The 57,671-nt window shown below is 50.8% G+C and carries 42 protein-coding genes and 1 tRNA gene (2 of these 43 cut by a window edge); 6 read left to right on the top strand and 37 right to left on the bottom strand.

Annotated features, from left to right (window positions below; all coding sequences use genetic code 11):
- Positions 1–749, bottom strand: the 5' portion of a protein-coding gene (locus B7990_RS12745; RefSeq protein WP_088641298.1) for a M18 family aminopeptidase. Its footprint begins 535 nt before the window's first position; the window shows 749 of its 1,284 coding nt (coding positions 1–749); the start codon lies at positions 747–749; its stop codon lies off the left edge, out of view.
- Positions 750–815: 66 nt separating this feature from the next.
- Here B7990_RS12745 and B7990_RS12740 point away from each other — a divergent pair, with 66 nt between their 5' ends.
- Together B7990_RS12740 and B7990_RS12735 are read left to right on the top strand one after the other, a co-directional pair.
- The gene (locus B7990_RS12740) at positions 816–1,826 is read left to right on the top strand and encodes an MlaD family protein (RefSeq protein WP_088641297.1); all 1,011 of its coding nucleotides are present in this window, start codon (positions 816–818) and stop codon (positions 1,824–1,826) included.
- The gene (locus B7990_RS12735) at positions 1,820–2,596 is read left to right on the top strand and encodes a hypothetical protein (RefSeq protein ID WP_088641296.1); all 777 of its coding nucleotides are present in this window, start codon (positions 1,820–1,822) and stop codon (positions 2,594–2,596) included. The genes B7990_RS12740 and B7990_RS12735 overlap by 7 nt, the downstream gene beginning before the upstream one ends.
- A gap of 139 nt (positions 2,597–2,735) precedes the next feature.
- Here B7990_RS12735 and B7990_RS12730 read toward each other — a convergent pair whose 3' ends face one another.
- The 23 genes from B7990_RS12730 to B7990_RS12620 form a co-directional block, all read right to left on the bottom strand.
- Positions 2,736–3,563: a hypothetical protein gene (locus B7990_RS12730; protein ID WP_141099284.1), complete on the bottom strand. Its 828-nt coding sequence runs from the start codon at positions 3,561–3,563 to the stop codon at positions 2,736–2,738.
- A 122-nt stretch (positions 3,564–3,685) separates the two neighbouring features.
- The gene (pyrF, locus tag B7990_RS12725; protein ID WP_088641294.1) at positions 3,686–4,573 is read right to left on the bottom strand and encodes an orotidine-5'-phosphate decarboxylase; all 888 of its coding nucleotides are present in this window, start codon (positions 4,571–4,573) and stop codon (positions 3,686–3,688) included.
- Positions 4,573–5,820 carry an RNA methyltransferase gene (locus tag B7990_RS12720; RefSeq protein ID WP_088641293.1) on the bottom strand — a complete coding sequence of 416 codons (1,248 nt, stop codon included), beginning with the start codon at positions 5,818–5,820 and terminating at the stop codon, positions 4,573–4,575. The genes pyrF and B7990_RS12720 overlap by 1 nt, the downstream gene beginning before the upstream one ends.
- Complete coding sequence (dxs, locus tag B7990_RS12715; RefSeq protein WP_088641292.1) at positions 5,817–7,685, bottom strand: 1-deoxy-D-xylulose-5-phosphate synthase; 1,869 nt, start codon at positions 7,683–7,685, stop codon at positions 5,817–5,819. Before dxs ends, B7990_RS12720 begins: the two co-directional genes overlap by 4 nt.
- Positions 7,686–8,573 carry a polyprenyl synthetase family protein gene (locus B7990_RS12710; protein ID WP_088641332.1) on the bottom strand — a complete coding sequence of 296 codons (888 nt, stop codon included), beginning with the start codon at positions 8,571–8,573 and terminating at the stop codon, positions 7,686–7,688.
- A gap of 46 nt (positions 8,574–8,619) precedes the next feature.
- A complete protein-coding gene (locus B7990_RS12705; protein WP_088641291.1) occupies positions 8,620–10,248 on the bottom strand; it encodes a carboxypeptidase-like regulatory domain-containing protein in 1,629 nt (542 codons plus the stop codon).
- Complete coding sequence (locus tag B7990_RS12700; protein ID WP_088641290.1) at positions 10,245–11,081, bottom strand: TIGR02147 family protein; 837 nt, start codon at positions 11,079–11,081, stop codon at positions 10,245–10,247. The genes B7990_RS12705 and B7990_RS12700 overlap by 4 nt, the downstream gene beginning before the upstream one ends.
- 143 nt (positions 11,082–11,224) lie before the next feature.
- Positions 11,225–11,596 carry a hypothetical protein gene (locus B7990_RS12695; RefSeq protein ID WP_088641289.1) on the bottom strand — a complete coding sequence of 124 codons (372 nt, stop codon included), beginning with the start codon at positions 11,594–11,596 and terminating at the stop codon, positions 11,225–11,227.
- 8 nt (positions 11,597–11,604) lie between these two features.
- Positions 11,605–12,894, bottom strand: coding sequence for a GGDEF domain-containing protein (locus tag B7990_RS12690; RefSeq protein WP_254917528.1), 1,290 nt, complete (start codon positions 12,892–12,894; stop codon positions 11,605–11,607).
- Between the two features lie 109 nt (positions 12,895–13,003).
- Complete coding sequence (locus B7990_RS12685) at positions 13,004–13,984, bottom strand: GDSL-type esterase/lipase family protein (protein ID WP_254917527.1); 981 nt, start codon at positions 13,982–13,984, stop codon at positions 13,004–13,006.
- A 298-nt stretch (positions 13,985–14,282) separates the two neighbouring features.
- Positions 14,283–16,178, bottom strand: a complete 1,896-nt coding sequence (locus B7990_RS12680; protein ID WP_088641286.1) for a hypothetical protein — start codon at positions 16,176–16,178, stop codon at positions 14,283–14,285.
- A 342-nt stretch (positions 16,179–16,520) separates the two neighbouring features.
- On the bottom strand, positions 16,521–19,238 hold the full coding sequence (locus B7990_RS12675; RefSeq protein WP_088641285.1) for a helicase C-terminal domain-containing protein: 2,718 nt from the start codon (positions 19,236–19,238) through the stop codon (positions 16,521–16,523).
- Between the two features lie 13 nt (positions 19,239–19,251).
- Positions 19,252–21,003, bottom strand: a complete 1,752-nt coding sequence (locus tag B7990_RS12670; protein ID WP_254917526.1) for an Ig-like domain-containing domain — start codon at positions 21,001–21,003, stop codon at positions 19,252–19,254.
- Positions 21,004–21,018: 15 nt separating this feature from the next.
- Positions 21,019–22,368, bottom strand: a complete 1,350-nt coding sequence (lepB, locus tag B7990_RS12665) for a signal peptidase I (RefSeq protein ID WP_088641283.1) — start codon at positions 22,366–22,368, stop codon at positions 21,019–21,021.
- Positions 22,369–22,380: 12 nt separating this feature from the next.
- Positions 22,381–23,145, bottom strand: a complete 765-nt coding sequence (locus tag B7990_RS12660) for a LytTR family DNA-binding domain-containing protein (RefSeq protein ID WP_088641282.1) — start codon at positions 23,143–23,145, stop codon at positions 22,381–22,383.
- A gap of 10 nt (positions 23,146–23,155) precedes the next feature.
- A complete protein-coding gene (locus B7990_RS12655; protein WP_088641281.1) occupies positions 23,156–23,584 on the bottom strand; it encodes a hypothetical protein in 429 nt (142 codons plus the stop codon).
- A gap of 46 nt (positions 23,585–23,630) precedes the next feature.
- The gene (locus B7990_RS12650; protein ID WP_254917525.1) at positions 23,631–24,521 is read right to left on the bottom strand and encodes a formylglycine-generating enzyme family protein; all 891 of its coding nucleotides are present in this window, start codon (positions 24,519–24,521) and stop codon (positions 23,631–23,633) included.
- A 21-nt stretch (positions 24,522–24,542) separates the two neighbouring features.
- Positions 24,543–27,971, bottom strand: coding sequence for a hypothetical protein (locus B7990_RS12645; protein ID WP_088641279.1), 3,429 nt, complete (start codon positions 27,969–27,971; stop codon positions 24,543–24,545).
- Positions 27,972–28,080: 109 nt separating this feature from the next.
- Entirely contained in the window at positions 28,081–28,857 is a 777-nt protein-coding gene (locus B7990_RS12640) for a hypothetical protein (protein ID WP_088641278.1), read from the bottom strand.
- A 6-nt stretch (positions 28,858–28,863) separates the two neighbouring features.
- Entirely contained in the window at positions 28,864–30,777 is a 1,914-nt protein-coding gene (locus B7990_RS12635; RefSeq protein ID WP_088641277.1) for a hypothetical protein, read from the bottom strand.
- A 20-nt stretch (positions 30,778–30,797) separates the two neighbouring features.
- Complete coding sequence (locus B7990_RS12630) at positions 30,798–31,559, bottom strand: PASTA domain-containing protein (protein WP_088641276.1); 762 nt, start codon at positions 31,557–31,559, stop codon at positions 30,798–30,800.
- Between the two features lie 15 nt (positions 31,560–31,574).
- Entirely contained in the window at positions 31,575–32,285 is a 711-nt protein-coding gene (locus B7990_RS12625) for a Crp/Fnr family transcriptional regulator (protein WP_088641275.1), read from the bottom strand.
- A gap of 22 nt (positions 32,286–32,307) precedes the next feature.
- Positions 32,308–33,591, bottom strand: coding sequence for an adenylosuccinate synthase (locus B7990_RS12620; protein ID WP_088641274.1), 1,284 nt, complete (start codon positions 33,589–33,591; stop codon positions 32,308–32,310).
- 296 nt (positions 33,592–33,887) lie between these two features.
- Here B7990_RS12620 and B7990_RS12615 point away from each other — a divergent pair, with 296 nt between their 5' ends.
- The gene (locus tag B7990_RS12615) at positions 33,888–34,322 is read left to right on the top strand and encodes a hypothetical protein (RefSeq protein ID WP_141099283.1); all 435 of its coding nucleotides are present in this window, start codon (positions 33,888–33,890) and stop codon (positions 34,320–34,322) included.
- 119 nt (positions 34,323–34,441) lie between these two features.
- Here the strand turns inward: B7990_RS12615 and dacB are convergent, their stop codons facing one another.
- From dacB to aroA, 3 genes are read right to left on the bottom strand one after another with little or no spacing between them, the layout of a single operon-like run.
- Positions 34,442–36,580: a D-alanyl-D-alanine carboxypeptidase/D-alanyl-D-alanine-endopeptidase gene (gene dacB, locus B7990_RS12610; RefSeq protein WP_088641272.1), complete on the bottom strand. Its 2,139-nt coding sequence runs from the start codon at positions 36,578–36,580 to the stop codon at positions 34,442–34,444.
- A gap of 9 nt (positions 36,581–36,589) precedes the next feature.
- On the bottom strand, positions 36,590–38,182 hold the full coding sequence (locus B7990_RS12605) for an extracellular solute-binding protein (RefSeq protein WP_088641271.1): 1,593 nt from the start codon (positions 38,180–38,182) through the stop codon (positions 36,590–36,592).
- A complete protein-coding gene (aroA, locus tag B7990_RS12600) occupies positions 38,179–39,486 on the bottom strand; it encodes a 3-phosphoshikimate 1-carboxyvinyltransferase (RefSeq protein WP_088641270.1) in 1,308 nt (435 codons plus the stop codon). The genes B7990_RS12605 and aroA overlap by 4 nt, the downstream gene beginning before the upstream one ends.
- 91 nt (positions 39,487–39,577) lie before the next feature.
- Here aroA and B7990_RS12595 point away from each other — a divergent pair, with 91 nt between their 5' ends.
- Complete coding sequence (locus tag B7990_RS12595; RefSeq protein ID WP_088641269.1) at positions 39,578–40,324, top strand: acyl-[acyl-carrier-protein] thioesterase; 747 nt, start codon at positions 39,578–39,580, stop codon at positions 40,322–40,324.
- Positions 40,325–40,397: 73 nt separating this feature from the next.
- Here the strand turns inward: B7990_RS12595 and B7990_RS12590 are convergent, their stop codons facing one another.
- A complete protein-coding gene (locus B7990_RS12590) occupies positions 40,398–42,191 on the bottom strand; it encodes a hypothetical protein (protein ID WP_088641268.1) in 1,794 nt (597 codons plus the stop codon).
- A 311-nt stretch (positions 42,192–42,502) separates the two neighbouring features.
- Positions 42,503–43,363, bottom strand: coding sequence for a ComEC/Rec2 family competence protein (locus B7990_RS12585; protein ID WP_088641267.1), 861 nt, complete (start codon positions 43,361–43,363; stop codon positions 42,503–42,505).
- A gap of 136 nt (positions 43,364–43,499) precedes the next feature.
- Between B7990_RS12585 and B7990_RS12580 the strand changes: the two genes are divergently transcribed.
- Together B7990_RS12580 and B7990_RS12575 are read left to right on the top strand one after the other, a co-directional pair.
- Complete coding sequence (locus tag B7990_RS12580; RefSeq protein ID WP_014546294.1) at positions 43,500–43,856, top strand: hypothetical protein; 357 nt, start codon at positions 43,500–43,502, stop codon at positions 43,854–43,856.
- Between the two features lie 92 nt (positions 43,857–43,948).
- Positions 43,949–44,022: transfer RNA gene (locus B7990_RS12575), tRNA-His, on the top strand.
- Between the two features lie 180 nt (positions 44,023–44,202).
- On the opposite strand, the gene B7990_RS15150 is transcribed toward B7990_RS12575, so the two are convergent.
- The 8 genes from B7990_RS15150 to B7990_RS12530 all read right to left on the bottom strand — a co-directional run.
- A complete protein-coding gene (locus B7990_RS15150; protein WP_368668133.1) occupies positions 44,203–47,145 on the bottom strand; it encodes a fibrobacter succinogenes major paralogous domain-containing protein in 2,943 nt (980 codons plus the stop codon).
- Positions 47,146–47,196: 51 nt separating this feature from the next.
- Complete coding sequence (locus B7990_RS12560; protein WP_088641266.1) at positions 47,197–48,096, bottom strand: TIGR02147 family protein; 900 nt, start codon at positions 48,094–48,096, stop codon at positions 47,197–47,199.
- A gap of 171 nt (positions 48,097–48,267) precedes the next feature.
- On the bottom strand, positions 48,268–50,235 hold the full coding sequence (locus B7990_RS12555) for a hypothetical protein (RefSeq protein WP_088641265.1): 1,968 nt from the start codon (positions 50,233–50,235) through the stop codon (positions 48,268–48,270).
- A gap of 24 nt (positions 50,236–50,259) precedes the next feature.
- Positions 50,260–53,172, bottom strand: a complete 2,913-nt coding sequence (locus B7990_RS12550) for an FISUMP domain-containing protein (RefSeq protein WP_088641264.1) — start codon at positions 53,170–53,172, stop codon at positions 50,260–50,262.
- Complete coding sequence (locus tag B7990_RS12545) at positions 53,169–54,023, bottom strand: TIGR02147 family protein (RefSeq protein ID WP_088641263.1); 855 nt, start codon at positions 54,021–54,023, stop codon at positions 53,169–53,171. The genes B7990_RS12550 and B7990_RS12545 overlap by 4 nt, the downstream gene beginning before the upstream one ends.
- Before the next feature lie 184 nt (positions 54,024–54,207).
- Entirely contained in the window at positions 54,208–55,674 is a 1,467-nt protein-coding gene (locus B7990_RS12540) for an FISUMP domain-containing protein (protein WP_088641262.1), read from the bottom strand.
- A gap of 189 nt (positions 55,675–55,863) precedes the next feature.
- Positions 55,864–57,159 carry an FISUMP domain-containing protein gene (locus B7990_RS12535; protein ID WP_088641261.1) on the bottom strand — a complete coding sequence of 432 codons (1,296 nt, stop codon included), beginning with the start codon at positions 57,157–57,159 and terminating at the stop codon, positions 55,864–55,866.
- Positions 57,160–57,170: 11 nt separating this feature from the next.
- Positions 57,171–57,671 carry the end of an FISUMP domain-containing protein gene (locus B7990_RS12530; protein ID WP_088641260.1) on the bottom strand. The gene runs 1,608 nt beyond the window's last position, so only the last 501 of its 2,109 coding nucleotides appear in the window; its start codon lies off the right edge, out of view; the stop codon is at positions 57,171–57,173.

The following is a 57,671-nucleotide window of genomic DNA, read 5'->3' as shown; positions in this document are numbered from 1 at the left end:
TCGTTTTCGGCCGGCTTCGCACCCACAATAGCTTCGGCAATGGCATGGCAGCTGCTCAAGTTGTCGAGCCTGCCCGAATAAACCCATTCGTCATTAAAGCCACCGCGATTTGCAGGCTGCGCATCAAACAGCTGCACGTCAAAGTCAATCAGCCGTGCTCCCGCAGGGAGTTCCTTTTCAAGCGATGCTACAAACAAGTTCTTGCGTTTTTCAGAAGAGTTACTTTCCGGAGCGCCCGCCCACAGCGCATTAAAATCAACTTGCGGATTAACCTTAAGGCCATCCTGATTCACGCCACGGTTCAGGTGAACCGCCAACTGCGGAATCCTGAAAAGCTTTTCCCCGCGGAACAGTTTCGTCTTGAGCGTCGAGCTGCCAGCATCCACGTACGCAAGCATCCCCGCATAGCCAAGGTCGCGGTCAAGCCAGCTCGTGAAAAGCGGAGAACCGTAGACCTCCGTATGGAGCGTACACACGCCCGCATTTACGCCATCCGGATTCGGCGAGATCCTGAGCGCAGGGAAGTCCGTATGCGCAAGCGCAATCCTAAATCGAGACGATTCACCCCACACCTTCGGCGTACGAAACGCAATGATAGAAGCCCCTCGGCACACGAAATAGGCCCTTGCGGGTTCAAAATTTGCGACCAGCCCGGCTTCTGTAAAAGAATTAGCCTTAAAAAACGACTTCAAAGCGTCTACAGTATGGTACGGCGTCACGGCAGTATTCAAAAATTCAAAAAAATCCATATTTCCTCGAAAAAAAACAATTAAATTCAATTTGACAATATAATCTATTTATATTTCACGAAAGCAATGGCATTTCAAAAGATAAAACAGATTAACTGGATGGAGATGTCCGGCCTTTTGGTCGGCGTTATTAGCACTGTCGCCATCATGATTTTTTCGCTAGTGCTTTACCACTACCTTTACGACAAAACCAACGGCATCATCAAGGAAGAATACAAGCTTTACAGTACATTCGAAAAGGCGCTGGGCCTTAAAAAAGGAACGAACGTACAAATTAGCGGTGTCGATGTCGGGCGCGTAACCAATGTGTCTATCAAACAGGATGCTACGGGAGCCATATCCGATAGCGCACTCATGGAATTCACCATCGAGAAGAAATACCAGAAACTCATCACCGACAGCGCGAAAGCTTTTGCCATCCGAGACCAGAACCTGATTTCGGCCCGTGTCATCAATATCGACATCAAGAAAAATAAAGGCCGCGTACTAGAAGACAGAGATACCCTATCGGCAGGCAAGGCCCAGGATATCGAAACCGTCATTGAAACGGCAAACGAACTTTTGGGCCGCGTGAACCGCCTCGTGGACGCCGCCGACGAACTCGTGACAATGGCTCTTGATACAGGCACAACCATGGGTGCATTGTTCGGGTCCCGCGCCCTATACGACAACCTGAACCGCCAGCTTTACCGACTTGACGAAATCACGTACCTCGGCAAGAATGTGCTGAAGAAGACATCATTCCTGCTTGATACGATGAAGACCGACGTTCCGACGCTCATCAGCCGTGCAAACGAAGTCACAAACAACGTAGGCAATTTGCTCGAAGACTTCAAGCCGCTGCCTGGCCAGGTCACCTCGCTCTTGAACTCCATGGATTCTACCGTCGGACGAGTCGATAACCTTGTCACCGATTTCGGCACAGTCACGACCGGCCTTCAAGACTTCATGAACACAACAGAAAACACATTGCAGAGTGCCGACGACTTGATTAACGGCATGTCCAAAATGTGGCTTTTCAGAAGCAATATTCCAAAGCATGATTCCGTTCCCTTTGTCGTGGAGACGCTATGGTAACGAGATCTCTGAAAATCGCCCTTTGCATAGCGCTTAGCGGGATTTCTGCATTTGCCTCAGAATCGGCAACGCTCGCCGCCCGCGCACAGAAGTCGTTTAAGGCAGGCAAATTCGCCAAAGGGTACTCGCAGCTGGAAAGAGCCCTTGTTGCAAGCCGCAAAGAAGCGGACGTACGATCCGAAGGTCGCATATTCATCGCCATGGGCCAAGTCCGCACCATGAGCCTGGACTTCGAGCTTGCAGATTCATTACTGAATTACGTACAAGCCGAAGGATTGGACCGTTCGACAAAAATCATGCTCGTCAAGGCAAAGACAGCCTTGAAAAATGCAAGCGAAAAGTACAGCGAAGCGGTTTCGCTTTGCGAGAGCGTTAACGAAGATGAACTGGACAAACTCGCCGACGAGTTGCAAGGATCTTTCTATTCGGAATGCGCAATCGCTTACGCAGGTGTGCGCAACGAAAAGAAGGCCAAACAGGCCCTCAAGATGGTTGATAAGCGCCTCGATGACGACACGGGAATCTACTACTGGACCGACGCCCGCCTGACCGACATGCTGAACCTGGGCGATGCAGACAAGATCTACCGCAAGGCGGAATCCGAATCAGTCAAGTCGAATACGCCCTATACAACCGCAAACATTCTCTACCACCGCGGCAAATACTTAAGCAAGTCCAGCCCCTCGGAATCACGCAAGCTACTCGACCGCTGCAAAACAGCATTCGAGCTGATGGGACTGCCCAACAACACTAAACGCTGCGCAGAATAATTCGAAATTATATTACGAGATTTGACTGGATTGGGCTAAAGCCCCAACTCCTTGGCTCGGTTATGACAACGCAAGCGTTGTCGCAACTCTCGCCTTCTGAGTTGTCTTCGCTTTGCTCAGGGTGACAATAAAGCGAGCATTAATGTGCCGCAGTAGCTGTAGAATCTGCGGCACTTACTTTAGTTGTATCAGCAGGTTCTTCGACTTTTTTCATGGCGAGGAGGCGGTTGTAAACGACAACCGGCGGGATGCGTCCCTCAAGCATACCATCAACAAGATATTTGACTTTCTGGTAATTCTCGTCCTTGTCGTAATCGGCAATCAAGCCCTTGTAACCGAGAAGCTTGAGGATTTTCGCATAAAAGCTTGCACGGAATTTCTTGAAACGCGGCTGCATCACGTCGTTCAGGATGGTTTCAAGCGCAGTCTCGGTCTGCATGGAGTCAAGTTCAAAGCTGCGGTAAATCGTGCGGATGTGATCAGGAATCGTCGTATCCGGGCTATCGAAATACTTGCGCATCACGTTAGCGGCTTCGGTCTTGTTGGGGAACGGGCCACGAGCAAGGCGGAGTGCATAGTAAAGCGAAAGGCGCCAGTTCTCGGGATAAACGCGAGTCGCACGGCGGAGTACCGAGAAGTCCGAAGTATCGGGAGCATCTACGGGCGTCACGCCACCGACAAAATAATACGGCGTGTAGAATAGCGAATCGAGGCTCGTCGAGAGTTCGGCGACATGACCAAGATACGCATATTCCCTGCCGGTGAGGTAGCTTTCACCGAGTTCGGTGAGACCCTTGATCCAGAAGAGTCCCGCTACCGATGCATCATGCCCTGCAGCTACATAGCGAACAGACGAAGCCTTCGGCAAGAAGGATTCATCAAAGTTCGTGCCAGGAAGCGGCTTCGCGTAATGGAACGCAAGCGCGATCACCGCAACGGCAACTATGAAGCTAAGGATATAACGCATAAACATCTCATCACGTCATTCTGAGCGAAGTGCGAAGCACGTAGTCGAAGAATCCATCAAGTAAAGCCCTGGATCCTTCCCCTATCGCTACGCTCCAGGGTCAGGATGACGTCTTAGAAGAATTAAAGCAGGCAAGCCTCTGCGAGCTTTTCAAGTGCATCGACGCAATCGTTCGCGTAATTTGCCGGCGTATCGTTACGCTGCCAAGCAAAGTTCAGGCCACTGCTCGAGTTGAGTACGTGGAACTTGCGCTTGCCGCCACCGTTTTGGATAGCCTTGAGAACAGTCTTAGCATCGCCGCCCTGACCGCCCGGTACGCCCGGAATGGACACGCCCGGAATGAGGAACGGGATTTCGTGTTTGTGAGCAACGGTGTAAGCCGTAATCTTCTCAAGTTCTTCCGGGTGGGTTGCACCGACAACGGCACCGAGGTAACCCTTGTCAGCATCCCATTCCATAATCTTGTCCGCTACGGAATAGAACGCTTCGGCAACGTCGCGCGGATCGTCACTGCGAGTAACAGGCAAATCCTGGAAGTCGTGAGCACCCTTGTTGCTTGTGCGGAGGAGCACGTAGGCACCGTTTTCGCTATCTTCGCGAATGAACGGACCGACGGAATCGGCACCCATCCACGGAGAGACGGTCACGGCGTCTGCACGGTAAACATCATAAGCGGCGTTTGCGTAGGCGGCACTGGACTTACCAATGTCACCGCGCTTTGCATCCAAGATAACCGGGATGCCAGCACTTCTGTAATCGGCAATGAGCTGCTGCAACACAAGCATCGCTTGCACACTCACGCATTCGTAATAAGCGCTGTTCGGCTTTACGACGGCCGGCTGCACGTTACGCTTGAGGCAGCATTCCAAAATGTCGGAATAGAAGCGCTTGATGCGGTCTTCGGGAGTGCCTTCGAGCGGAATGAGCTTGAGCACAGGGTCCATGCCCATGCACACCGGGTTACCGCACTTCGCAATACGCTGTTCAAGGCGATCGTAAAAGCACGTCATTACTTCAATTCCTCCTGAATCTGGGCGGCTTCGTAAGAGAGAATGCCATGTGCGACAGCCACATTCAGAGATTCAAGTTCACTGCTCATCGGAATCTTCACCGTTTCGTCGGCAAGTTCGATGAAGTACGGGTTCGTGCCGGCACCTTCGTTACCCACGAGGAAAGCCATCTTGCGGAGCTTGTGAGCCGGGATTTCGCGGAGGGACTGCTTAGCGTGCAAATCCGTTGCGATGATGGTATAGCCCTTGCTGCGCAAGAAGTTGATCTGATCCACGAGATCCACGTCGAATTCAAACGGAACGCGGAGGAACGTGCCCGAGGAACCGCGAACGACCTTCGGGTTGAACGGGCTCACGGTACCACGACCGAGAATCATGCCCGAAGAATTGAAACCGAGGCTCGTGCGGAAGAGCGTACCGAGGTTGCCCGGATCCTGCACGGCGTCCACAAGCGTAAGCACGCTGCGGCTTGTTTCATAGACCGGCTTCTTGCTTGCGATGTTGCAGTAAGCGATAATGCCCTGCGTCGTCATCGTCGAAGAGAGGCGCTTCATCTGGTCTTCGGTAAGAGTATGGAGCGTAATTTCGGCTTCGTTAATGGCTTCGATGAGTTCTTCATTTTCAAAACCTTCGACAACGTAAACAGAAATCACGAGTTCGCGGTGGTGCTTCACGAGTTCTTCAACAACGTGAACACCTTCGCCAAGGAACTTGCCTTCGCGTTCGCGACCCTTTTCGGTCGTGCAAGCGATGAGGCGCTTGAACCACGGCGGTGTAGAGCCCGCATCTTCAACGGCTTCAATCTGGGCAGCGCGTGCTTCGAGTGCGGCTTCGTCCAAGTTCTCGTCAATAGCTTCCTTCTGTTCCGGACGCTGGCGGTAAACCGGGGCGTTCATGGCACCGCGCGGTCCGCGGTTAAACGGCTTGTCGCCAAAGCGGCGCGGACGGCGGTCACGGTCAAAGCGGCCACCACCACGGCGTTCTTCACGGTTGAACGGACGGCCTTCGCGGTTTTCATCGCGGTTGTCGCGGTCGAAACGGCGTTCACCACGATCAAAGCGGCGTTCGCCGCGGTCACGGTCAAAACGACGGTCGCCACGATCCCCACGGAACGAGGGCTTGTCGCCAAAGGAACCGCGGTCATCGTCGTTACGGCGAGGGCGGCGTTCAGGAGCTTCGCTGACTCCAAATTTACGGTCAAGCGTGATTCTTACGGTACGCTTCGGTTTGTTTTCTTCTTCACTCATAGTTTTTCCATCAACTGTTTGGCGACGGATTCCCCGTCAATTTCTAAGATCTTGTAGAGAGCCTTGATCTCTCCCTGTTCAACGAACCTGTCCGGAAGACCAAACCGGTACAGTTTCTTGTCCGTATAGCCGAGGTCGGACAAAAGTTCCGCAATGGCTGAACCATAGCCACCCACCTTCGTATTGTCTTCGAGCGTCACAATGACATTGTGGCTATCAAACAGCGAACGGTAGCATTCCTGGTCGAGCGGCTTAATAAAACGGGCATCCACAAGCGTCGGGTTGTATCCGTTTTCACGAAGCACGGCGGCTGTTTTCTTGAGTTCATTTGTCATGAAGCCGGCACCCAGAAGGAGTATGCCGGAGCCCTTCTCAAGAATCTTGGGGCTTTTATAGTCGAACGGTCCTTCCGAGGGGACAAGCTCTGCAGCAAGTGCAGTGCCTCTCGGGTAGCGGATAGCCACGACACCTTCCATATCGATGGCGGCAGTCAACATGTCGCGCAGTTCATTTTCGTTGGAGGGTGCCAAAATGGTCATTCCGGGAACAGTCCGCAAGAACGACAAGTCAAAGGCGCCATGATGCGTCGGACCGTCTGCACCGACAAGGCCGGCACGGTCGAGCACAAGCACCACATGCAAGTTCTGGAGTGCAATGTCGTGGATAATCTGGTCGTAGGCGCGCTGCATGAACGACGAGTAAATCGCGACCACAGGCACAATGCCATCGCAAGCCATGCCCGCCGCAAACGTCACGGCATGCTCTTCAGCAATGCCCACGTCAATCACGCGGTCCGGGAGTTCCTTCGCGACGATATCCATGCCGCAGCCCGTAGGCATTGCAGCCGTGATACCCATGATGCGCTTGTCCTTGCGGGCAAGCTGCAAAAGCGTATTGCCAAACACGCTCGTGAGAGACGGGTTCGGATTGCCCGGAGCAAGCGGAAGCCCGCTTTCAGGGTCGAACGCACCGCAACCATGATACTTAGTCGGATTCTTTTCGGCAGCGTCAAAACCGCGGCCCTTTTCGGTCAGCACATGCACAAGGCACGGGCCCTGCTGCTGCTTGACGCGTTCAAGAATCATCACGAGTTCATCGATGTCGTGACCATCAATCGGACCAAAGTAGCGGATGCCCAAATCTTCAAAGAAGCGACCAGGCTTCACGGCGTTCTTCGCCGCATTCTCAACCTGCAAGAAGAGATCGCGGAAGCGGGAACCCAGAATGCCCGGCAAACGATTCATCAGGCGATCCAGGTCGGTACGCATCTTGTTGTAAACAGGGTCCGAAATCACGCGGTTCAGGTACTTGCTAAAGCCGCCGATATTCGGTGCGATACTCATCTTGTTATCGTTCAAGATGATGGTCATGTTCTGCTTGGAGGCGCCAACGTTATTGATCGCCTCGTAAGCCATACCGCCCGTCATGGAGCCATCCCCAATGACAGCGACCACGTTGTTTTTGCGGTTGAAATGGTCGCGGGCAACGGCAAAGCCAAGAGCCGCAGAAATAGACGTCGTGGCGTGGCCCGCCCCGAAGCAGTCGTAAACGCTTTCGTTCCTCTTGAGGAAGCCGGAAATGCCTCCCTGCTGGCGCAAGGTATCGAATCGGTCATAGCGGCCGGTCAATAGCTTGTGCACGTACGCCTGGTGCCCCACGTCCCACACGATCTTATCGTCGGGTGCGTTGAACACGTAGTGCAGCGCAAGAGTCAGTTCAACAACGCCAAGGCTCGATGCCAGGTGACCACCGTGCTTTGCCACTTGACCAATGATGGTCTCGCGGATCTGCGTGGCGAGGTGGTTCAGTTCCTCGACAGAACAGTGCTTCAAGTCCTGAGGCGACTTTACGTCTTTCAGTTCCATTTATTTCACTCGCGTGATGATGTATGCCGCTATAGAACGGAGGATGGAGGTATCACACTTGAGGCCGTCCAATGCCTTGATGGATTCCTCGTAGAGTTCCCTAGCGCGTTCCCTAGACTTTTCCAATCCAACGATGGACGGGTAAGTTGCCTTGCCCTTTTCGATGTCAGACCCGGCATCCTTGCCGAGTTCTTCGGTCGTAGAGACAATGTCCAGAATGTCATCCACAATCTGGAAGGCAAGCCCGATGGAGCGGCCATAGCTGCGGATGATTTCCATATCATTTTCGCTTGCATCAGCAAGCATTGCACCCACGAGAAGAGCGGCTTCGATGAGGGCAGCCGTCTTGTGGTAGTGAATGTAATCGACAATTTCGAGATCGACAGTCTTGCCTTCGCATTCGATGTCGGTCATTTCGCCACCGATCATGCCGTAAGTGCCGAGCAAGTGAGCAAGGACTTCGATGGCCTTTGCGTTACCGGTCTTGCCCATCATCTCGAAGGCGTGGATGCAGAGAGCGTCGCCCGCCATCACGGCAGTGGCTTCGCCAAACTTCTTGTGGCTCGTGAGCTTTCCACGGCGGTAGTCGTCGTTATCGACACACGGAAGGTCATCGTGGATAAGGCTGAACGTGTGGAGCATTTCGAGAGCGCTCGTTGCAAGCCAAATCTTGTCTCCCTTGCCGCCAAACATGTCGAACGTGGCCTTTGCAAGGCCCGGACGCAAGCGCTTGCCGCCTGCAAACATGGAATAGCGCATAGCCTCGTGCAAACGGCACGGACGGTCCTTTACTGGGGGGAGATGTTCATCAAACTTCGCCTCGGCATCCTTTGCGATGCGGGCGAGATATTCCTGAGCAATTTTTGCTTCTGATTCAATAGACTGCATGTGCACAAAGATACTTAATTCGAGGCGCACATAAAAGGGCTAAATTCTAGAAAAGAGCGCCATAGAGCACTATATCGTCCAGATAGAACTCTGTTCCATTTCTTACGAAGAAATGCAGCTGGCGGACATCGTCCTTGAGCGTATTCCATGCGATATAGCAGTTGCTTACATCCTGGGCGGTATAGCACAGGTCATCGAATTTCACGACGTAATGCGTCCACTTTTGCGAATTCAGGTCCTTCCATTCCGAGGCGGCCTTGAGCGAAAGCCCAGCAACTTCAGATTCACGGGTCCAGTTTTCAAGAGACACGCGAATCTGGCCCGAGCCCTTGGCATCGAACGAAATAGAATCGAGCGTGGAGAGGTTCCAACCTTCGTCGCGGAGGAACATGCCGGTCAAAACCCAAGCATAAATATTATTCGTTCCCACCAGGTTGTACTTTCCGTGGAACACCTTGGACTTGCGCTCGTTATCCGTATCGAACGACTTGGACAGAATCTTGGAGCCAACAGAATCCGTGCTAAAATACCAGTTTCCGGTATCCTTCACGTTTTCGAAGTCCTGCATCACGACATACGGATAGTCAAAGTCGGCAGAACCCTTCGAAGGGGCAATGCGCTTTGTTACATACAAGCTATCATTTCCATCGACAACATAAAATTCAAGCGTATCGTTTGCAGGTAGCATCGGAAGCGAGAACACGCCTTCTTCATTCGTCTTCGTCATCACATCAAGACCATACACGCCAACCCACGCAAATTTTTCGCCAGCATGGAGCGTGACACGGCTCATGTAGTTCGCCGTTTCCTGGAGCTTGACCGTATCAAGCGCTGCAATCTGCTTTGCAGTAAGAACCTTGGAGTACGCAAAGCCCGACTGCATCACCGTGAGGCGGTAATCGCCAGACTTCAACGAATCAATCACGAACACGCCATCCTTATCCGCATAGGCGTCCGCCTCGGCAACGACATTGCTCACATGCAAGGAATCGACACGGGCATCCGCCTTACGAATGGCGAGAGAGGCAAACGGAAGCGCCTTGCCATTAGCCGCCGCCACAATCTTAATCTTCCCGGAGAGCGTATCCTGCTTTTCCGGCTGAAGATCGATCATTTCCGTTTCATTCGGCTCAAGCTTTACAGACAAGTTATCATAAACTGTATTGTCGTCACCGCGCAAGAAATACACTTGCAACGAGTCGTTCGACGGCAGCTGCGAGAGCATAAAGTGTCCCGTCGAATCCGAACGCACAAGCACGTCCATGCCACGCACACCGACCCAGACAAATTCACAATCCTCCGGCATGCCGGCCAAGCCGCCAAGTGCGGCCGTCGGTTCAAGACTTACATCGCCCAAGGTCGTATCGCCCGAGTAAAGTCCAGTGTAGGCAGAACCGCCATACACAATCGTCAAGCGGTACTTGCCTTCCGGAGCCTCGAACGAGAAGTTACCGAGGGAATCCGCGTAGAAGTCCGCGTTCACAATTTCATTAGTAGCACTATCGGCCGTAGAAGTGTGATCGACACTCCTGACCGCCACACGTGCATAAGACGCCACAGCGCCATTGCCCAAGTAGGCAATGCCGTTCGTCGTTTCGCTGCCGGGGCCTCCTGCGACCTTATCCGAGCAGCTCCAAAGCATAAGAGCTGAAAATATGCAGGCTAGCCATTTCATTTTGACTTCTCCTGCAACTTCTTGATAAACGCCAACGGGAACAGCTGGACGTTGAGCTGGAATACCGTGTCGTCACCCGCGCCATCCTGCGACATGCGCAGCAAGTCCGAGCGGAACTCCTTGATTTTTTCGCGGATGAGCTGGATATCGTTCATGTTGAACGTCATGGTGACGGTGCTAATGTCGCGGAGAGGAGGCGCATGTCTTTCAAGCGATTCACCCGCTAGGCGAATCGTCTCCTTCTGGAATGTCCGAACCGCTTCGGATCTCCAGTTGCCACCTGTACTCACAAACATGTCATTCACTTTCCAGTACCCGTCTTTACCCTCAGAGATCATATTCAGGTCATGCAAAAGCTTAATGGCATCCTTAGCCTGCTCAACCGTGATTGCCGGAGTGCAACTTTCGGCAAGACCCTCATAATCATCTTTAAAATTACAAATACCGATTACGGAACGGATAGCGTTGTAGTACCAATGACGGTAAAATTCAAGCTCTTTTTTGGCAAGACGCTTCAAAGGGATGCCCTTTAGCGCCTGCATTTTTTCGTAATGGTTCAAAGCTTCCTGGTCGCTCTTGGCGCGACCGAAATAAACCAGCTCCGACCAGTAGGCGGCTTCCTTTTCATCCAGTTCGAAGAATTCCGCCATCGGCTTGATGAAGTTCACGGCAAGGTGGATCTTGCCCTGCGAAATGCGAAGAAGATTTCCTGGATCTGCACCGAGTTTCATTGCCATGTATCGCCAGGATATGACGGTCTTGCGCTTCTTGAAATCTTCAAAAGCATCCCTAATCCATTCGCGATAATCAGTGTATTCAAAAATCGGCTTCACAGAAAATCCTTACGTCAGACGGTTCCTCACGCACTATGCGAATAACATATTAAACCCAATCCTCATTCCTTCACAAGACAGTGCGGGCGGTCTGAACCACTATAAAGATATCTATATACAGTTCAATAGGTTAGGGCAATCCGCTATCGTTCGTTGTGGAATTTTACAACGGATGCCGAACCATCAGTGCAAGTCGTCTGCCAGGAACATTCCGGCAAATCGCTAAAGCGCGTGTCGCCACAGAGGCCATTAAACACGAGAGCGCCCTTTTCATCTAGCTGGTAAAAGACTTCGTAAGAAATTTCGACAAGCTTGGACGCAAGCACCACCGGATCGCGCATCACCTTCGACGTGATGTCTATCACACATTTGTCCTTCTGTTCCGACGATTCAGTGGCTTCGTCCACAGGATTCCAGTGGAGCTGGATCTGCTTGAAGGCATCCTCTTCCGGATGCTTGGAACAGGAGACAAGCCACAAGACCGAAGATACAAGAATAATGCAAACGCGAAACATCGACGCCTCTAATGGCTACGCCTGAACGTCGCGACCGTCACGCGGTTTCGCCCGTTCTCCTTCGAAGAATAGAGAGCCTTGTCGGCACGGGCAATGAGCGACTTCGGATCTTCACCCGGGACCATTTCGGTCACACCAAAGGAGCAAGTCACCTGCTGCTGCGTGATAAGCGTCGAAGCTTCGATCGCCTTGCGCAGCTTCTCGGCGAGGAATGCCGCATTCTGGATGCTAGTGTCATCGCTCAGGATGACAAACTCTTCGCCGCCCCAGCGCACGAGCGAGTCCGTATTGCGGATCATGCCCTGCACGAGCTTCGCGAGGTTCACGAGGACTTCGTCACCGACGAGATGACCGTAAGTGTCGTTCACGTTCTTGAAATGGTCGATGTCAAAAATCATGAACGAGACAGGCGTCCCCGTACGGTTCAGCTTTTCCTGTTCGCGGAGAAGCACACCGCTAAAGCCAGCACGGTTGAGGCAGCCGGTCAGCGGATCTTCCTTGCTGGACTTTTCGTATTCGCTCTTTTCAATTTCGAGAGCGCGGAGGTTCCTCTTCAACTCTTCCTGCTTTTTCCTATTGATAGCGCGTTCACGGCTATAGTCAAAGAACCTGATAATCAAGATGATAAGGAACGTGACAAACCAGAGAGCGACAAGCGTCGTCACAAGGTCCACCTGCGAAATCTTCTTGCCCTTAAAGCGCAGGCCCCTGATTTCCCAGCCGCCATAGCCAAGCGGAGCGTTCGTCCCAGTCTGGATTTCAATAAGCGGGATGTTCGAAAGATCTACACGAGCCTTATGGACATTGATTTCGTTCTGGGAGACCCACCAGCCCGCCACGCGGAATTCCTGCGGGACAAACACGGCCGGATACGGCTCCTTCGTCGGGGTAAATTCAATCTCGTTGAACTTGAGGGACGTTTCGTCGTTCTTGCGGTAAAGAGACTTGTCGTAACCGCGCATGTAAAGACGGATCGAGCCTTCATTGCGCGGCTTCAGCCACACGAAAACGCTATCGTAATTGGAGAGGTCACGGCCCATGGTCTTGCCGTCACCAAGATAAATCTTGATCCCCACATACGGGTAGGCATAGCCTTCGCGGAGTTCGTATTCAATTATGACGGAGCTATCGGTACGCATCATCGAGATCGCCGAAGTTCCACCATCAACGGAATCTGCACTAGCAACCACGTAGGGATATTCACCGAGATTAATCTCCATGACATCGTCTAAGAAATGCCTATACGCAAACATGGCCACGGCAGTAATCACCAGAAGCACAATAATCAGGAAATTCATCCTGAAAAGGGCATAAACTTTTCTCATAACCTTTGAAGACATAATCACATATCCATTTTAGGCATCAGCTCGTTTCAAATATACAAAAAAGGATTTTAATGACAGAGAATTATCTCGAAAGCCATCGTCCAAGCCGAGCTATTATGGGTCTCAAAGTGTTAGCGAGTTCTTCCTGGGAGTGGGTGTCAGGATGGCCGTGTAAGCCGACATTCGACGTAAGCACGTGTTTGTACTCCAAGTCCTTGTGGCCGGCAGCGATTTGATCATCGTAAATCGACTTTATGGTCGGGGCAAGGTCATCGTTGGGCCAGACTTTCGTGGAAACGAGCAAGAATTTTACACCGGGGTGGGCTTTGCGGAGCTTATCGAGCAATTTAGCGTACGCTTTTTTGAATTTTCCTTTATCTGCATACGGCGGATTACCCTGAAAATCGTTAATTCCTTCAAAAATTACGATAACTTGCGGATGGAACTTTTCAAAATCCCAGCGTTCCGGCTTCGGATACGAGGTCACGGAACCCATCACCGTGTAATCATAGAGGCGTTCGTACGTCCATTCGGGCACCATGTTGTCGTAGTTGCGCACAAGCCCGCGTCCGCTGTAGGCATTCACCTGGTAGTCGGCATTGAAACCGCTTGCGAGGAGGTAGGCATAGCTCTTGGAGGCGTTCGTCTTGTCAAACTCGGGCGCGTCTTCGGCAGAGGAGCCTTCGCAGCCATAGCCTGCGGTAAAGGAATCGCCGATGAACTCGATGCGGCGGCTGGAGGGCTTAGGGGCTTCGCCAAATTCACCATCGACGGAAATGCCGTAGAACTTGATTTCGGGAACGCCGCTTTCGCTAATCTTGATGAAGCGGTACTTGTGGAAATTGCCGTCGTCCTGTACCTTGATCGCACACTCTTCCTTGGCATCGACTTCGAACTGTTCAACGGGCTTGCCGTCGCGGTCAAGGCGCCAGCGTGAAAGACCTTCGACTGTGAACGTAATCTTTGATGCCTTGGCGTTGAACGTGATGGATGCGGCAGGCGCACTCGCGCGGCTTACGCCGTTATCATGGGCCCAGCGGCCGTTGAACAGAAGGTTTTCCATAGAAGAGGATGCTCCGAAAGAGTACGCGGCAAGCGCACCCAGCAAAAGGAATATGCGGACGAAATTCATTGAAGGAATGATAGAATTTTTTAGTTACTAGCTACTAGTCCATAGTTACTAGCAGCGTCATTCTGAGCGGTGTAAACCGAAAAGAATCCAGTCAAGTCAGACGTTACTTTTTATACAACAAAAAGAAGACCCCGCAACCCCGGAACTCGTCCGGGGCAGGCTCAGTGCGGGGAGACATTTAAAAACGCCCTCGCAGTGGCGAGGGCGTTGTGCACATTCATTGCAATTTTTACGCTTGAGGGGCGGAGGCTTTCTTGCTCAGGACCTTGATTTCCTGAATAAACGAAAGGTCGAGCGAGAACTTCTCTTCCTTGCCGCTTTCCTGGATTTCGACCATCGACGGGGATTTCGCGAGGTGGAGCGCATGCACGTAGAACATCTTTTCTTCGAGCTTTGCGTTTCGCTTGGTCTTGTCCATGATCTTTGCCGCAAGCGGAGTGCCCACGGTCTTTGCGTAACGGAGGACCTTCACGAGGTCGAACGTGCTCAGCTTCTGGTAAACGCTACCGTACTTGGTAGAATCCATCGTCGCCTGGGCAGAAGCTTCGTCAGCTTCGTCGCGCAGCTCGTAGTCGATCTTCTTTGCTTCGGGCCATGCAATCGAGAATTCAGCCTTCCATTCTTCCTGGGCGGCAGGAGTGCGGTTTTCGGTCGATTCACCTGCATACGGGAAGAATCCATAGTTTTCGAGAATTTCGAAAGCGCGAGATTCCAGTTCCGGATTCAAAATGAAGCCGTAACCCGGAATATATTCTTCGGTGCATTCCATGAACTGCGGGAAGCGGGAAAGTTCGCTAAGGACTTCCTTGCTTTCGACCTTGAGGAGTCGGGCGGTGCGCACCTTGGCGCCGTAGAACGAGGCGTTCCATTCGGCAAGAGTCGAGGAGACGTTCTCAGGCGGCTTGAGCCAGTTGCGGAGATTTTCGACTTCGGATTCCGGGAAACCGCTCTTGAGGCCAGCGACGTACGTTTCTTTTTCGAGCGTGAAGCAGAGGAACGTTTCGTCGTTCTTGACCTTCGCAAGGCATGCAAGGGAGTAGAGCACACGCGGAGCCATGCCGGTCGAGACGACCAAGTCAAAGTTCGGGAGCGCGGTGAGGTTTGCTTCAGGAATCGAGGCGATAGATGTATCGAGCCAGTCCTTGCCGGACTTGCTCACGACAACTGCAGTCACCTTGCCTTGAGCCATGCGGAAATCGACAAGGCCCAAAATCCAGAGTTCGCAAAGCGGGCGCGGCAAAAATTCCCACGGCAACACCTTGTTCTTTTCTTGCAGGCGGTAGGACGGATCCATCACCCAGAAAAGCTGTGCGGCGTCAGCTGCGGAGAGGCCTTCGCCAATGCCAGTGAGCAGGCGGGCGCAAAGGTCGCGGTCGCCATGGAAGCGTTCCTTGATCCACCAGGAAATCACGTCTTGATGGAGGCGGAAGCCGTTCTTGTGAATAAAGTCAATAGCGGATGCGGACGGGAGCAAGAAGGTGTTTTCGCGTTCAAGCCAGCCGTTCTGTACAAGGAAGCTGAAGATGAGCGAGATTTCCTGTTCGCAGGCCTTTTCAGAAGCGTGACGGGAAGCGGTAAACACTTCGGCGCAGATCTGGCGGCCACGGCGGTGGAGCGTTCCGTTCGTGTTGATGCGGAGCTGCTTCTTTTTCGCGTTCGCGAGCACGACGCAAACATGCCAGTCCAAGAGGTTCTGGTAAGAAATCAGCGGAGATACCGTGTCGATTTCGCCTTCGGGCTTGATGTCAAAGCAACCGATAAAATCGTTAAAGCCCATGTAAATCGGGGTGCCACCCACAAAAGAGCGGTAAAGCACGTATTCACGGCACATCGTGAGGAGGAACGTCTGGAGTTCGCGGTTCTTGCTCACAGGAACCGTCAGTCTAAGCTCATTAAACGCAAGGCCCCTGGAGCCGCTATTGTAAATCAAGTTCAGGCAGCGGCGCTGCCACAATTCCATCTTGGAAAAGAGTCCCGCAACGCGTTCCTTGTCGGAATAGTAAGAGAGCGTTTCGGACTGGATGAGAGCATTATTCAAAAGGCCCTTTTTGCCGAACGCCTTGGCATGGGCGTTACGAAGCAAGGGCTTGGACATTCCATCAAAAAAAGCACTTAAATCAAGCATTATGCACCTTAAAGCAGGGTGCCAAATATAATAAAAAATGGTCCGTTAGTTAAGGGGCTACACACGTGAACAGGTGTGAGATAGACGAAAGAACGCTGCTACGCAGCTACAGACGAAAGACGAGAGAAATGCAGACAGTAATAAGAAATGCCCGCGCGGTGGCGGGCATGACAATGCTCTGGATCCTTCGACTTCGCTCAGGATGACACATTGCAAAGCTGTTCACTTCGGCGGGCTCAGTGAACTTGAAGCGACCCCGTCCCCATTCGCGGATCATGACCACGTAAGAGCTAAAGCTCTAAGTGGTCAAAGAGAACAAGTCCGGGGTAACAATGCCGCGGGTTACTTCACGAAGCGTTCGATGTCGGAGACGGAGCCTGCGATGCGGTTCTTGAAATTCCAGATGCGGGCGAAGGTCTTGCCGTAGCGTTCGAGGACAACGCGGTTGTCCAGGATGAGGACCTTGCCAGAATCGGAATCGGAGCGCAAGAGGCGACCCATGCCCTGACGGAGTTCGATGTAAGCTTCCGGGATAAAGTAATCCTTGAAGAAGTTCTTGTTGGCAGCCTTCATCTCGTTCGTGAGGCCGGCAACAAGCGGATCGCTTGGGTTCGGGAACGGGAGCTTGGTGATAACGAGCAGCTTGAGTGCATCACCCGGGAAGTCCACGCCTTCCCAGAGGCTCTGGCAGCCGAGCAAGCAAGCGCCGCGTTCCTTGCGGAACATCGCCACAAGGCCATCGAGCGAACCATCGACATGCTGGCAAAGCAAGAGCTTGTTGCGTTCGGCAAATGCCGGGGCAAGCACGGCCTGAGCCTTCATCATCGTTGCGACACTCGTGAAGAGCACCATCGTGTTTTCTTCGACATTCGGGAGCACCTTCAAAAGCGTATCGTTCAAGGCATCGCCAAATTCCGGAGCCGAAGGCTTCGGGAGGAACTTTGCGACCATCACGGAACGGCGATCGTTCACGTCGGACTGTTCGGTGTAAACGCGCACGAACGGCTGTTTGCTCAAGCGCAAATTGTCCATGCCCATCTTCTGCAAGAAGTACGTGAGGTCAGCCTGCACAGAAAGCGTTGCCGATGTAAACGTTGCAGACTTGATCCACGGATAGAACTTTTCTCTCCAGACGTTGCCGGAGTGGAGCGGGAGCGCATGCAGCTTGATGGTATGCGGGTTGAACGGTTCTTCCATGTAGAAGACCCAATCACTGCGGCCCGCCTTTGTGACAAATTCAAAGTCCGAGATGAAGTGGCTGATTTCAGTCATGCGGCTATCGAGATCACTCACGATACCCTTGAGGCCGTCCATGTTCGCAGTAGCGGCAACGAGCTTTTCGGCAAAGCCACGTGCATTATTGTACTGCTCGAGGAACGTTGCCGGGTCCGCTTCGTATTCAGCGAGGATGCTATTCGTGTACGTAAAGCCGCTACGGCCATTCTTCTGCTTGGCAAGCTTCTTGCCGATTTTCATGAAGAAGCGGTGCAGAGCCTTTTCGGCTTCACCAAGGGCTTCGCAGAGCTTGTCGCAGAGTTCGTGGAGTTCCGGCTGTTCTGCCGGAATGCGGCTTGCAATTTCTGCAATGAGGCCATCGCCACCGGCCTTGGAAGGCTCAAGCGTCTTCGCGATATTTCTGAATCCGAAGAACGAGATGGAGCGGCCAAACACCTGATTGCTGATTTCGGGCAGGCGGTGCGCTTCGTCAAAGACGATGTGTTCGTAAGCCGGAAGCAACGCAAAGTCGAGCTGCAAATCCGAAAGGAAGAGCGAATGGTTCACAAGCACCATGTTTGCATTCATGGCCTTGCGCTTTGCGATGAGAGCCGGGCAGTTTTCGTGATGCGAGTGGTTTTCGCCGCTACAGCAAGAGGCGCTGCAAGAAAGCTTGGACCAAAGCACACGATTGCGGCTCTGGCTAAAGGAATTGCATTCGTTGATGTCGCCCGTTTCGGTCGTGAGGACCCACGGGATAAGAGCCATGAAGGAATCGCGTTCTTCGGCGGAGAGGAGCGTTTGCGGGTGCATCAGCAGTTCTTCGAACTTGCGGAGGCAAAGGTAGTTGTCACGGCCCTTCAAAATCGCCGGACGGAGTTCGCCATTGTAAATTTTTGCAATCTGCGGGATCGCTTCGGTCCAGAGCTGTTCCTGCAAGGTGCGCGTTGCGGTACTGATGAGTACGCGTTCACCCGTGATAGCCTTGTTCGCGGCGGTGATGAGGTAAGACAGAGTCTTTCCAGAACCGGTCGGAGCTTCGAGCACGCAGAGGCCGCCCTTGTACATGTTGCGTTCCATGACCGAGGCAAAATCCTGCTGGTTGTGGCGCGGCTTGTAATCATCGACGACAAACGAGATGAACCCGCCTTCCTTGAAGAACTCGCTTACGCGCGGAGCCTTGGACTTGGGCAAAGCTTCCACAGCAGGAGCTGCGGGCAACTTATACTTCGGAGGAGAAAGCTTTTCGACGTTCGAAGTAAAGAGCGTCTCGTAGCCGGAACCCTTGGCCACCTTGGAAAGGGCATCGTAGATCCACGGGTCCATCGTAGAGATCTTTTCGAGAGCTTTCACGAACAAGCGTCCGCAGGCATCGGCATCGGGCAAGGCGCGGTGGGCACGGCTACGTTCAATGCCAAGTTCCTGCACGAGCGTATCGAGGCGATGGTTCGGCACATCCTGGAAGGCAATGCGCGAAAGCGTGAGCGAGTCCCAGAACACGTGGGCATCGTAAGAGATCCCGACTTTGGTAAAAGTCTGTTTCAAGAACTTGGAATCGAAAACGGCGTTGTGCGCGACAATCGGGAGGTAACCGACAAAGGAGCAAATCTGGCCTGCAATCGTCGCAAAATCCGAAGCATTTTCCAGATCAGCCTTGTTGATTCCAGTGAGCGTTTCGATAAAGGGTCGGAGTTCCGCAGAAGACGGCTTCACCAGAAAATCGAGATTTTCCTTCGGTTCGCCGTTTTCAAAGCGAACGAGCGCGACCTCGATTATTTCATCTTTTTCGAAATCGAGACCTGTCGTTTCCAAATCAAGCGCTACAAATGCTGGAATCTTTACCATCTTAATCCATCCTTTAAGGCAATGCCGGAAGGTTCGGCATCATTTGTTCTAAATCGTTTGGGCCACTTTTGATCTTTAACGTATCAATCGGGGTTCGCCAAGCTGAGCCAAACCTGAAGGGGTTCAGAGACCCGCCACTTGGCAAATCTGTCCCTTCGTCAGCATAATAATAGTCAATAATGTAACCGCCCTCAACGAGGTCGTTAAAAGAAAACACCCCATAAGGGGAACACTTCGCGTATTCGAACTTTCCAGTTTCTACAGATTTTAGACGAACTAGCGCACCAGACTTCGCACCAGGAATCTTACCCACAAGCGAAGCTAACTTTAACTTGGATACAGTTTCAAACTGGAGCTTGTTTTCGTACTTTGTTTTAATTACGGTATCACGGACGCCATTGCTATCGGCCTTAGCCAGTGTCGTATCAGAATACCCACGCAATAGATTGAACTTAGAATCCGTCGGCCACGGTTCTCCACGGACAACCACAAAGCGAACCGGGTCCAGCTTTTTCACGGAGACCTGAGTCGTATCTTTACCTTCTACGATAAAGAACATATCCTTCAAGGAATCAAGGACAGGCTTGTTGTAAATCACGATCAGCGAGTCATCCGGGAACGCATTTTTCGCCTTGCCCATGACCTTCACAGACTGGATCTTTGGAGCAAGCGTATCCCCCGCCATTTCCTTCCATTCAATTTCCGCATAATTCCTGGCAGAATCAAGAACCCTGGACAAAGAGTCCTTGCCATTGCGGCAGACAAATTTATACAGCTCATCGTCTTTGGGCTTCGGTTCAAAATAAAACCTTGGCGCACTTTCTGTACCAAGATACACAAGCTGCGGATAAAGCGTATCGGCAGACGAAGCCAAATAACAGTTTGACGTATCCGCAAAAGCAGAATCGAAATAGACATGGCGCGAAAACTTCGCCTCGAGAACATTTGCAAACGGCTGCGAAACCGACTCCAGCTCCACATGCGAGGTGTCCATGTCAGCAAGCGGGATCCAGAGCGTGTCCTGAGTCGTTTCCGAAAGCGCCAAGTCCGAAATCCAGACGCCCGCAAGTTCCGACGATGGCTCAATCTTGTGGTTGCCATTTCCATCCACAAAAGCAACCACTCGATAGCGCCCTGCCTTAAGGCCCGTAAACGAGAAGTTTCCAATACTATCCGCAGCCGTGAGGTAAAGCGGTTCTTCCTTTGTAAGCATCGGCAAGGAATCCAGGACCCTCGTGACCGTATCGCGGTACTTTTCGAGATAGCGTTTCGATTCTCGTTCCGGCCCCATCAAATAAAGGCCGACGCTCGGGTAAGATTTTTTGCGGACAAGGGAATCGCTAACCATCACACGCCCGTTCAGCGTTAGCGAGTCAATCGTAGCGCCAGTCGAGAACACGACCTGGAACGGCTTTGCAAGAGCGTTTCCGCGCAAGTCCTTGATGCCACCAGCAAATGTCACAGTGTAAGTCGTACCCGTATCAAGTTCCGCACGTGAATATACTTCGAGCGTCTTCCCGTGAACCTCATACCTCAACTTCTTTTCAATCGGAGGCGAAATCGTAATAGCACCGCGCGGAATCGACGCGTTGATCCATTCATCAAATTCCAGTTTCACATAAAGTTCATTCGGATGATTCGCAGTCTTTGGCGCCGGAGACACCCCAGCCACACGCGGCGGGAGCTTGTCTTCAGGACCGCCCGTCGGAGCCACCTGCGTTGCGCAGGCAGCGATCATCAGGCATGACGCCAAGAAATATGCCACACTCGAAAATTTCATTTACTTAATCAGATCAATAATTTTACCAATGCGGGTATAACGGATACGGAACGGAATACGCCACCACGTGAGCGGGTTTCCGAGGGCAAACTTACCATCATCATTTTCAAACGAGAAATAGATGACAAAAGCCTTGGCGCGGATGTTGCGGAGCGAGACCAGTCCCCAATAACGGCTATCGGCAGAATTGTCACGGTTGTCGCCCATCATAAAGAACTGCGGGTACTTCACGACATAGCGGTCAATCTTTTCGGAACCCAGGTAAAGGTTGCGCTTGATTTCAAAATGGTTCTTTTCAGGCACTTCAGCAGAATCTGCAGATTCCGTAGCCGGAGCAACCGCATTTAAACGGTTCACATTGCCTTCGAGATCTTGAAGAATCGAGCCTTCAAAGGACACGTAACTTACAAGGCGAGAAAAGCCGCTATTCAGCTGCGGATCGTGCGGATCGAGCATCGGCAAAAAGCCAATCTTTGCAAGTTCCCTGAAATAGCTGAACGGCATCGCACCAGACAACGTATCGCCAAGCGTAAGGCGCTGCTGGATCATGGTCTGATTCCTGGAAAGCATAGCATTCAGCAAGAGGCCGCGATCATTTTCCACCGGGAACCTGAAATCCGTGAAAACGTAATTGTTGTTTTCACGACCATCGCGCAACAGAGACAGTTCCAGGTTCACAGAGGAATCCGGATTTTCTTGGGCCACGAGCGAGCGCAGCCACCAGAGCTTCACCATCGGGAGAGAATCGACATACAGCGTATCGCCTGCGGAAGGCACGACGAACTCTTCGACTTCGTCTCGCGGGGAAAGCGTACGCACACTCGCCGTCCACTTTCCAAATGCCGGGAGCAAGTCCTGACGTTTGCCATTCAGGAAAAGTTTGCCGCCATGCACGGCAACAGTATCGCCACTCACGGCAACACAGCGCTTGATGTAATCCTTCGGGCCATCGGCATAATGCACAATATGCGGCTGGCCGTTTTCAGGAGCGTGGTCCCAGTAGTAATTCCCGAGCATGAGCGCATTGAACAGGTGCGTGTAGCGCTTGGGATTGTTGTCAGGGTATTCCGGTTCGCCCGGATAGCGGAAAATGACGACATCGCCGTGTTTCGGCTCAGCATATCCCGGGAATTTCTGGTTCGAGAACGGTATCGGGGAACCGTAAGTGAACTTGAGGCCAAGCAGGAAATCGCCGGTCTTGAGGGAATCTTCCATCGAGCCGCTCGGAATCTGGAACGCCTGAATAACGTACTGGATAACGATTAGCGCAAGGAAAACTGGGACAATAATTTCACGCGTAAAAGATTTGAGAAATGTCTTTGCAGACTTTTTCTGAGGTGTCGGTTCCATCAAAACTCCAAATTACAGACTCTTAACAGTCTTAACAAAATTACGGCTCACGGCAATCTGCGTCCTGTTCTTGTCGCGAAGCACAACACAGAGATGGCCACTATCGGTCTTCCGGATTTCGGAGATATAGTCGATAGCGACGAGATGCGCTCGGTGAACGCGGACAAACTGACGCGGATCAAGACGCTTTTCCAGTTCCACAAGGGTAAGGTCAATCACGTACTGCGACGTGGTCGTGTAAGCGGTCGTATACTTTTCCTCGCTCTGGAAACGGATCACCTCGTCCATATTGATAAGCAGGATACGGTCGGATTGTTTCACCTGCAAACGCTGCATGTAAAGCCCGCTTACGCTCATCATTTCCTTGAACTTTTCCCAGGAGAAATCGGCAGGAACGCCCTGCCCACTTTCAAGAGGCATGCGCTTGCGCAGCTTTGCCATAGTCGCCTGCAAGCGTTCCGGGTCAATCGGCTTCAAGAGGTAATCGACGACATTCTCCTCGTAAGCGCGAAGAGCAAAGTTGTCGTACGCCGTCGTGAAAACAATCAGCGGGATATCGTCTTCGTTGAGCGTCTTCAGAACTTCAAACGCATCCATGTCCGGCATCTGGATGTCCAGAAAAACGACATCGGGATCGAGTTCGTGAATTTTATCGATCGTCTGCGCCCCAGAGGACGCTTCGCCCAAAATTTCAATTTCGCTCGAATACGCTTCGAGCAAGGAGCGCATGCGTACACGAGCTAACGGTTCATCATCGGCAATTAGGGCTGTAAACATAGACTCTCACTTACTTTTTGATCTTTTTATAAAAACGAACCATCACAGCTTTCATACCATCAGCATCGCGGAAAACATCTCCCTGTTTCATATAGGCCAGGTTGCCGACCTTATCGCGCTTAAAGTCCCAATGGACTGTTTTATCGGAAAGATCCATTTTCACAATGCTATCGGCATATACAAAAGTTCCGCGAAGCGTATCGACTTGGGCAGTCCCCTTCACAGTCGTTTGCACAGCCAAAACCGTTCCGTCACTAAGCAAATCCATATCCACAATGCGACGGTCACAGTAATCACAGGGCATTTGCCCCGAATAAAAACCATAAACATCCGCAGGAATTTCTACGGGTGGCAAATCAGGAAGCGGCTCCGACTTCTGTTCAGAGCAGCCCACAAAAAATCCGCAAAGCATTGCAGTCAGCGCATAGGCATACTTCATGCGCTATAATCTAAAAATTTTCAAGGAAGGCTATCGAGCGCAAACTTTAAAAACCGGTAGAATAGACCAGTCTAAAGCCAAGAGTCGTCTTTGAGCGGGCCGGATCCAACCATTCACGTTCTTTCGGCGCCAACGCCGTTACCTTGTCCGACCAGCCACCGCCACGCACTATGCGGTATTCGCCTGTCTTAGGGCCGGTATAGTTATCGCTTTCTTTTTTCGGATAAGCGTCATACCAGTCATTTACCCATTCGGCAACGTTACCAGCCATGTCATAAAGTCCATAGGCGTTCGGCGTTTTTTGAGCCACTTCATCTGGACCGGAATTTTGTCCGTAATAGGCGTACTTGGAGGCCACATCCTTGTCCCAGTAATAGGTTGTAGTCGTTTTGCCACGGGCCGCAATTTCCCATTCATTTTCAGTCGGAAGCCTTATGGACGCCACTGAATACCTGATGCTCAGATCCTTCAAAACAGAATCTGCGGTAATGGACTTGTAGACATAAGCCGTATCAAGCCCGGCAAGCTTCGAAAATTCATTGCAGAAGAGCGCCGCACGATACCAGTTCACGTCAGAAACGGCCCTTTCGTCACCGGCCTTTGACTGCTTGGGCAGTCCGCCCATGACAAATTCATAAACCTTTTGCGTAACCTCGGTCGTTGCTATGCTAAACGAATTTACACCAAATGAATTCACGCCACGGGTAATCGTCGACTTGGGAATTTTCACCCAGTCAAACATGCCAAAAACCGTAGGGTCGATATCCGGAGCCTTGACGCTCGAAGATGATTTTGAATCCGAGCTAGACTTGCTACCACTATCTGTGTCTATGGGAAACACCTGCTTCCCTTCAACAGCGTCACCGCTGGCCGTACATGCCACAAACGTCATGAATGCAAACGGCATGCAAAGCGATATCAGATGTCTCAAACGCATAACTAGCTCCATGTTCAGGAATTAACGGACAACGCCCACGCGATAAAGCTTCTGCTTTGTCTTGCCACTTTCGAACTTGACTTTAAGCCGGGCCGTATAAATGTCACTGCCGAGACTACGCAGGTCCAGATTAGCCTGGTTCTTGCCAGCAATGCCATCCGGGATGTTCGTCTTGAACACGCACAAGCCAGTGATATCGTACAGTTCAAGCTTAATCGATTGCGGTTTTGCGCCAAGTTCCATACGGACCTTCGCATCTCCGCCACGCACCGGGTTCGGGTAAATGAAGAAGTCCTTGATTTCGTCTTTTGCCTTTACCGCATCAACGTCGGGAAGCCTGGAAGCATCGAAGAACCCAGTGCGTTCGTTGCCGCCTGCCGGGAGCGCCCATGCTGCAGCTGCCTTTTCGGCACCGTCAGATGCCTTGTCCAGGCGGTACGCCGTTACATTATTTCTGTGGAACGCATAGATTTCAGGGCCTTTGGATTCCTTGACACCATCAGCAACAAAAATACTCATCGGTATGTTCTGTTGCAGGGAATCCGTCATTTCAAAGCTGCCAGCCGCAATCGGGAAGCGCTCAGAAATGCGCTTGCCCTTGCCTGTGTACGCATAAACAAGCCCATCGCTCGACGGCACGAGAATTTCAGGAATCTTATCGCCCGAGACATCGACAAGCAACGGATCGCTATGGAAAGCAGCAACAGGAGTACCACGGTTGATCGTCACCGGGAAACCGTCTACCGGAATGCCAAAACGGTCAAGCGCGTAAACGAGATTGTCGCCGAGAAACACGATTTCAGGATAGCCATCATCATTGATATCGCCAAGAGCGATGCCGGAGAGTTCATCCCTGAGACCGCTCTTGCCGGCAGAACCGCGCCTATAGACGTATGTCCATGCAACAGGCTGTTCACCACCTTCGCTAAGTTTGACACTTGCAACCGTTCCGCGGCTGCCAAGCACAACCGCTTCAACAGTACCATCGCGGTCCAGGTCCGTACAGGCAACACGGAACACTTCGCCTTTCGCAGCCTTCACCTGCGCCGTGCCCGCCTTATGATTGCTAAAGCTCGGCTTCACTTCAGGCTTATTCTCAAGCGTAAACTTGCGCATGAAGATTTTGCCTTCTTCGCCTACAACAACACCATAGAAATCTTTCTTGTCCACCTTGCAAAGAGCCAAATCCTGCGGATGCAAGCCCTCTGTCGATGTAAACGAGCGCGACATGTCATCGGCCAGATTCACCGTCCAGAATCCCGAATCCGATGCAAAGAAGAGGTGAGAATTTGCAACAACCGGGCCAGCCTCAACGGACTTGATTGCCGGAGCGCCCGAAACAGACTTCTTCAGATCCATCACATCCGATATCGGAACACCGGCATTGAACGAGGTTCGTACAAGCTTGTCCTTATGCAACGAGTATACGCGTTCTCCATCGCCTGCAATTCCGACGAGCGGACCATATCCAGCCCCCACGCGATACAGCGGGATTTCCCGTTTTGCGCCGTTTCGCGTAAGAGACTTCTGCGTCACCACCGTATCTGCCGTGAAAAGCGTATCGCCAAGAGTGTTCATCGCCTGGAGCGTTCCATCTTCGGAGGCAAACACGATCGCCTTGCCCGTCTCGTCATCTTCGTAATTGACAAACACGGCACCGCGCACCGCATTTGCAAGCCCGACATTTTTCGGGAACTTCGATTTCTCGATGCTGCCGTCATCGACGCTAATCGTCACGCGAATTATGGGAGCCGCAAAATTCAGGACGCTATCGCCCATGAAAGCATTCGCCGTCTTTTCGACACGAGCCTTCTTCGGAACCTCCACAGAAATCTTGATACCTGTATAACCGCCTTGCGTTGTCGCCGTATTGGCATAACCATCCGGAGAAATCGTCATCACCGTATCCGTAGGCTTCTTCGTTTTCGAATAGCGTACATGCGGAAGCAAGTCCGAACCGCTACCGAAATCGTAGGCATCTTCGCCAATCGCGTTCTTGAAAGTCTTGCCAATGCTCAGGACCCCGTCGGATTCCACAAGCGAAAGCCCATACTGATGATCACGAAGGTCATCGCCAAGCCAGAGGTTTGCGGCCCCAGCCGGCAATGATTCGCGCAAGAACCAGTCATTCACCTTCCACACGGCAATACCGCTTGCAGGGAGTGCGGCATCAAAGCTGCTCACGCCAAGCACAAGGCCCTTCGCCTTTTTCTTGTTCGGTACGCATTTGCCCTTTGTGCAAACACTGTCTTCAAAAACGGTATTCAAGCTATCGACAAGAATAGACCGCAAATCCGTCGTATCGTTGTTCTGCTCCGCTTTGCCGAGGTAAACCTCCACATAGCCATCCTTGTCCCAAGAACGCTGACGGTTTTCTATCAGGATGTATTCACTAGCGCTCAAGGCGACTTTCACGATTTCAGTCCCGAGGCCGCTACCCGCAGCAGCAATATCAACCGACACCGGATGGCCCGCCGTGGGGCGCACTTCCTTGACCTGGGACCAGCCCATGTAAGCGCGTTCCCAAGCCGCAGGAAGCACCGGGAAGAACCCGTTGCCCGCATTATAACCTGCAAAGTCCATCATATCGAAATAACCTAAACGGGATATCCCCTTGACTGCATCGTACGTATTGGGCATTCCAATTTCGCGCCCAATCTGGTTCACCACGATACCGTTAATTCCCCAGTTGAGTCCATCCTGAGATGCCGTTTCGCTCACGACCATAACCGTCCGGAGCGTGTCAATAGAGGCCCCCTTCAGCACAAGCCCATTGTCTACAGAATCCTTCGCAATCACAACTTCCGGAAGCGTATCCGGCAAGAAAGACCAGAAAGCCCTGGAAATATAGGCGTCAAACATGTCGCCTGGAGTATTGGCCCCCTTCATCCCCATGCTGCCACCATCAAGGAGGCTGCTTGCGCCCGCATGGGCAATCATAAACGCACGCTTTGTATTCGGGTTTTTCGAAAGCGGAACCTTAAACGGAGATTTGCCAGAGTTATGGGCTTTCATTACAGCATCGTACACAAAGCGCAAGTAATCGCGGCTGCGGGCCTCATCAAACTCAGCCGTCTTTTCGCCTTTCATCTTCTGGGTACGGTTGTAGTCTATCATCGTCTTATCAAGCTCGTAGGCCGTTCCATCCTCAGGGAAGATCGTCGAACGGATGACAAGCGTACCACCGCTTGCCGCCTGATAATAGGAGTTCGCAAAATCTAGATGCTTTCTCCAATAATGCTTATTCCCTCGACTACCGGAAGGATCCAGATTGTATGTGGCCGTGTCAGTGTCAAAAGGTCCCGTACCCGTTGTAAGCGAGTTGTCGGGAGACTCCTTTTTAAACTGCACACGCAGCACGAAAACTTCAAGCGTGTCCACCGCATGCGCAAAAGACGCAAAACAGAGGACCCCCAAAAACAATGCGAAAAACTTGGCATTTAACTTCATGATTATAATTTATAAAAGTAGGAAGTAGGAAGTAGGAAGTAGGAAGGAAAAAGTTACTAGTTATTGGTTACTAGTCAATAGTCATTAGTCAATAGTTATTAGTCAATAGTTATTGCCCACCGATGCGCTGATAGGCTCTCGGGATATTGAGGCGCCAGGTTCCTGTACCAAAAGGCTTGCCTCGGGAAACGCGCCTAACGCGCAGTTCGAGGAATGCTTCCGATTCACGGACAAACGAAATATTCGAGGGCGTCTTCACTCCAGAGAATTCTTTGTACTCTTCAATGTTTAACCTTTCTGTTTTGCCGTCACGGCCAAGCGTTTCAAGCCAGAGAACTTCCCCATTTTTTTCGGCATAGATGTAATGGCGAGTCATGGCATCACGAGCTTCGTGAATTTTTACAACAGCGGAATCAGAACTCACGGAATCGCGCACAGAAATTTCTTCGAGACCTTCGGGCAGCACCTTCCCGTCAAAAAGCCCAGCGACTTGATGAATATGCACCAGCGGGAGCGACGGATCATTAAAGAGTCCTACCATGTATCCCGCACCTTCCATGAACATTTTCTCCGTCGGGAAAACCATCTGCCAGCGTTCAGGCAACCAGAGGAGCGAGGCAACGCCTATGCCGAGAGAACCCGTGAGTTCCATACGATAGCGCTTATTCGGAACAGAAAACAGGACTGCATCCAGGTCGTGAGACTTTCCATCAGGCGAATGAATGGTAAGCGAAAATATAGCCTTCAGGCTGTCTGCTGGGACCGGATCCTTTAATGTAACCGGGTCCGTAGCCGGCTTTCCGCCGGTACAGCCCGTCAAAAAGAATGCGAGACAAAGAAGTAAAAGAAGTTCCCGCCATAAGGCGCCGTACTTAGCCACGGTCATAAGAACCTACTTCTTTTTGCCAAAGAACTTCAAGGCGGCAGGATGCTTCGGGTTCAGCTTCAACAGCTTCCTGTAAGACTTCCTGGCTTCCTTTTTCAGGCCAAGAGCTTCCTGGATGGCCGCCATATGTTCCCAGAACACGTCATCACGGCTCATCTTCTTATTGTCGATCAACTGCATCGCCTGGTAAGCCTCGTCAAAGCGGCCCAAGCGGTACAGGCCCCAAGCCTTGGAATCCAGGTAGGCATCTTTCGCTTCGCCGTCCTTTTCAATAACAAGGGCATCGAGTACAAGCTTGTAGCCCTTCTCGACTTCTGCGACCGACCGGTTGATTTCAATAAGCGAATAGCCGTAATAATTCAGCATCGAGGCAAACTCATGCGGAGAAAAATCCTTCTGTTTCAGCAAGAAGTCGAAATGGCGGAAAGATTCATCGTAGCGCTTGAGGCGTTCCAGATTCATGGCCATGGAAAGGCGCACCCGATTATAGGAGGAGTCCTTTGCAAAGAACGTTTCAAGCATGACCTCGGCCCTGCTGCGATTATCAAGGGCACGGGCTTTCTTTGCAGAATCTGCGCGCACGTCTTTTTCGAAATCCAAAGCTTCACCGATGAGCGCTCTTGAATAAATGTCGAGCACCTGCAAATACTTGATCTGCGCTTCATTTTGCAGCTGAACCAGATTCGCAGAATCGACAACACCCGGAAGGGGCTTCCACGTCTCCCAGAATTTCATGAGGGAATCGAGCAAGGGGAACGCCTTGTCGTACTTGTCGGCAAGCGCATACACAGAAGCAAGCAGCATCCGCGTATCTCCGTTCGACACGGAATCGGACTTTTCGGCGTACTTGATCGCTTCGGCATAATTCTGTTCGCTCGCAAAAATGTTCACAAGCCCAAGGTAAGCGCGGTTTGCATATTTCGGCTGGCCCTGCAACTTATCGACGGACTGCAGCAAATGCACTTTTGCGCTGTCGCGCATGTCGATGTCATATTCGTACTGGCCGATAAAACACAAGACGGCAGGCGTCTTAACGCCATCTTCAAAGTACTTCTTCCGCGCAAACGCATAGGCGCTATCTCCCGGCAATGACGAAAGCACCATGATCGTCATTTCTTCGTCTTCGGGTTTTGCGCTCGTGAGCGTATCTACAACGGCTCTGGCTTCCTTAAAGCGCTTCATGGCCATAAGGCCGCGAACTTTTTGCAAAAGCATCTGCTTGTCGCCAGTCGCTTCATGGGCCTTGCCAAAAAGATCTACAACAGCGGAGTCCTTCCCCATGTCTAGGAGGAGCGAAAGCTGGCGCTGGAACAACGTAGAGATATAATTGACCTTCGGCAAAAGAATATCATAAACGCGGACAAGTTCCTTTTCATCGCGGGCAGCTTCGAGGAACAGGCTGTAATCATAAAGGAGTGCCATGTCCTGATAGCGCGAGGAATCCAACCCCATCACAAAATACTTGCGGCTCGAATCCGCTTCGCCAGCCTTCACGTAAAGACGAGCGAGCAACGCATACTGCGCAGCCGTACGCTTACCCTTGAGCCGAGAAGCCTTCTTCGCTTCGACGAGAGCCAAGGAATCTTCGCCGGCAATCACCAGACGTTCGGCAACGCCAAAGCCTAAGTAACGGCTCGTCGGGTCGGCCTTGTAAGCCTGCTTCCAGAAGAAATCGGCCTCACGCTGGTCGCCACGCATTTCCATGTTCTTGGCAAGGAAGAAAAATTCATGGGCCGCTTCAAGGTCCACCTCGACCTTGGGCGTTTCCTTCTTGGATTCGACAACCTTCTGGATGAGGGCGGAATCCGAAGATGTCAAAGTCTTGGGGCTTGCATCAGCCTTTTTTGCAGGTGCAGAAGAACAAGCGCTCAGAGCCGCCATTCCCAAAGAAAGCATCCACGAAAAAAAGACACGACGCATCAAAAGCTCCCGAAACAGTTCTAGTCAGCAATAATAAAGTTTACGCGCGAACCCGGTTTCAGATAGTCGCCGTACTTCGGAGACGTCTCGATAACAGAACCAGGACGAGCGCCATCTTCACTCTTCTGACGCTTAATGGAACCCACCTTGAAACCAAGCTTATCCATTTGCGGATAAACTTCGTCCATCAGGATGCCTTCAAAATTGGGGAGCAGAATTCTACCGGTCGTAGCGCCAGCCGAAATCACGACCTTCACCGTATCGCCAACACGGACCGTATCCCCTGCAAGCGGGATGGTACGGATCACGGCACCACGCGGGATGCTCTGGTGAGCGCCCTGGACCGTGCCTCCGTTGACAAGTCCTGCACGGGCAAGCGAAATATCAGCCTGCTTTTGGCTCTTGCCGCGCAAATCCGGGATAACAACCTTGCGCAGTCCAAGGCTCTTCGTGAGTCTCACCGTGCGGCCAATCTTTGCCGTGCGTCCAGCCTTCGGCATCTGCACAAGCACCATGCCCGCAGGCACCTGGGAGCTGTAGCGGCCTTCGCTGACCCATTCGACCTTAAAACCAGCCTCAGTCAAAGCCGCTTCCGCAGCCTTTTCCGTCATGCCTTCGAGATTCGGCACCTTGCCCGTACTGGCGAAAGCCCCTGCAAATGCAGGCATCAAAAGCTTATCGACCATAAAGACAAGCGCAATTACAACAACAATCCAAATGACGAAAGCCTTGAAAATGGCGGTCTGTCTAACCTTGTTCCAAAGCGACTTTATTTTATTCATAACAAATTCTTGGGTTTAGCCCTTAGTAGCTTTTTCTTGGAGCGCATCTTCGTCAAAAATGACGATATCCTTGCCGGTCATCGCAATAGCATTCGCTCTCACCAGCATGGAACAAATACGGCTCACCGTTTCGCGGGTCGTTCCAGACATATCGGCAAGCTGCTGCTGCGTCGGGCGATTGTGAATAACAGTCACCATGTTTCCGTTGTCTGTATGGATACGAACACCACGTTCTTGCATCAAATTCAAAAGCGTTCCCGCCACTCGGCCAGACACAGACATTGTAGACAAGGAACCAATCTGCTTATTCGCCTTGCGGAGCCTCTTGCAAAGTTCGCTCATGAGAGCCATTGCAATTTCAGGAGTCTTGCGGATGAGGCTGAGGAACGATTCACGGTGGATGACGAGCAACTTCGCGTCGGTCACCGTACGGACGGAGGCGGATCGGGGTTCGCCGTCAATCAGCGACATTTCCCCGAAAAAGTCCCCGCGTTCAAGGAAAGACAAAATGGTTTCACGACCATCGATGCCAGTCATATAGACCTGCACGGATCCAGAAGCGATTAAGTACAAAGCCTGTACAGAATCGTCTCCTTCCAGGACCACAGTCTCATCACGATTGTAGTTCTTGACGATCACCAGATTAGCAATCATCCCCAACTGTTCTTCGTTTAATTCCGAGAAGAGTTCAACGCCCTTCAACAAATCGACTGTGGATGTTTCCATTTTATCTTCCCCTTTTCTTTATTTAGTCCAGATCAACGATGATACTCTGGTCGCGCTTGGCACCGATAGAGATCATACCGATCTTCACGCCAACAAGTTCGGCCATGCGGTCGAGATACTTGCGAGCGTTAGCCGGCAACTCTTCGAGCTTGCGGCACTTGGTGGTATCGCACTTCCAGCCCGGCATTTCTTCGTAAACCGGCACACAACGTCCGACCTTGGAAAGCTGGTTCGGGAAGTTTTCGATCTTTTCGCCATCGCATTCGTAGTGAGTGCAGATCTTGATCGTGTCGAAGGTATCGAGCACGTCGAGCTTGGTGATAGCGAGGTGCGTGAGACCGTTCACCACGGCAGCCTTGCGGACCACCGGAGCGTCGAACCAACCGCAGCGGCGGTTACGACCAGTCGTTGCACCGTATTCGTTACCGATCTTGCGGAGCGTGTCGCCCGTTTCGTCCAAAAGTTCGGTCGGGAACGGACCGTTACCCACGCGGGTCGTGTAAGCCTTGACGACACCGACAACCTGGTCGATAGCCGTGGGGCCAATGCCTGCACCGCAGCTTGCGTAACCGGCAACCGTGTTGCTGGAGGTCACGAACGGGTAGGTTCCCTGGTCCACGTCGAGGATAGTGCCCTGAGCACCTTCGAACACGAGGCGCTTGCCTTCCTTGACTGCCTTGTAGAGCATTTCGCTCACGTCGGCGACGAACGGCTTGATCTTCTGACCGAGTTCGAGGTAGTCCTTGATGACCACTTCCGGATCGATTTCAGGAACGTCGTACATCACCTTGAATTCTTCGTTGTGAACCTTGGCCATGGCTTCGACACGCGGACGGAGTTCGCGTTCGTCCATGAGGTCACCCACGCGCACACCAATGCGGTTCACCTTGTCGCTATAGCACGGACCGATACCGCGCCCCGTAGTACCGATAGCAGCCTTGCCGGCCTTCTTTTCCTTGGCCTTGTCCAAGGTGGAATGGTACGGGAGCACGACGTGTGCGTTGTTAGCGATGAACAGACGGCCTTCCGGGTTGATGCCCTTCGTGTGGAGGTCCGCAATTTCGTTCAGAGTCTGGATCGGATCGAGCACGACGCCGTTACCGATGACGCAAATCTTGTCCGGGTGCATAATGCCCGAGGGAATAAGGTGGAAGACGAACTTCTTGTCGCCAACTTCCACAGTGTGACCGGCGTTAGCGCCGCCCTGGAAACGCACGATAATATCTGCATCGAGCGTTAAGAAATCTACAACCTTGGCTTTTCCTTCGTCGCCCCACTGGGAGCCGATAACAACACGATTTGCCATAATTCCTTCGTTTTAATTCTTTGACAATCGAAACGGTTGCCCCAAGGTACCTCCCTGGAGCCCTTTTTCGCCATAAAGATAGTAAGTATGTTTTTTAGGAAAAAAGAGCTTCGCTATAAAAACGCAAAAAAAAGGTCTATTATGCGGGAGGGGCCCCAGCTCGGAGTTGACGCCTACGGCGTCAGCGGCTTCACTCGGTTATGCCGGTCTGCAAGCAGCCCGTCGCAACACTCGTTTTGCGCGCTACTGCGAAGAAAATACCTTGGCCGACGCTAGAGTCTTACTACTTTTTACATATGCCAGAAGAAATTACATCGCAAATCAAGAGGCTCGCGCCGCTTCTCGAAGAGGATTCGGACGTTTTCCGCGAACTTTCAACATTTTTCGGCGAAGGCGCCAAAATCGAAATGCACCGTGATGACCTTTCCAAGTTCCTTCAGGACAACAGGACCTTTGAAGTCGTGCGCGTGAGCGGCAAGAGCTACAAGGACTGTGTTTACGAACTTGTGGACAACTATCCCGAAATGATGGACGCGATTGGTATGCTGCGCTACTACAAGGCGCCCGCCGGGAAAATCAAATGGGAAGAAGTCGAAGCAGCCGAAATTGCGATGGGCAACGAACTCACGACAAACGCCTACGGGTGGGCGCCCGACGCATGGACAATTTTCGAATCCAGCGATACCGAGCACAGCCTTGTCGCCATCGTCGCACTAGATTCTCTGCTGTAGACACCTTCGGTGCAGTTACTAGATACTAGTTAAGAGTTACTAGAGATTTACATATTATGGCGTTCTAGTAACTAGTAACTCAGAACTCTTAACTAGAATATCTTTGTCCGCAATTCAAACTAATGCTGTATAAACTTGAAGAAGGTAACACCAGGCACTTTGCGGGTCTGCAAGTATTCTGCAAGCGGAACTTCCAGAACCTGTTTCTTTTGCGATGAGGCGTGGCGCAGCACCGGCTTTTGCCCCGGATAATAAATTACAAATCCCGTGTGCGTGAGGTCAATATTTTCTGACGATCCGACAATTCCCATTCCAAGGACCTTCATCGCGCCCTTGTACGTCTTATTCGCCATTTCAACAGCCTTTTCCAGTGGCACATAGCGGACCTTGACCGGTGTCTCCTTGCCCGTGTATTTGACGTTGTGATTCTTGAAGAACTCCTTCTTGGGCATCGTGCGTGTCACAGAAACTTCGCCTTCCATCGGGATGACTTTCGCATACTTGCCTTCGCCGACCCAATCGTCAAGCAGGTAATGCTTTCGTGTAAGGTAGCTTACCTTGCCGCCCTTGTAGCGAAGCCGCTGCAACTGACGATACAGAGACTTTTCGCTTTTCGACATCGCAAGCGCGACAACTTGCTCCAGGTACGTCACGCAATCCACGGAGTCTAGATAAACTAACGGTTTATCTTCAACCGGGTCCAAATGGCCTTCGCCCATCGGGCCAAGCTTATAAGGCGTTCCCAAGAGCATTTTCGAGAAGTGGTCCAAGCGCTTGTTGAGGCCGGAAACGCCCTGAGCATCGAGCCACAGCGTCTTCATCTTCAAAAGAGAGTTGTAATTGTTGTTCGTGTAGCCAATAAGGCGCATCCAAAGCGTATCAAGAACATCCTTGCTCTTGCAGTCCGGATTGGTATTCGTGCCATTCAAATACATCGCCGCCGTCAGCGTGTCGCCATCCATCGTATAGATATAGCCCACCAGCGCATGGACTTCTGCAATGTAGCCCGTCTTGAACCGCGTAAGCCACGGAGCTTCCAAATTCATCATGCGCTTAGCACCAGAGCCAACGCCGGGACTTGCAAAACTATTGATGTAATATTCGCCATTCGGATGTCGCGCCATCTTCGCAAGCATTTTCGTAACCGTAGAGGGCTTCACCTTGTTCTCGGGAGAAAGGCCGCTGCCATCCCAGACATCGAAATCTGTCGGATTGAGGTTCATCTCCAAAAGGAACTTGCGTTCGGCCTTACGGCCACCTTCAACACTGCCCTCGCCTGAAATCTGCGCACCAAGATTTCTCAAAAGCGTTTCGGCATGCAAATTCTGGCTACGCTGATTGATTTCATCGAGAAAGCTCAGCAGTGGCGCCGCCGAGAACGAGAACTTCCCGAGTTCCGTTTCTGATGCGACAGAATTGCTTTCTTTAAATACGATCCCGCGATTCTTGAGCGCATACATGAAAGCGGCCCTAAAGTATCCAATCGGATTGCGAATCGGAAGCACCATGCTTGCAGAATCGACATCTTCGCCAATCGTTCCGCCAAGGGTAATCACGGACTTTACAGGGTCGATTCCATAGACCCACTTTTTCTTATGCCCCTTCACCGTCTTCAAGTTATTGATAACTTTAACGTATCCGACATCGGGCTGTATCGACACGACTGCCGTGTCACCGCGAAAATATCCCGGCCAAAAACGGATCGTCACACAGTTATCGTTGAATCCAAGCGGGCCGATTTCGGCACCATACCAGGAATCATAAAAATTCCGGCGCCAGTTTTCGGCTTTCCACGGTCCCGTATAATAGCTCGTGTCCAGATCAATTCGACCGACAATGGTATCGATTCCCATCGCACGCACGGAATCCACCATCGCATTCAGCATGTAAAACGGATCATCGTAATATCTCGCCGAAAAGTTCGGATCGCCTTCGCCACGAATTTTAAGGGAACCCGTAAGCGTATTCTTTTCAATATCGCCAAGAACAGTAACTTCTGTTTTGGGTTCATAGTCCAGCGGCAAAAAATGGATAGCGGCTGCCGTCGTCAAGGTCTTGAGCGTACTTGCCGGAGTGAAGAACTCATTACCATTCACATTCCCTATTTCTTTGCCCATTTTAACAGAACGGACAGACATTCCAAAGGTCGTCCCCGGCAAAAGCGAATCGACGTAGCTTTTATACGGAGCGACATTCACGTGCGCAAAAACAGGTGCTACAAGAAACAGCAACAATACAGCTTTAAACAACTTATTCATAATCGCGAACTACTTTTTCCTTCTTCTATAGCACACCACAATCACGCAAAGCAACAAAACGCCTGCACCCAGAATAGCGAGCAAATACTTCGAAGAAACCAGCTTGTACTTAAATTCGTCAACAGAAGGCAGTTCATACCGTCCAATAATATTTGCAGAGTTTTTCGGATAAATTTCCTTATAATCATACAAGAAGAACTGCTGTGCCCAATGCATCCGTTCCGAGTCATCCAAAGTATCCGGGAAATCCAGCACCTTGTTGATTTTGGCATTAGCATCGCAAACCATCTTGGCAAGTATTGCACTGCGGCGTTTCTTGTTCTTCGTATTCACAAACAAAGTTCCCATGCCATTCGACAAGTCAATCAGGATCTTTTCGACCTCGCCCCATTCCGGGATATTCGGGAAGCTGCGGCTATGTTCCAGGCCAGCAACAATCTTAGAATAGCGCGAGTCGCGGTTCCAGATGTGGAGAATGCTCCTGTCCGCAGGCAAGAACCCAACCTGACGCGAGAACGCATCGATGTTGTCTGCACGGAGCATGTAGGCAAGCAGCTGCTCGGCAAGGGCATACTTGGACGTATCCTTCTTGTTGCCAAGAGCCAGATGGCTCCCGCCCATGAACGAGAATTTGCCATGCGGTCCAGAAGGGAGTTCCAGGACCTTAATGCCGTCTTTCGCGATTGCAGAATTAGCAAGGCCACCGGCTTCTGCCGAATATTCCAGCTGCTTGATCAGTTCCGACGTTCCATAGTGGATCACGCGTTCCGAGCGCACAAAGCCATCGGCATTATCCGAAGAGTTTTCGAACAAGCTATGAGGCGCCATTTGCGCATCGCCCATAATTTTCGCATAAAGCGCAAGACCGACAAGCGTATTCGAATCTAGAAGCGCACTGCGGTACCCCTTGCCCGACGGCACCACAAAATCGCCTCCGTGGCTCCAGACAAACGGCGCCATGCACTGCTGCCCCGCCCAGTCATCCTTGCCCGGGAGCGCAAACGGAGTCACCTTGACTCCAGATTCATTTTTCAAATCGGAACTTGCGATCGTTTTCAGCACTCCCAAGAACTGCGAGTACGAGTCCATATCGGCATCTTCAAAGCCCAGTTCCCGCCAAAGGCGCTCGTTTACAAAGAATCCGCGGACATCGATAAACCACGGCACGGCATACATCTCGGGGCGTCCCGAAATATGCGCACTGCGAAGCCCCTCGCCCAAGAATCTTGCCGAATCAATTTGCGGCATCAGGTAATCGACCGGACGAATATGCCCAGCCGCAGCAAAATGCGGGACCCACGTTGAACCCAGCTGAATGACATCCGGGGCAACCTCATTCGAATCCGCAAATGTCTGCGCGATCCTGTTAAAAGCCTCGCCCCAGGTCAAGGACGTCAGCTTTACGGGAATCCCCGTCTCGCGATAGAACTTTTTCACAAGACGAATCATCGCGTTCTTCGATCCAAGGCCGTTATCCATAACCCAAATCGACAGCGTGTCAGAAGCAGCGGCTTCAGTAGCAAAGGCGCCAAGCACAAGGCAGATGCATAAAGCAAGCCGTGCAAAACCTGTGACAACTATCTTTTGGGCTAGATTTATCATTGAGCGAGCCTTCCGAAATCTTCAAAGAAATGAGGATAAGTCTTATTCACGCAAGCAGGGTCAAGAATCTTCATGGGCACACCTCCGAGCGAAACGAGACTGAAGCACATCGCCATGCGGTGGTCATTGTAAGTTTCGATCGTTGCCGGCTGCAACTGTTCCGGCGGCTCGATCGTAATCGTATCCATGTCGGCGATCACGCGGGCGCCCACTTTCTGCAGTTCTGCTGAGATGGCCGCAATGCGGTCCGTTTCCTTCACGCGCCAGCTGCCAATGCCACGAATCGTAGTCGTACCCTTTGCAAAGAGCGCGAGCACGGAAACAGTCATCGCCGCATCCGGGATATCGTTCAGGTTCATGTCGAGACCCTTCAGTTCACAACCGCGGCCATCGCATTCAATCCAGTCCGGACCGATTTCAATCTTTGCGCCCATCTTCTCGAGGACCTTCGCAAAGCCGACATCGCCCTGATGGCTCTCTTTACCGACACCGAGCACACGTACCTTGCCCTTGGCAATTGCGGCAGCGGCAAGCGGATAGCTTGCAGAACTTGCATCGCCTTCGACAAAGAATTCACCGGGGGACTTGTAGCAGCCCTGCGGTACGTAGAAATCCGTAAGACCGTCATGGCGCACGTCAACACCGAATCGCTTCATCACGTCGAGCGTGAGTTCGATGTACGGCGCAGAAATCAATTCGCCTTCCACATGGATATGGAGCGGAGACTTGCAGTACGGGGCGCAAATCAGAAGCGCCGTGAGGTACTGGCTCGAAATATTCCCGCGGACACTCACATCGCCGCCCTTGAGGCCATCGGCCTTGATGCGGACCGGCGGGTAGCCTTCGGATTCCAGATACTTGATATCAGCATCCAGCGTACGGAGTGCATCGACCAAGTCGCGGATCGGGCGTTCGCTCATGCGTTCTTCGCCACGCAAGATAAACTTGCCCCAGCCAAGCGAGAGCGCCGCCGTCAAGGAGCGCATTGCAGTCCCCGCATTCCCGAGGAAAAGCTCAATAGACGGACTTGGGCCGTCAAACGGGCCACCATGCCCTACGACAACGGCATCCTTGAAATCGTCCGTAAAATCAATTTTCACGCCCAGGCGCTGCAACGCCTCCCCCATATAGCGGGTATCATCGCTTTTAAGCAAATTTTTAAGGTGCGTCGTACCTTCGGCAAGCGCAGAAATCAAAAAAACGCGATTCGTGATGCTCTTTGACCCGGGCAGGCAAAGAGACCCCTCAAAAGAATGGTAAGCAGGAAGTTGAATAAAACTAGGGCGGAATTGGAACTCGTTCATACGATAAAAATTATACATTATTATCACATACAGTTTTTTTTCGAAGACGTCCAAAGCGGCTCGAAAAGGACACAACCACGTGAGGAAAAACATGGAACCGGAAGTCACTACCAAAAATTTTGAAGTGCGATTCTCGGATTGCGACCACCACAGCCGACTCAAGCTTTCAAATCTCTTCTTGTTCATGGAAGAAACAGCCATCGCCGACGCCGAACAGAACGGTTTTGGCATCTGGAAGATGATGAGGGCTGGCTACACCACGGTCATCACGCGACTGAAAATCCGAATGCACCACCACCCGGTCTGGGGCGAGAAGCTCTCCATCTCGACATGGGCAAAGGACATTATTAAGGACAAAGTCTGTCTTAAGGATTATTCCATCCTCGATGCGCAGGGGCATTCCATCGCGCAGGCGACCTCATCGTGGCTCCTGGTGAACATGAAGACAGGCAAGGCCGAAAACCCGGCCAACGCACCGTACCCGATTCCGCTCATTCCGGGCAAGAACGCGCTCCCCGAGATGATGGATATTTTGGATCCGCAGGTGGACCCGCAAATTGTAGCGACAGAAATCGCAAAGTACAGCGACTTGGACATGAACAAGCACGTGAACCACTGCCGTTATGTGGACTGGGTGACAAACTCGCTCGATCCGCAGGAACTCAAGAGCCGCAGGATCCGTTCGATACAGATAAACTACATCTCACAGATTCCGCTCGCAGGCAAGGTAAACATTGTGCGGTTCAAGAACACGAACCACCACGCGTATATTTTCGGAATGAACGCCGACGACATGACGCAATGCCACTTTCAGGCAAGAATCGGATTTGCGGATTAGAACATAGTCGGAAGTAGACAGTAGGAAGTAGGAAGAAAACGTAATAGGAAACGCCCCGCGTCATTCTGAGCATTTACAATAGCACATTCTTCAGCAAGCGTTCTTCGACCTCGAAGGCGCTTGGTTTGTCTTTAGGCGTAAGGCGCCGGCCTGTGCCATAAAGGTGCTGCATCATTTCCAGAAGCGTGTACTCGCGATCGAAATAGCCAATGTCTGGATTCGGGCAAATGGTAATCGGTTCGCGAGTGCGAGCGGGCTGCGAGCCACGAGCGACGGCAACACATTCCGGCTGGTAATGGAGCGACGGGCTTTTCTCGCGGATTTCTTCGCGGCCGGCATTCCCGAGGAATCGGCAGATGCATTCACGCGAAAGCGTGACGCGGCGGAGCTTGTCATACTTTCGACGAATGGAAGATTCGAGCAAGCCACGTTCCTGCGAAACATTTTGCAATTCTTCGACATCCGCATTGTACGGGCGCATTTGACAAGCCTCAATATCCTCTTTTTCCAAAGCATCGATTTCGGCCAGGCGGTGCATCACGTACTCACGCGAAGCCATGCAAACGGGATGGTCAAAGCCGGGGATATTTTGGCAAAGGTAATGCTGACGGCACAGGAATCCAGGCTTCAATTCAGGAATCCCGGACTTTTCTGATTCTGGAGCAAAATATTCCTGAATCTTTTGCTCACAGATTCTTGCCGCCGTCGATGTTTGCAGATTCACGAACGGGATGCCGAGCGGTGACGCATGACTGATGCAAACATCTTCGGGCTTTGCGCCCACAAGCAATCGGCGCGTTTCCTTATCAACGCTGGTCGCCTGCGGTACAAGCAAGAACGGGGTTCCGACACCCACGCCATCAATCCCGAGCGACAAGACTTGAGCAATGTCTTCGGGGGCGCAAAGCCCGCCCTGCGCGGTAATCCGCGCAGGCGACGGCGGCGGAAGAATTCCTTGCACAGGAACAGTCGCGGCACTCGAAACAGAACTGCTCGCGGCACTTGACGCTGATGCATTTGCAGCATTCCCCCCCGTATCACAAGAATCCGCGAACTTCGCAATCATCGAGCGCGTGGTTTCGAAAAGTTCTTTACGCTTTTCGACAAATTCCCGGACAACCTCAAGCAACAACTTCTTGGATTCAAAAAACGCATGACCGCCGCAGTTCACGCCCGATTCAATGCGGTATTCGTAAACTTCCAGACCCTTCTTTGCCAAATAGCGGCCCTGGATGAGCGCCGAGCGGTAATCCGAGACTTTCAGGATAATCTTCTTTTTCGGAGATCTTGCACCCGTCCTGTAAAAATCCTTGCACTTTGCAATTTCTTCGAAGACGGACAAGTTCACGCCCGCGCTGAGCACAAGCGCCCCCGCCACCTTCGAAGCGGTAAAGCCGCGAACGGCATCGAACGCGGCCTCGTCATGATTCAAGCCAACCATGATGTTCGCCTGAATTTCACCCGGTTCCATTTTCTCGGTAAGCGCAGCCTCGGCCGCAATGCGGGCAAGCCCCGTCTTTGCAAAAATGCCATCGTATTCCACGCGGAGTCTGGAATCCAGCGGGAGCATCAGAAAATAAAGGTCCTTGTCGCTACCGCCATCAAAGCGGCAAGCACAAAGACGCGTAAACTTGCGCTCTACTTCGTCTGCAACAAAATCCAGATACGAACGGATGCGGCCAATGCGGGTTGTCTGCGGAGAGCCCAAATCAAGGCCCAAGCGCTCCGCGTAAGCCATGCGGTATTCTTCGAGGAGTCCATCGTCCACAAGCGAAATTACCGACGTGATTCCCAAATGCGCTACACGAATCGGCGTGTCCGCCGTATAGCAAATGCCCATCACCGGGATGTGAATTTTGTGAACCATAACCCTCGAAAACCTCGCGAATACCCAAAATGCGAAACAAATTGCAATATAAAAAATAACTGGATCCTTCAGTCACTTCGTTCCTTCAGGATGACGAGTGCGGAATAACATGCTCATTCAGGATGACGAGATGGCGATCCCGGAACGGAGTCCGGGAGGACAAAGCGCAACAAACGAGATGGAGATTCCGCATCGGGGTGCGGAATGACAGTGCTCGGAAGCGGGAATGACACTTTCCCTATCGCGATACCGTCACGACTCCCGTCATTCTGACTCTAGAGCGAAGCGATAGTGGAAGAATCCAGTTATTTCTAGTGCAAAATGCCCATGCTAGGCGAGAGTTCAAAGCGGACGGAACCTTGCAAATCGGTGCGGTAAAGTTTCGTAGAATCGCCAAGCACCAAGTTCAATTTGCGCACAACAGATGGCGCGGGATGCCCGTAGCGATTCCCCTGTCCCGCACTCACGAACGCGTACTTGGGCGACACCTGCGACAAGAAGCTTAACGTATTGCTCCCTGCCGAACCATGATGCGCCACCTGCAAAAGTTCCGCCGAAAGCGTCGGGTTCATCTCGAGCAAATGGCGCTCGCCCACGGAATCCAGGTCGCCCGTCAAAAGCAGCTTGCTCGCTCCAAACTTCCCGAGCAAAACCACACTCGCACGATTCTCGCCCACGCGCAAATAGCTCGCCGGCCACAGCACTTCAAAGCGCGGGCATTCCCCGTCAGCAGAGCCATTAACCCCACCCCCAAAACTTACGTTCCCGCCTCGCAATAGCGTATCCACCGGCGTTCCAAGCGCTCTCGCCACCCGCAAGACGCTATCGCGAAAAAAGCCGCCCGCCGTATCCGGCCCCACGTACAGGCGCCGCACAAAAACGCCCCGCCCCGCAAGCTCCAAAAATCCGCCAATATGGTCCCGATGGTTATGGCTCAGCACCACCCACTCTAGCGTATCGATCCCGCGCGCCAAAAGCGAATCCACCACGCCGACCGAATCGGGCCCGAAATCGTACATCGCATAGCGCCCGCCATATTCGAGAAGCACCGCAAGCCCCTGCCCCACATCGATTGCCGCCACATGCATCGTCGATTCACCCTCCGCCGACCCGCTCACGTACATGCAGCCGTTAATCACTGCCGCTACCGCCAAAACCCAAAAAAGCTTCATAAGACTCCTTTTTTAAATGATCCTACTTATATAACACGCTTTTTTTCGCGAATTTGACCCTAAACACCCCTCACAAAAGCGAAAATTTTTACAAAAACACCATTTTTTACTATCTTTACTACTAATTGAGGTCACTATGCAATTACCTAAGTACAAAAAGAAGAAACGCATCAAGCTCAAAGTCTGCCAGGAACCCGGCTGCGGCCGTGAATTCTGGGGTCACCCGATCGCGAAGTACTGCGAACTGCACCGCGACATCAAGCAGCGCCAAAAGCAAAAGAAGGATATCGAGAACATCGAATCCAAGAACATTATTTTCCGCCACAACTACACGGAAGCCATGGACCTGGAATTCAAGTGCTGCCTCGAAGGCTGCAACAACACGTTCACGATCCGCATGTTCCCGAAGCAGTACGTCTACCCGCGCTTCTGCATGGAACACAGAAACGACTTCAAGCGTGCAAATTTCCTCCGAATCATGCAGAAAAAGTAGTCGCAGCGCACTAAAAACAAATTTTTTGGAAAAAAGTTGTTGCCATCCCTTGAAATTTGGGATGGCTTTTTTATATTTGGTCTCGCTACATGGTGGATGTAGCTCAATTGGTTAGAGTCCCAGATTGTGATTCTGGATGTTGCCGGTTCGAGTCCGGTCATCCACCCGAAAAAGACCTTGCTTTCGCAAGGTCTTTTTTCATTCCGCGATCAACCGTACGCAGGATTTCCGCCTACACATTTTGTGAGTCATAAACGACTCGTAAAAAAGATCCCGCCATTTTTCATAGCGGGACCTACTCCTAGACACCTTCCAACTCCCAAGTACAGGAGTTCAAAGAACGTTTTTAATCCTTCACGCAACGGACACTTTGTCCATAAGTTTTTGAGCCTTGGTACAAATAGAATTTGGTGTATTGGTTATTCATGTTCGAATACTGCGCTTCATACGCATCTTCCTCTTGGGAAGTCCAATAATAAACATCAGAACCAATATTACGCCAGCTAGTTTCAGAGACTCTTCTTCCGGTCGGGAGCGCCGTAAATCCATAGGCATCCACGCCGTTATTATTTTCTGTCCCGGCATAATCCCATCCAGTCAAAGCCTTGAGGGTATCGCCAGCCACGCCCGCGTTCCCTAAGTAAACGCTCAACCAACCCCATTCATCGCGATTCGGCAAGTGCCAACCGTCTGGGCAAATTCCTTGTATACGTTGCTCGCCAAGTTCGCAAGTCTTGCCATAGCCGCAATCTAACGGAGCAACCGTATCAGAGACAAGCGCCACCGAGTCAATTGCGGCAGCCCAAGTGTAATAGCGACCCGACACTTCGCAATATTTTGCACTGTCACGGTAGCACCAGCTTTTGCCCTTCAAGCTCGGGGTCCTGACGCTATCAGAATAGTTCAGGTTTTCCGCCATCCAGACCTTCGAATAATCCCTTTCTTTCACTTCGATTTTCACCACCTTGTACACACGCTTGTCACGCGGGTCAATCATCGAGTCGTACTTGATATTCGGATTAAAGCGGGCTTCTTTGGGAACATCCCAGCTCCATTCTTTCGTCACAACATAGCTACTGCTAGACACAGCCGCACTGCTACTCAATTTTGCAGAACTGCTGCTAGACTTCGTTTCGTCAACACTAGAACTTGAAGAAGATTTAATCGCTGCAGTCGAAGGATCACCCTTGATGCAACGTACACTCTGTCCATATTTTTTTGAACCTTGGAACAAATAGAATTTAGTATAAATGTTGTTTATATTCGAATATTGCGCTTCATACGTACCATCCTCTTCGGAACTCCAATAATAAACATTAGAACCAACATTGCTCCAGCTAGATGTAGAAACCATCCTTCCGGTCGGAAGCGCCGCAAATCCATAGGCATCTACGCCGTTATTGTCAGCCGTTCCGGCGTAATCCCAGCCAGTCAGCGCCTTGAGGCTATCTCCGGCCACGCCAGCATTCCCCAGAGCTACGCTCAACAATCCCCATTCATGGAGCGTCGGCAAATGCCATCCGTCAGGGCAAATTCCCTGCACTCCGCGATTAATTCCACACGTCTTGCCATAACCGCAATTCAGCGGATTCTTTGAATCGTTTGCCAAAGCCACAGAGTCTATCGCCGCCGCCCAAGTGTAATAGCGACCGCTTACCTTACAATTTTTCTCATCATTATTGTAGCACCAGTTTTGGCCTTTCAAGCTCGGCGTCTTGACGCTATCGGCATAGTTCAGGTTTTCGGCCATCCACACTTGTGAATAATCGCTCCCTTTGGGCGAAATCTTCACAATCTTATACACCTGCTTGTCGCGCGGGTCAATCATCGTATCATATTTGATATTCGGATTAAAGCGCAATTCCTTGGGCACATCCCAGCTCCATCCGGAAGGAACCTCAGTTTCTACTTTGGCCGTCGATTCACCCTTCAGGCAACGAACCGACATTCCATCATTCTTATCGTGGACGAGCGGGCGAGCATTATCGTAATCGTAGAACATGTTCACATATTTCGCGCTATCGTTACCGTTCTTTACAGAACTCCAGAAATTCGCGTGATCGCCCTCGTAGTTGTAGTAGACTTCTTTGCCGTATCTGATGCCAGCGGGCAACGCAGTGAAGCCAAAATCATCCGTGCCGTTGCCGCCATTTCTCCAGCCGCTAGCGGACTTCAGTTTCTTGCCCGCTATAGATTCCCCGCCGGCCGCAGCAAACAACGTATCAAATTCGTCCATTGTCGGCAAGTGCCAGCCGTCAGGGCATGCTCTATTCGCAGCAGCCCATGAATAAAGGCGACCGTACTTTGTACAATATTCTGCGGAATCATTATAGCAGTAACTGCAGTCTACTTTAAAGTTCAGGTTTTCCGCCATCCAGACCTGATTACCAATTTTCACGGTTCTGTAAACCTTGCCATCGCGGGAATCCGTCATTGTAGAATCGGCCCCATACATTTCTACGACCTTTTCAAATTCGGGAATTTCATCAGAGCCGCTCCATTTTTCAAGGTTTTTGCGAACCGCTTCGTATTTGCCATCGGACTTTGCGGTTGCCGCCCAGTCAGCCATTTCCGTTTTTGCCTTTTCGTCGTTCCATTCGCCGTTTTTCGTGATGGACGATGCAATGTCATCCATACGGCCTGCCAGCTTTTCTGCATCCAGATCCGACTGCAACAGCACACTCGTCGCAAGGAGAGTTGCGTTTCCTTCGCCCTTTTCATAAATGCTCATGCCTTCAAACGATTCAAAACGGTCCATCACACCAAGTGACGCGAGGACTTCCTTTTCGGCCTGCATTTTTGCATCGTCAAAGGACATCTTCTCTTCGGAGACAAGCTTCATCACGCGCTCGTATTCCAATTCCGTGAGCACGTTGATGTTTACAGACTTTCTGTCGTTCAAATCCGTAATCGCATGGAGCGTCAACTTATCCGAAGACTTTTCACCGGAAACTTCATTGAGATAGTAGCCGGACACTTCGAACAAAGCGCAAGATGCCGAGAGATTCACGTCATCAACGTCAAAGTCGCCCTTGTTGCTCTTGACCTTCCCCGAGAATTTCTCTTCCGTGAACTTCATCGTCTTGCAGTCAACACCCTGCACCGTCACCGCAGAACCCTTGACAAACGGCCCCTTTTGCGCCAAGCCCGCTACATCCAAGTCCTTGATGGCAAGCCCCGCATCTTCCGTGACGCCGCCAGCAACTCTTCCATCCGAGCAAGCGGCAAGCAGGCCAGCCAAAACAATTGCCATAAACAAAGCAATCGATTTACTTATAAGTTTTTTCACGATTCTTTCTCCTTTTTAAACTCTAATCCTTGAGCCGGCATCCGACACCAATCAATCATTACCGTTCTCCTTTCTTTTCCCAACACCATCACCCGAAACCGAGCTTGCCGAATTATCGTCAAGACGTTCGCTCAGCGGGAACAGCTGCAAATTCAGACGGTAAACTTGTTCCGTATCGTCCTCTTCACTCGCGAGCGCCACAATGCGGCGGCGAAAATCCGCGATTTCCTTCCTGATTTTTTCATAAGCACGGCGCGTAAGCCCCATGGTAAGCCCCGACATGTCACGTTCCGAAAGCGGCAGGTCCAGAGCCTTCACCGCAAATTCCCCCATCTGGCGTTGCATATCGCGGGCCGCCACAGGCGCAACATCGACCGACCCCATCGATAACGACTTGTCCGTCTGTTCGTAGTTTCCGCTCTTGTCCTTCTTCAAGAGCTTCGCGCGTACCAAAAAGTCAAGCGTATCGGAAACCTCCGCCGCAGAAATCTGCGGCTTGCACTTACGAGCCATTTCAAGAGGCTTTGCACCCGGCATGTGCGGAGCAATCTCGCGCAGCACCGGATTTTTCCACGACTTGAAATAATCAAATTCCTCGTTCCCGAGCACACGCACCTTGTGGGCATGCGCGAGCGCACAACGTTCCTCGAACGCGGCACGTCTCGCCTTGTCATCTTTCGCATGCGCATACGAAACCATCAAGACAAAGTACGTTTGCTCGAACCCGGCAAGCCCCATTGCCGCAGCAACGGACCCAGCCGCCCCAACACTCAGATTCTTTTTGCCCTCGCAAACGTACTTCAAATACACAGCCGACGAAAATCCCGCATCGCGGGCAAACTCGCGCCACGTAAAAGCCGAGTTGCGCTTGCGTTCATCGTAGTAATCCTGGATGAACTTGCGGTAGTCTGTGTATTCAACAATCTCCTTCATGTGTACAAATATAGACATTTCCACAAATTTCGGAATACAAAAATGGCGTTTTTAGTCAAATTTTACCATTTTCTCAAAATTTACGCAAATTTTAGCATTTTGGAATACAAAACACGTATTCCAGGAATACAAAAAAGGCCCCGCTAGTTTCCTAACGAGGTCTTTTTCACTTTTCCTTTTAACGCGACTTTATTCAGATTTTCCTTTGCGTTCCGGTTTCTGCTTATAGTAGACATTGACATCTACGGTATAGCCATACTTAAACGTATACGACACTCCAAAAAACGGATAACCGACAGTCCCTACTTCAGCGCGAAGCATAAACCTCGCGGCAGGCGTTTCCATTTCGTAAAAATAGCGGACGACAACCGTATCGCTCATATTAGAATTCCGACCCAACGAATCCGACTTCACAAATGTAAAGCCATTATCGGGCAAGGCTTCCAGAAACGGTTCAAACGCCTCCTCGGCAGCCTTTTCTTTTGCCAGTTCAGGAAGGAACTGGTACTGCTGCGATTTTGTCGAATCGACGTTCCGACGGAACTGCCACCTAATCATAAGGGAATCGTCATCATAATCTGCACGGACCTTCGTCGAGGAATATTCTTCCATAAAGGCAAGTTCTTCCGGGAAATCCTTAAAGAAGCGTATCGAGCTATAATCAGTCGTCGGCATTTCCTCGAAGCCATCTTTCAGTACCACGACCTTCACCTTGAAGAAATAGCTGGAGCCATACATAATGCCCATACCTAATTCTTTCGTAATGGAAATCTTGTAGACTACGTTTTCTTTTTTCAACGAATAGACATACGACAGCGTATCGCACCTCACATTATCCAAGGAATCATTATTTATGATGCCTTCAAAAGCGAATCCACGCGTCCCCATCAGATTTACCAACGCACTCGCGATGGAATCCCGTCTTTCACGGTCGTTAACCAGTCGTCCCGGGGAGGTGAGGAACCACACTTCCTGCTTGCCTTCGCCAAAGCTTCTATAGCCGTCGAACGAATATGTCGAATCGAAGAAATCGAGATCCGCAGGAAGAGGCGGAATCGTATCTTCGGGCATACTCGAAGAAGAGCTGACAAACGGATCATAAATCGAACTCGACGACCCATCGCCAAAGCTGCTAGCCCCTCCACTCCAAGACGAAGAGCTGAATTTCGCATCATCGCCCGGAATATGCCAGAGTCCTTTTTCGCACACGAAGTATTCGTTGTACAGTTTGCTCAGCTTGTTCACATTACGCTTGGTTTCGTTTTCGCGTTTTGCGTTGCAAACACCGAGACCGTAATTATCCCACCAGAAGTTCGTCACGTACTTTTCGAATAAAGGCACGGAATCCGCATATTTCCAGCTCTCAACATTTTTGCGCACATTCGCAAGAGATCCCTTAAGGTCTACATCGCAAGCCCAATCCGCAATTGCGGTTTTGGTATCGGCATCATCCCAGCTGCCACCTTCTGCAAGAGCAATGCTAAACTCGCCCATGCGTTCGGTAAGCCCCGCCACATCGATATCGCTTTGCATCAACACGCTCACCGCAAGGAGCGCCGCGTTGCCATCGCCTGATTCGAAGATGTTCAAGTCTTCGGGCTTCCCGAAATCGCCCTCAATGCCGAACGCCGCAAGGATCTCTTCGTCCGCCTGAGCCTTCGCCTCAGCAATGGGTTTCTTCTTCTCGGTCACGAGGAACTTCACACGTTCGTATTCCAAATGCGTGAGCAAGTTGATATTCACCGTCTTGCGGTTTGAAAGATCCGTGAGCGCACGGAGCGTCACCGTTCCCGAAGACTTCTTGCCAGAGATTTCGTCACGGTAATAACCGTTAGCTTCAAGAATCGCGTACTGCGATTGCAAATTGATATCCTTGATGGCAAAGTCGCCCTTGTCACTCTTGATAGTTCCCTTGAAACTCTTGCCAGTTTGCTTGAGCGTGATGCCGTCCAATTCCTGCACGGTCACCGCAGAACCCGTGACAAACGGTCCCTTCTGCGAAACACCCGCAATGTCACGATCCTTGATTGCAACGACGCCTGCATCACCCGAAGCGCCACCAGCAACATTATCGGAACACGCCCAGAACATGGCGCTCATTGCAAGAATCCCAAAGAAACTACACCACTTAAAAATTGAATTCTTTTCCGTGAACATAAGCTATTCTTCCTTTTCTAAAATCTAGTCCTTGATGCAGCGGACGGGGAAACCCATATTTTTGTATCCTCCGTGTATACCAAGATTGCCTCCCGCTTTCGACATGGAGAATGCCGCAACAAGTTCGAACGGTTCGTTATTTTTGAGGAAAAACTCGTCTGAATTCCAATAGTCATCCGTTGTTGTCCACATATACCCATACTCACCATCATCGTCATAGTACCCGCTACTTCTCTTGCGACCTGTAGGGCGGAACGAAAAACCATAAAGATCCACTTCATCTATACAACCTGAATATTCAGATATGAGCATATCTCCCGCGACATCTACTCCACCAACAGCATCTAATAATTCTATCACTTCATCACGAGTCGGCACATGCCAGCCAGCCGGGCAAACTCCACGTACAGGGAACGTCGGAGAACAGACAACACCGTAACCGCAGCCTTTACCATTATCGCTCCATGTCGCAGCACTATCCATGACCGCGCTCCATAGATACAGACGACCATCCTCTTCACAATTATCGGGATCATTCTCGTAACAGAAACTGGTCGAATCCAAACTATCCGTAGGTTGCAAGGACGCATAATTCAAGTTTTCAGCCATCCACACCTGATTGCCGATTTTTACGGTCTTGTAAACCTTGCCGTCGCGTTCATCAGTCAGGGTATCATATTTGCAATCATCCTGATACCGAGACTTGCAGGCCAACGCAATCTTAACGCTGCTGCTAGAAGCCACAGAACTACTGGAACTACTTACTACAGAATCATTATTCTTTAAGCAACGAACCGAACGCGCATCGTAGTCCTTACCAGCGAAGGCTATACCCGCTCCCTTCTCGCTGTAGTCCAAGTTCAAAGTGTACACTTTGATACTATCGACCTCAGTAGAACTCCAGAAAAGAGTTTCGTAAACAGAGTTGTAAAAACCGCCATCGTTGTTCCATAGACCCGCAGGGAGCGCAGTAAAACCAAAGGCATCCGTGCCTCTTCCCGTTCTGTACCAGTCCGTCCGAGCCTTGAGATGCACTCCTGCAACAATTGGTCCACCCGCTTCCATGATCAGCGCACTCCATTCAGTATTACTGGGCAAGTGCCAGCCGCTTGGGCAAACACCCTGGGCTGGCAAAGTCTGCGAGCAAGCCACTCCATAACCACAGCCTGTCTTTATGGAATCCATAGCCGCAGCCCAAGTGTATAAGCGGCCATACTTGGCGCAGCTATCCGCGGAATTTTCATAACAGATACTATTCTCCACTTCGTAGTTCAAGTTCTCCGCCATCCATACCTGACCACCGATTTTTACAGTTCTGTAAGTCTGGCCATCGCGCAAGTCTTTCAGCGTATTTGCAGAGGCGTCGTATTTACTGCCGGCATCCGCCTTTGCGGAACCGCTGCTGGATGCCGGAACAGTTCCGTCATCACGTTTGACGCAGCGGACAGAGTACCCAAAGTCCTTAGCGGCATAACCCCTGAAGCTTACGTTGACATCGTCATAGTCCAAGTACATCGCATACGCGCAGCCGTTACCGGTCTCCGGAACACCCTCGCTACCGCACTCCGTAGAACCCCAGAAGCTCGTAGTGTAACCCACGCCATAGTAACCCGGATGGCCGAAGCCTGCAGCCAGCGCCGAGAACCCGAAAGCGTCAGTGCCGTTGCCGCTTTCACCATCATCGTCATTCCAGCCATCGGTAGACTTCAGTTTAGAGCCAGCTCCTTTTTCGTCACCCACGGCCTTGATTAAAGCCACAAAATCATCTTCGCTAGGCAAATACCATCCATCGGGGCAAACACCACGAATATTCCCAGATGGCAGATTACATTCCTTTCCTACCCCGCACTCATCCTCCGACTTGCCCACCGCCGTGGCCCAGGTGTACAACCGGCCATACTTTTCGCAATACTCTGCACTATCGTTGTAGCAAGAACTGAACGCTGTTTCAAAGTTCAAGTTCTCGGCCATCCACACCTGATCGCCGATTTTTACGGTTCTGTAAGTCTGGCCGTCGCGCAAGTCTTTCAGCGTATTTGCAGTTGCGTCGTATTCACTGCCCAGGGTAACAGAGTCACCGAAGGTTTCGATATATTTCTCGAAATCAGGCGCTTCATCGGCATAGCCCCAGCTTTCGACATTCTTGCGAATCGAATCAAGAGTACCGTCAGCCATAGCGGCAACTCGCCACTTTTCAATTGCAGTCTTTGCGGAAGAATCATTCCACTTGCCAGTTTCCGCAAACGAATCCGCAAACTTTTCAAGGCGTTTCTCGATTCCGGCCACATCCGTTTCCGCCTGCAACAGCACACTCACAGCAAGCAGAGCCGCGTTCCCGTCACCCTTTCCGAAAATGTTCAAGTCTTCGGAACTATCAAAGTTGCCCGCGATACCGAAAGCTGCAAGCACTTCTTTTTCGGCCTGTTTTTTTGCATCCGCGAAATTCATCTTCTTTTCGGTCACAAGATACATCACGCGTTCGTATTCCAGCTCGGTAATCACATTGACGTTCACGTTCTTGCGGTCCTTAAGGTCTGTCAGCGCATGGAGCGTAATTTCACCCGACGACATCTTGCCGGTAATTTCGCTGCGGTACTTTCCCGTAGCCTCAAGCACTGCGCACGACGACTTGAGTGAAACATCATCCACCGTAAAGTCACCCTTTTCGCTCTTGACCTCGCCTTCAAAATGCTCGTCCGAGAGCTTCATCGACTTGCAATCGATTCCAAGCACGGTCACCGCAGACCCCGCAACAAACGGCCCCTTCTGCGTCACGCCTGCAATTTCACGATCCTTAATCGCAACGACGCCAGCATCACCCGAAGCTCCGCCAGCGACGTCAACATCGGAACAACCCGCCATAAAGACAGTCGCCACGGCAATCGACAATGCATTTGCAAGGCCATTTCTAAATCTTTTATACACATTCCATCTCATTTCGTTTTGTCCTTATTTAAATCCGTTTCATTTTTATTCAAGCGTTCGCTCAGCGGGAACAACTGCACGTTCAAGCGGTAAACCTGTTCCGTTTCATCTTCCTCAGTCGCAATCGCCACCACGCGGCGGTAATAATCTTCCGTCTCTTTTTTGATGCGTTCGTACGCACGACGCGTAAGACCAAGCGTATAGCCCGACATCATGCGTTCAGAAAGAGGCAAATCAAGCGACTGTATCGCAAACTCTCCCATCTGGCGCTGCAAATCACGAGCCGCCAAGGGAACCGCCTCCACAGGCGCCATCCTGATGGCCTTATCTGTTTGCTGGTAGTTTCCGTTTTTGTCCTTCTTTAAAAGCTTTGCCTTCACCAAAAAATCAAGCGTCTCGGAAACTTCCGTTGCCGAAATCTTCTGCTTGCAAGCTCGCGCCATTTCGAGAGGCTTTGCGCCGGGCATGTGCGGAGCCAATTCTCGAATCACGGAATTTTTCCACGATTTGAAATAATTGAACTCTTCATCCCCAAGAACACGCATCTTGTGCGCATTCGCAAGCGCACAGCGTTCTTCAAATGCAGCGCGCTTCGTCTTGTCATCTTTCGCATGGGCATACGAGACCATCAGGACAAAGTAAGTCTGTTCAAATCCGACAAGGCCCATGGCACTTGCAACAGAACCCGCAGAACCGACACTCAGATTTTTCTTTCCCTCGCAAACATACTTCAGATAGACATCCGACGCAAAACCCGCCTTCTGCGCAAACATATGCCAAGAAAACGCCGATGTGCGTTTACGCTCGTCATAGTAGTCCTGGATGTACTTGCGATAATCCGTATATTCAACGATTTCCTTCATGAGTACAAATATAACTTTTCCGGCGTATTCAGAACATAAAATTGGCGTTTTTCGTCAGATTTTACTAATTTTCGCTAAATTTTCAAAAATTCTAATATTTTAGAACATGACTGTATGTTCTGAGAACATGAAAAGACCTCGCTAGTTTCCTAATGAGGTTTCAAATAGTGAAAAAATCGTTCAACTAATCTCTGACGCAACGGACGAAGAAGACATCACCCTTTTCTTTCATCGACCAATAAAAATAACCGTCACTATTTACAATCAAGGCACGGCGATATCCCGTATACGAAACATCAGCAGTCCAATAAGAAGTCGAATTAGCCCCCGACGCCAAAATGATATTCCTTTCAGCTTCCGAGAAAAGCTGTTTTATGTCATTTTTGGAAGCAGCATCGTCCAAATGTATAAGATGCTCAAATACAGGAACACGCCAGCCACTAGGGCATATACCCGCAACAGGATCACCGTCGGGGTCATAGTCATTGTAGTAGGATCCATCACTATAAATGCTTATTCCAGGAGATTTATAGAGATAACCATAAGCATCGCAGTTCCCAAAGAAGCATTCAAAATCACCGTTATCAAACCTGAGATTTGACGCCATCCAGTCAACTCCATCCACATTCCAATATTTATACACATGACCATCACGGGGGTCCCTCATCACAGAACAAGAATCACAACCGCCGTAAAATTCATTCTTATTTGCAACCCATCCACTATCCTTATCACAGACAAAATTCATGCCATAGAGAGCACTGGTTTCATTAGCATTCTTCTTGCGTACACCCACATTCGAAGCATCGCATTTTCCAAGACCATACAGGTCCGTCCAAAAACGGTTCACATAAGGTTCAAACGCCGGAACATCGGCAATTTTCCAAGCTTCTATATTCTTGCGAATTTCCAGAAGTTCGCCCCATATGCTCAACTCACAAGCATAATCGGCAATTTTCACTTTGAGAAGAGAATCATCCCAAACGCCATCACGAGCAAAATCATCGCTCAACGCGACCAAGCGTTCCATAAATTCAGGTTCACTTAAATTTCCCAGCAAAAGGACATTTATCGCAAGCAGAGCCTTGCCTCCTTCACTATCCTCAAAAATACTCAAGTTTTCAGCTTTTTCAGAAGCTGGCATATTAAAAAAGTTTAAGAATATTTCTTGCTCCGCCTTGTTTTTGGCTTTTACGAAAGACATTTTCTTTTGATCCAACAACACACGAATTCTCTCATATTCCAAGTGGGTCAACAAATTGATATTCACATGAGAACAGTTCGACAAATCCGCAAACGCCATCAAAGTTATCGTGCCACCCGATTTTTTACCCGTCACCTCATTGCGGAAATACCCATTGGCCACAAGCAGTGCATACGGGGAGTTCAAATCAACATTATCGACCGCGAACTCACCTTTATCATTTGCAATCTTCCCCTTAAAACTTTTTCCAGTCTGTTCCAAGGATTTCGCATCAAGTTCCTGAAGGGTCACCGTGGCTCCCGTCAAAAAAGGACCTTTTTGCGAAACGCCATCAACAGTTCCGTCAAAATGCAATCCAGCTCCTGGAACCTCCATTGGATTTTCCGAAGAACAACAGCAAAGCAAACAGAGAGCAATAAACAGCACAAACAAAGTCATCTTTTTCATCTGATTATCCTCCTTTTTTAAAAGTTCCTTACGCAACGAACAGGTCTTGCTGCACCATAATCTCCAGCAAAGGAAGCCCCATTCGAGTCTATTTTCAGAATATAACGGTCACCCATAATTGAAGTCGATATCCAAAATTCGCCTACCTTGTGAACACCTATATATTCAGATGTAGCGGCACTCCTATGCTCAACACGCCCCCCCCATCACTGCAGCAAAGCCATCTACAGATCGCAAGCCAACGGCCGCTTTTTCACTTCCACCATACGCATCTATCAGAGCTTGTGCTTCTTCCTGCGTCGGCAACCGATATCCATCCGGGCACACATTCAAAGCATCATATGCATAAAAGTACCCGCCATAAGTAATACATTGTTTTTTTTCCATTTCTTCCATCCTTAAAACACTATCAATAAGATCTGGAAGATAGCCAACGTGGGACTTCTGTTTCTCACATCCAACATTTCTAGGCGCCCAATAAACGCCAGCAACATTAATATCGCCTGCATTTTCTCGATACGCAATCAAGCTCCAGCGATGATTCGAGTTACATACGAACTCATCCAGATAAAACAAGCTGTTTTCATTTATGTTAGGACGAACCTCATGAAAGTTTTCATCACTACATACGCCCAATCCATATTCGTTAGACCAAAAAAGGTTGATATACGTTTCAAACGGAGGGACAGACTCATTCCAAGATTCCAAATTTTTCCGAACTCTTTGCAGCACACTTAAATCAGAACCATTTGCAACTTCGGAATACACGGCCCAATCTGCAATTTCCGCTCTATCCGTTCCCGACCATGTTCCATTCTCGGCAAAAGCAAAAGCGGCCCTAGACATCCGTTCCGAGAAATCCGCCTCCGTTGAACTGTCTTGCAGCATTAGCACACTCACAGCAAGCAGCATCGCACCACCATTTTTTTCTGAAAAAATATCCATATCTTCTGGAACCGCATTTTCATTCATGAAGCCAAAAGACGTAAAAAGTTCCTGTTCAGCTTGTTTTCTTGCGGCATCAACGGAAAGTCCATGTTTTTGGACAAGATTAAGAATTCGACCCGATTCAAGATGCGTAAGCAAGTTCACATTCACATGATTACGCTTTCTTAAATCCGTCAAGGCGTTTAATCGAATCTTTCCATCAGAACTTTTTCCCGCAATTTCGTTTCGAAAATAGCCTTCAACTTCGAGCATTGCGTATTGAGAAACAAGACTTACACCTTTGATAGCAAAATCACCTTGATTGCTTTTTACAAAAGCTTTAAAACTTTTCCCAGTTTGAGCTAAAGTTCGTCCATCGAGTTCCTGGATCGTCACCGAAGATCCCGTCAAGAAAGGTCCCTTCTGCGTAACACCTGCAATTTTACGATTCTTAATCGCAACAACGCCATCCAAAACGCCTCCCACAACATCACCACCGGAACACGCCAAAAGAACTATTCCCAAAGCAAGCAAAAAGAACAACATCCTTTTTTTCATACCCAGCCTCCTTATTTATCCTTTACGCAGCGAACGGCTAAATAGCGATCCTGTTTTCTTTCAAGAATTAATCCAGCTTCTTTATCACGCATCTCGATTACCCAAGCGCTTTCGATATATTCATCACCGTAACGTTCCTTAACAGTGGTGTCGGATTTTGTCCAAAAAATATGTTCTGCATTATATTTTACACTAAAATCATAAGGATCATTCTCTCCTTGAAGAATATGGTCTCCTTTATCCCATTCTCTATAATCACACAATCTATATCCGATATCATAAGTACTCCCCTTAACCACTCCATTCGCAACAAATGTCAACATTTCATCCCAATCAAACCGACTTGGAAGACGCCAACCTTCGGGACATACATTGTAAGCGGAATCAGAGGCAACAGCCTCAAGCCATGAATAACGGCAGCCATCATCATCGCACATCGAAGTATCCAGCACAGGTTCTCTATAGCGTAGGTTTTCTGCCAACCAATATTTGCCATCTATTTCAGTAAAACG

Origin of the sequence: Fibrobacter sp. UWB4, from assembly GCF_002210345.1 — a bacterium.
Taxonomy (GTDB): Bacteria; Fibrobacterota; Fibrobacteria; order Fibrobacterales; family Fibrobacteraceae; genus Fibrobacter.
The sequence above is the reverse complement of the archived record's forward strand: the minus strand, read 5'-3'. Positions and strand labels throughout refer to the sequence as shown.

What these genes read in the sequence shown, in the direction of transcription:
- B7990_RS12740 (WP_088641297.1), top strand. Translation starts at nt 816, where the DNA reads ATGGCATTTCAAAAGATAAAACAGATTAACTGGATGGAGATGTCCGGC.
- B7990_RS12735 (WP_088641296.1), top strand. Translation starts at nt 1,820, where the DNA reads ATGGTAACGAGATCTCTGAAAATCGCCCTTTGCATAGCGCTTAGCGGG.
- B7990_RS12730 (WP_141099284.1), bottom strand. Translation starts at nt 3,563, where the DNA reads ATGCGTTATATCCTTAGCTTCATAGTTGCCGTTGCGGTGATCGCGCTT.
- pyrF (WP_088641294.1), bottom strand. Translation starts at nt 4,573, where the DNA reads ATGACGTGCTTTTACGATCGCCTTGAACAGCGTATTGCGAAGTGCGGT.
- B7990_RS12720 (WP_088641293.1), bottom strand. Translation starts at nt 5,820, where the DNA reads ATGAGTGAAGAAGAAAACAAACCGAAGCGTACCGTAAGAATCACGCTT.
- dxs (WP_088641292.1), bottom strand. Translation starts at nt 7,685, where the DNA reads ATGGAACTGAAAGACGTAAAGTCGCCTCAGGACTTGAAGCACTGTTCT.
- B7990_RS12710 (WP_088641332.1), bottom strand. Translation starts at nt 8,573, where the DNA reads ATGCAGTCTATTGAATCAGAAGCAAAAATTGCTCAGGAATATCTCGCC.
- B7990_RS12705 (WP_088641291.1), bottom strand. Translation starts at nt 10,248, where the DNA reads ATGAAATGGCTAGCCTGCATATTTTCAGCTCTTATGCTTTGGAGCTGC.
- B7990_RS12695 (WP_088641289.1), bottom strand. Translation starts at nt 11,596, where the DNA reads ATGTTTCGCGTTTGCATTATTCTTGTATCTTCGGTCTTGTGGCTTGTC.
- B7990_RS12690 (WP_254917528.1), bottom strand. Translation starts at nt 12,894, where the DNA reads ATGAATTTCCTGATTATTGTGCTTCTGGTGATTACTGCCGTGGCCATG.
- B7990_RS12685 (WP_254917527.1), bottom strand. Translation starts at nt 13,984, where the DNA reads ATGGAAAACCTTCTGTTCAACGGCCGCTGGGCCCATGATAACGGCGTA.
- B7990_RS12680 (WP_088641286.1), bottom strand. Translation starts at nt 16,178, where the DNA reads ATGCTTGATTTAAGTGCTTTTTTTGATGGAATGTCCAAGCCCTTGCTT.
- B7990_RS12675 (WP_088641285.1), bottom strand. Translation starts at nt 19,238, where the DNA reads ATGGTAAAGATTCCAGCATTTGTAGCGCTTGATTTGGAAACGACAGGT.
- lepB (WP_088641283.1), bottom strand. Translation starts at nt 22,368, where the DNA reads ATGGAACCGACACCTCAGAAAAAGTCTGCAAAGACATTTCTCAAATCT.
- B7990_RS12660 (WP_088641282.1), bottom strand. Translation starts at nt 23,145, where the DNA reads ATGTTTACAGCCCTAATTGCCGATGATGAACCGTTAGCTCGTGTACGC.
- B7990_RS12655 (WP_088641281.1), bottom strand. Translation starts at nt 23,584, where the DNA reads ATGAAGTATGCCTATGCGCTGACTGCAATGCTTTGCGGATTTTTTGTG.
- B7990_RS12650 (WP_254917525.1), bottom strand. Translation starts at nt 24,521, where the DNA reads ATGCGTTTGAGACATCTGATATCGCTTTGCATGCCGTTTGCATTCATG.
- B7990_RS12645 (WP_088641279.1), bottom strand. Translation starts at nt 27,971, where the DNA reads ATGAAGTTAAATGCCAAGTTTTTCGCATTGTTTTTGGGGGTCCTCTGT.
- B7990_RS12640 (WP_088641278.1), bottom strand. Translation starts at nt 28,857, where the DNA reads ATGACCGTGGCTAAGTACGGCGCCTTATGGCGGGAACTTCTTTTACTT.
- B7990_RS12635 (WP_088641277.1), bottom strand. Translation starts at nt 30,777, where the DNA reads ATGCGTCGTGTCTTTTTTTCGTGGATGCTTTCTTTGGGAATGGCGGCT.
- B7990_RS12630 (WP_088641276.1), bottom strand. Translation starts at nt 31,559, where the DNA reads ATGAATAAAATAAAGTCGCTTTGGAACAAGGTTAGACAGACCGCCATT.
- B7990_RS12625 (WP_088641275.1), bottom strand. Translation starts at nt 32,285, where the DNA reads ATGGAAACATCCACAGTCGATTTGTTGAAGGGCGTTGAACTCTTCTCG.
- B7990_RS12620 (WP_088641274.1), bottom strand. Translation starts at nt 33,591, where the DNA reads ATGGCAAATCGTGTTGTTATCGGCTCCCAGTGGGGCGACGAAGGAAAA.
- B7990_RS12615 (WP_141099283.1), top strand. Translation starts at nt 33,888, where the DNA reads ATGCCAGAAGAAATTACATCGCAAATCAAGAGGCTCGCGCCGCTTCTC.
- dacB (WP_088641272.1), bottom strand. Translation starts at nt 36,580, where the DNA reads ATGAATAAGTTGTTTAAAGCTGTATTGTTGCTGTTTCTTGTAGCACCT.
- B7990_RS12605 (WP_088641271.1), bottom strand. Translation starts at nt 38,182, where the DNA reads ATGATAAATCTAGCCCAAAAGATAGTTGTCACAGGTTTTGCACGGCTT.
- aroA (WP_088641270.1), bottom strand. Translation starts at nt 39,486, where the DNA reads ATGAACGAGTTCCAATTCCGCCCTAGTTTTATTCAACTTCCTGCTTAC.
- B7990_RS12595 (WP_088641269.1), top strand. Translation starts at nt 39,578, where the DNA reads ATGGAACCGGAAGTCACTACCAAAAATTTTGAAGTGCGATTCTCGGAT.
- B7990_RS12590 (WP_088641268.1), bottom strand. Translation starts at nt 42,191, where the DNA reads ATGGTTCACAAAATTCACATCCCGGTGATGGGCATTTGCTATACGGCG.
- B7990_RS12585 (WP_088641267.1), bottom strand. Translation starts at nt 43,363, where the DNA reads ATGAAGCTTTTTTGGGTTTTGGCGGTAGCGGCAGTGATTAACGGCTGC.
- B7990_RS12580 (WP_014546294.1), top strand. Translation starts at nt 43,500, where the DNA reads ATGCAATTACCTAAGTACAAAAAGAAGAAACGCATCAAGCTCAAAGTC.
- B7990_RS12560 (WP_088641266.1), bottom strand. Translation starts at nt 48,096, where the DNA reads ATGTCTATATTTGTACACATGAAGGAGATTGTTGAATACACAGACTAC.
- B7990_RS12555 (WP_088641265.1), bottom strand. Translation starts at nt 50,235, where the DNA reads ATGTTCACGGAAAAGAATTCAATTTTTAAGTGGTGTAGTTTCTTTGGG.
- B7990_RS12550 (WP_088641264.1), bottom strand. Translation starts at nt 53,172, where the DNA reads ATGAGATGGAATGTGTATAAAAGATTTAGAAATGGCCTTGCAAATGCA.
- B7990_RS12545 (WP_088641263.1), bottom strand. Translation starts at nt 54,023, where the DNA reads ATGAAGGAAATCGTTGAATATACGGATTATCGCAAGTACATCCAGGAC.
- B7990_RS12540 (WP_088641262.1), bottom strand. Translation starts at nt 55,674, where the DNA reads ATGAAAAAGATGACTTTGTTTGTGCTGTTTATTGCTCTCTGTTTGCTT.
- B7990_RS12535 (WP_088641261.1), bottom strand. Translation starts at nt 57,159, where the DNA reads ATGAAAAAAAGGATGTTGTTCTTTTTGCTTGCTTTGGGAATAGTTCTT.